Below are 57,671 nucleotides of genomic sequence, written 5' to 3'. Positions count from 1 at the left end.
TGCGCTGAAACCTCTCTTAAGCCAATTGATTTTTTCAATGAATCTTCAATATTGATACCCACTACCCCCACATCTGCCGTCCTTAAAACATTATCAATAATTATGTTAGTGTCTTCGCTATACCCAGCCTCAATATCGGCAGAAACAGGAATTTTCACATTCTCTACTATGGTTTTGAGGATTCCTAAATGTCTATCAAAATCAATCAATTCTCCATCTGAAAATCCTAGTGAGTTTGCAATACCCCAACTGGTTGTACCTATGGCTTTGAATCCTGCTTTTTCAAGTGTTAAGGCTGAAAGTAAATCCCAAGCGTTGCCTAGAAATAATATATCATTTGAAAAATGCATCTCTTTGAATTCCTGAATCTTGTTCATTTTATTTCCTCCTAATGTTCGTTGAATTCATTTTAACAAGTAATCAATCTTCATTTCGTCCTCATTCTTGCTCTTATGGTCTGTCTTTCAAAACAAAAAAAGTGAAGCTATCTGCTTCACTTTTCTATAGTCTATGCTCTCTATAAACTCATAATTAAATAAATTTATGTAACTATCTTATTTGTACCCTGTTGGTTTAATGGAAATTTATTATTAAGAAAAACCGCACATACTTATGGTAGGGTTAACTATTCTAAATGCGGTTTTATAAAATTAATCCAGTTATCAAGTAAATATTCTCATTAAAACTCCATAAAAAAAGCAGGGAATTCATTTGTGATTTCCCTACTTATTTGATGTTATTTCAACTGTTATTTATAATTTTGAATTTCTAAAGTAAACGCGCCAGCATTTTATATTGTAAATCCTTACATTAGGTCGCCGCTGCTGAGGAAGCAGCTGCTTGATCAGCCTTCACACAATCAATTGCGACAACGAACGCAATAATGATAGCCTCCATCTCCTCATTTAATATTTGAACCTTGTAGCTATCACCCCAAGTGAACCACTCCTTGTTCACTTTACCTATGACTACACCATGCTGTAAAACCTGAAAATTCATATCCCACCAGTTACCGTGTACCTCAATGTCTGCAGCATCAATCGTATAGCGTGCTTTAAAGAAAGAAAACTCCTTCTTAATCGTTAACACCTCTCGACCATTTACTTCAACAAAAAACTTCGGTAAAAAGCTGAACACCTTTTTCGTAATAAGGGCGACTTCATCTTTTGTTGTATTCATAATGGAGAAAGTCTTTGGGATCTGCATAAAACTGCCCTCCACGTAATAGACATCCTTCTCCTGCTGATCTTTTACCGTAAATTTGCCACTTAGACTGAATACCTTCTGCTTTATATAAAGTTGCTTCATACTACGCCTCCTTCGATATAGCATATTATTTAAGCGCGATTTCATCATAGATATTAATATTGATAATAATAGAAATAGAAGTCAATTTTTTTGAATTTTGTTTAATAAAATTTGCTAAAGAGAAAAAAATATATTTATTATATGTATTCAACGTATTATATCAAAATACCTTCTTAACGAAAAAGTATCCAAAATAAATAATTTTGCATACTTTGCTTATCTATTCATCATAAAAAAAACGCCTTTATTTACGATACGGTTCCCCGTGGATTTCCTAAGTGCGCTTTTTTAAAATGGTCTTTTGCTAACGCTGCATCCTTGTCGATTCTGGAAATCAATTATCCTCTACTTGACTAAGATAGGGTTTTTCAGGCAAACATATTCTTGGTATGATGTTAAGGTTGTGTATTTACTATGTCACATATTTACATTCATCTAAGAAAGAGGTATTTATGCACTCCACAAAATTATCCAAGCAACATTGGTTGCTTATCTTAACACTTTCTTTATTAACATTTGTTCTCGGGACAAGTGAATTTGTTATTGTCGGAATCTTAACAGATATTTCTTCAAGTCTTAATATGACTAATGTAAAAGCAGGCACACTCGTTTCTGCGTTTGCAATTACGTTTGCCTTCGCTACACCACTAGTGATGTCAGCAACAAGTCATTTTCCAAAGCGAAGATGGATGTTGTTTTTGATAGGATCTTTCATCTTCCTAAATGCTTTGTGCGTAATTTCGACGAGCTATATAATGCTCCTTGCACTTCGGATTATGACAGCGATTGTAACAGGAGTTTTAATCTCTCTAGCCATGATTGTAGCAAGTGAAACCATGCCGATTAAAAAACGCGGACTTGCTATTTCATTCGTTTTCGGTGGTTTCACACTTGCAAATGTCATTGGAGTGCCAATTGGTATTGTGATCGCCGAAGAGTACGGCTGGAATGCCACTTTCATGTTAACCACTTTCCTAGGAGGATTGGCGTTTTTGGCATCCTTTTTTGTCTTACCTCATAGACTCAGCCAAGTACGCAGTTCGATACGTGATCAGTTTTCTTTATTGACCAAGCCACGTATATTGATGGCTTTTTTCATTCCTGCACTCGGATTTGGCGCAACTTTTGCAGTCTTTACGTACCTTGTACCAATCTTGAAAGAAATGGGAGCACCAAATAATTCAATTAGTATAATCTTATTTTGTTATGGGTTTATTTCGATTTTCAGCAACATCCTCGCTGGTAAAATTGCTAGCCAAAATGCAATCGGTCGCCTTCGGTTTGTTTTTCTCGTCCAAGCAGTTGTTCTGACAAGTTTATTTTGGACTACAAATCATTTTGTTTTAGGATTAATAAATATTGGATTAATGTCGTTAATGGCTATCCTCTTAACAACATCTACTCAGCTATATTTAATTGACCTCGCAGGAATTTATCAGCCAAAAGCAACAGGCCTCGCCGCCTCACTAATGCCAGTGGCAAGCAACGTAGGTATCGCTTTTGGTTCTGCATTAGGCGGAATTGTGTACCATCAAGGAAATTTAATGAATGTAACTTGGGTCGGTGGGATAGTTGCAGTCTGTGCAAGTCTGCTAACATTCTTTAGTCATCATTTAGACCAAAAACAAAAGACATCAGAATAGAAATGAGCAATTATACAAAAGTTAAATTTATTCTACATCGATCATTGCTACCGGTTTATATATTTCGGCAGATGGAGATGAATTTTCAGAAACAGTTGCCAGTTAAAGTGCTTACTTAGTTGCAACATATACTTTAGTAGAAAAACAGGCACATTCGCATGAAGCGAATGTGCCTGTTTTAAAAACCTCACTTATTTATGGTACGGTTCACCCTAACATGTATACTTGCGGTTTTTAATATATCCAAATTTTTTGAAAAAACCTCATTTACTTATGGTTAGGTGCTCCATATCACAAGTAAATGTGGGATTTTGGAAATTGAAAAATATAAACTTTTATTTAATTACTTTAACAGTTTTTTGTCCAACAACTAGTACTCCATTTACGTAACCTCTAAACACAAGCGTTACTTGCGATTGATTCCACGTGAAATGAGATCGTTCGAACTTAAACTGTCCAAGTTCTGCTTGATTATAATATCCATTATTGCTATTCAAGGCTTTTACACCATTAACAGTTGCAGTATTCAAGTCGAAACTTTTTGTACTGAACCCTGCTGGCAGAATGACACGTACTGTGAATACCCCTTTATTTCCTTTAATTACTTCTGGCATTACTTCCAGCGTAGCTGAAATGTAAACGGTAAATTGTTTTGTAATAGTTACGCTATTTCCAGCAGCATCCGTTACTGTAACAGTTACGTTATACTTACCTGGCTCATCAAATTTTACAGATTCCCCATTTGCTACAACTGTTGTTTTTAAACTTGGTGAAGTAACAATCATCTCTTCCGAAACAACACCTGAAAGACTATCGTTCGCTGAATATGTTAATTGTAATGAATCACCCAGCTTGTACTCTTTGTTTACGTCCATTAAAACGGCTGGTACTGTTTTATCGATTTTCACTTTAATAGTATTCGATTCCTCCACATTACCTGCTAAGTCAACAGAATAAAATTGAATTGTATGAATTCCTTCCTGTTGGACTGTGAAAGTATCTCCTTCCACAAAGGCAGATCCATTAATTGAATAAAACGTTTTTTCAACGCCACTTTCAGCATCTTGTGCTTGCAATTTTACAACTACATCTTCGTTTGTCCACTCTGACGGAGCTGTCGCAGTTGTAGTAGGTGCAATTAAATCTGCTTTTATTTCAATCGTTTGAACTTCCTCTTTGTTTCCAGCAACATCCACTGAATAAAAGCTAACTTTATAAGAAGCTTTGCTTCCATCTACTTTAATTGTTGTACCTTCCATATATGCTGCTCCATCAATTGAATAGAACGTTTTAGATACTCCACTTAATGCATCTGTTGCAAATAAGTTAATAGATGTATTTGCAGTAAACCACTCTGGAATTTCACTAGTTTTTGTAGTTGGCGCTTCTGTATCGATTTTCACAAATACAGTTTTTTCTGCTTCTTTGTTACCTACTTTATCTACAGAGTAGAAAGTAATTTTATTAATTCCTTGCTCTGACACGGTAAACGATGTTCCAGATTTAAACTCATCATCATTTACTGAATAATACGTATTTGCTACTCCTGTCTCGTCATCTGATGCAGATAATGTTACGACTACAGGACTTGCATTTGTCCAATTACTTGGTAAATCCGCTGTTGTAACAGGCGCTGTCGTATCCACAATCAATTTCGCTAACACGACGTTTGATGGTGTTGATTCACCAAATGAGTTACTGTATGACGTTACATAATATTCATGATCTGCATACGTTAAATCTGAAACTGTGTAAGATAAATTATTGATTTTTTCGGCAATTAACACGGGTTCCCCATCCACAATTTCATATAAATTGTAACCATTTGCATACGTTACAAAGTCCCATAAAATTCGAGCACTTGTCGGACTTAGTAATTTAATGCTTGCTACTGGGGGCTCCATTTCTGGATAAACAATGTCCACTGACAATTGGCTAGAAGGAGCTGATTCACCGAAACGATTACTAAACCCAACAATTTCATAATAATGCGTTGCTTCTGAAAGATTAAATAGTTGTGTAGTTAAGGCTAATCCTTTGTATACTAGCTGACGATTTGATCCCGTTACTTCATATACAAGATATTCGTTTGCCCAATTAACAGCTTTCCATGACAAAGTAACGTTGTTGCCGTTAAAAATCGTGTTAGTCATGACTGGAGCTTGTACTTCCGGCCAAATAATCTCGAAATCAATGTTAGTTCCTTCTGCCGATTCACCAAAACGCGGACTAACAGCATGAACTACAAACTCATATTGACCTTCTGCCATTTTAGGAAATGATGCAGAAGTAGTTGTTACTGTATTCTTTAATACTTTTTGTCCATCAACGATTTGATACACTTTATAGCTCGTTGCATACGTTGCAGCGTTCCATTTTAAAACGATATCATTCACATTCGTAGCTGTTTTCGTTAAATTGCTAGGCGCTTGCATTTCTGGGAAAACTAAATTAATTGATACTTTGCTTCCTTCTGCTGATTCACCGTAACGAGAATTATACGAATGAATTTCAAACACATACTCGCCCTCTGGCTGATTCGCATACGTTACTGTTGTAGTATTTACTGTACTTTTTAATACTTTTTGTCCATCAATAATTTGATATACTTTATAGTTTGTCCCGAAAGGAACTGCTTCCCAAGTTAATTTAATGTCATTTCCATTTACGAAACTGTACGTAGCATTACTTGGCTTAGCCATTTGTACTTCACTCATATTAACAGATACTTCTTTACCTTCTGCTGACTCTCCAAAGCGAGGGCTTACAGAATGAACAACATAGACATGCTCCCCGTATGATACATTAGACAACGTAGTTGATAAATTTGTTACTGTATTTTTCAGTACTTTTTGTCCATCAATAATTTTATACACTTTATAGCTTGTTGCATATTGAACTGCTCCCCAAGTTAAAGAAACGTCATTTCCATTAACAATTTTAAATGTTAAAGAACTTGGTGCATCCATATTCGGGAACTGTAAAGGAACTGTAATTTCTGATGCAGTTGATGACTCACCAAACAATGACGAGAAAGATGTCACAACATATTTGTGATCGCCTTCTGATTGGTTCGTATAAGTCACAGCCGTTCCTGTTAACGTGCTCTTTAAAATTCTTTGACCATCGACAATTTCGTAAATTTTATAGCTCGATGCACCTGTAACAGCTGTCCACGTCAACTTAATGTCATTTCCATTAAGAATTGTATACGCTAAACTTGTTGGTGCAGGTAAATCTACGCCATTTAATGTTAAAGAAACTGTACTACCTTCTACTGATTCTCCAAAACGGTTACTTACAGAATGTACTTCATACGTGTATTCACCTGGTGCCATCTTTGTATAGCTAATAGTTGTTCCTGTAACAGTGTTTTTCAACACTTTTTGTCCATCAATAATTTGATACACGTTATAGCTTGTCGCGTTTTCTGCAGCATCCCAACTTAAAGTGAAATCAGTAGTATTTTTAATAACATACGTTAAGTTTGCCGGTGGACTCATTTGTGGGAACTTAATCTCGAAAGAAACTTTCGCATTTTCCGCTGATTCTCCGAAACGGCTAGAGAAAGCATGAATTTCATATTTGTAATCACCTACTGGTAAATACGTAAACGTTGCTTTTGTATTATTTACTGTACTTTTTAATACTTTTTGTCCATCAATAACTTGATACACTTTATAGCTTGTGGCATACGGTACAGCATCCCAGTTTAATGTAACATCATTAATGTTAGCTGCTGTATATGTCGGATTCGTTGGAGCTGCCATTACAACAGGCTCTACCTTTACAGAAATTAAACTTCCTTCTGCCGACTCACCAAAACGACTACTTACAGAGTAAATTTCATAAGCATAGTCTCCTGCTGAAGAGTTTGCATACGTAACAGCTGTTGTCGTTACTGTACTCTTTAATACTTTTTTTCCATCGATAATTTGATATATTTTATAGCTTGTCGCATTCGTAGCAGCGTCCCATTTTAAAACAATGTCGTTTCCATTCGCAATTGAATACGTAACATTGCTTGGCGGCATCATCGCAACTTCTCCGATGTTCACCTTTACTTGGCTTCCATCTGCCGATTCACCAAAACGGCTACTTACAGAATGCACTACATACTCATAATCTCCAGCAGGTAATTTTGTGTATGTAACACTCGTTCCTGTTACTGTACTTTTTAATACTTTTTGCCCATCAATAATTTGATAAATTTTATAGCTTGTCGCATTTGCAGCAGCGTTCCATTTTAACGTAACATCATTAAGATTTGCAATTGTGTACGTTAAGTTTGTTGGAGGAAGCATCGTTACCAATCCTACATTCACTGTTACTTGACTTCCTTCTGCCGATTCACCAAAACGACTATTTAGAGAATGAACTTCATATACGTATTCCCCACCAGGAGTATTCGTATATGTAACACTCGTTCCTGTTACAGTACTTTTTAATATTTTTTGCCCATCAACAATTTGATATACGTTATAACCTGTTGCGTGTAAAGAAGCAGTCCATTTCAGTGTTACGTCATTAACGTTTGCAATTGTATACGTCAAATTCGTTGGAGCTGCCATTTCTGGATGATGAATTGTTACGTCCACAGTATTAGAAATTGGCGACTCTCCATATTTAGAGTTAAATGAAGAAACTGAGTACGTGAAATTCCCTTCAGGAGCATTTGAAATCGTATACGTTTTACCTGTTACTGTAGTAACTAATGTTTGCTCTCCATTTGGTCCAATTTGGTACACTTTATATCCTTCTACATACTGAGAAGTCGTCCAGCTCAAGTTAATGTCGTTTGCATTTTGTAAAGTGTAAGAAAGTGTTGGAGCTGTCATCGTTGGATAAGCAACGTTCACCGTAATCGGTGCACAAGGACCAGATTCTCCGTTCGCACTTAACGTTGAAACGACATATGTATACGATCCTTCTGGTAGGTCATTAATCGTATAACTGTTCGTAGTAACTGTACCACGTGGTGTTAATTGACCTTCTGTAATTTCATATATTTTATAGCCTGTAGCATTAACTATCGCACTCCAAGTAAGCTTCACATCATCTGGTGTGATATGTTGGTACGCAAGGTTACTTGGCGGCAGAAGGTTGTTATCTGTTGCTCCCAAAACATTTTTCATTGGAAACAGGAAAACTTGCAAAACTAACACCAATGCTAGTAATGCTGAAATTTTACTTGATAAACTTTTACCCATGTTCTTTACCCTACCTTTCAGTAGTGAATAAGGAATAACGCGCATAAAAATAAGCCTCTTAACAAGGCTCATAATAAAAGGACTCTGAATCCTTGCGGTAACCGGCTGCCATCCACATAGCACTTAGCGTGGTCCAGGCCCTTGGCTTTGCGTCACACGATTTCTCGTGGTTTGCCTTTTTCACTTGATTATTTTATATGTTACAAGGCTATCATAATACCTTAGCTACATACGTGAAACTGCTTTTATACCTATCTATACTTAACTATAGTATTAAAATAGCCACACTTGCATATGTCTAAATTCCTATAAAGATGGATCTGCGTTTTTTACAATTAAGTAGCATGTATAGAACGAAAGAACCACACCTTTAATTTCACTCATAGTTCCGGAGCATAAATGAACCATTTTCCCGACGTCAAAAGCTCATACAAAGAAAACGTCGGTAAGATTGCGACAAATATTTTAAAACGTGATTTCGTTGTGCCAAAACCAAACGAAAGATCGGTAACGGATGTGACGGAATTCCATTTATTTGGTGAGAAACTTTATCTATCACCTGTACTTGATTTGTTTACCGTAGAAATTATTGCGTATAACGTTGAAAAACGCCCTATTTATCCATTTGTTTCAAAGATGTTAGAACAATCCTTCACTCACTTATCCGAAGAAGGTGCCCCAGTACTTCACTCTGATCAAGGGTGGCACTATCAAATGAATAAAGACGCTCACGCATTAAAAGAACATGGCACTACACAAAGTACGTCTCGTAAAGGAAACTGCCTCGATAGTGCAGTAATTGAAAACTTCTTCGGTTTCTTAAAATCAGAATTGCTTTACTTACAAGAGTTTGAAAACATGGAACACTTAAAGCGAGAACTTGAACAATATATTGAATACTACAGTCACAAACAAATTAAGGAAAAATTAAAAGGATTAAGTCCGGTACAATACCGAACTCAATCCTTACAAATAAAGTGTCTAACTTTTTGGGTTCATTTCACCTATACTTTTTTAGGGTTTGTCTCTATTCTAATATCTAATTAACTTGGATATGGTTCACCCCACTAGTTCGGGGCTAAAACATCCTCTATTTATGATAAGGTTCACCGTAACGCATCTAAATGAGGTTTTTACCTTTTTTGTTAAAATGATTTTACTAGAAATTAAATAAAGAACAGTACTGATAAAAATGCTATTAACCTATCAAAGTATTTACACTAATCAGAAGTATATATCTCCCCATTGTGTGCAAAATTGAGAGGCACTGCAATTGGCCAAGCTCAAAATTATTTGGCTTTTAACCGCATTGCTTAAAGGCAGAATAAACATACTCTCTCATGTAAACCTTCTAAGACTTCTTCTGGCACTTCCCTGACCTTGATATCCTCACCCAGGAAAAGCAGCCAATTTGTTATTTCTGTCAATTCTCCTGAATTATTAACATTGATAAAAGTCTTTAGAATGGCTGTGGTTTGGTAAGGATTTGTATAGGAAATTGAAACTTTTAAAGGATGGTATTTTTTGAACTGGGCAATTGCCTTTGGACCAAGTTCAAGGACAAGGTTGATTACTTCTTCCTGCTTACTTAGTTTTTCTAAAATATTTTTCTTACTTAATCTTTTTTTCGTAGGGTATGGCTCGACATTGGTGAGATTGTCGACAGGAAAAATCTCCCTATTCTCTTCCTTTAAGTCAAATCCTTCAATCAGCCAAAGGCTTTTTTCACGATAAAGGTGCAAGAGATAAATTGGATAAATCTTTACTATCTTCTCTTCTTCGATAGTAATCAATAAATAGCGATCCAAAAGAAGGATTTGGATAAGTTTTTCTAAAATAGGATGGGGGAGGTCTGACAGATCAAGTAGGTCGGGATTATTAGGGTTAGTTCCTTCAAAAAGCAAGATTTGATTTAAAAGAACGAGGTCATCTTGCTGGTTTTCTGAAATGAGGCCTAGTAATTTTTCAGCTAAAGACTGACGGCTCTTTAGATAAGGGAGTTGTTGATTTCTTGTGGCCATAAAGGCAATAAAGAGAGCTTTAATCTCATTATCGGTGAAGCGGACAGTGGGCAGGACAGAATTGTTCATGACAAAATACCCCCCATCCCTTCCAACTTCAGCAACAAGGGGCATCCCCATGGCTTCAATTTCTCTGATATCTCTAATAGCGGTTGAACGAGAGATGTTAAATTCTTGCATGATCTCAGAAATTGTAAAGTGGGATCGGTTGTTGATATACCGCATGATGATATTAATCCGTTCAACTTTTTTCATCTGGACCTCCTAAACAGTATCATTTTTTGACACTATTAAAGACTATTATAAACTCATCAAGTGAAAAGACAAATCATTTGATAAATTTTAAAAAAGAGGAAGGTTTTGAAAATGGCGAATTATACTTTAGAAGAAAAAGACAGCTTTATCGTTTTAGGTTTGGGAACTGAGCTTACGAGCGATTACACAGACTATGCTGGCATAAACAAGGAAAAGTCAGACTTTTGGCAGTCAGTCAAACAAGATGGACGGCTTGACACGTTAAAAGCCCTAGCCACAAATGAATACATTTTCGTCGTTAACGAAGCCGTGAATAACAAGATGATGCATTATGCTGGTGTCATGACAGAGGGAACATTACCAGAAGCAACTAGAGTTATCCAATTTCCTAAGGGAGAATACCTCGTTGTTAAAGGGGAAGCGAATACAGATGAAGAGTTGAGTAACAAACTTACTGGCATTGCCTTTGGAGAAGCCTTGCCAGAAGCAAATAATGTTGCCTATGTTGGTGGCCCAAATACAGCTGTTGTGATGGGGCAGCGAAACGGCTTAGTATTTGGTGAAATGTGGATTCCTGTTGTTAGGAAATAAAGGGAGGTGTCTATTTAGGAGTTGATTATTCGGAAAATTTGTAACGTTTAATAAATTTTCACTTAAAACAATGATTAGGAGGGATCAAATGAGTAAGGTTATTGGTGCGGAAACAACCGAGAAGTTAGAAACCCAGCTCAATGGAAAATTGATTGCATATTGGTCAGTCACATTACTACTCGCAGGATCGATTACGTTAAGTGGTATCGGGCAACTGATGCAATTGGGGGAAACATTACGTTAGTGACGAATATTGGTTACCCATTATACATCACGAATATTCTTGGGACTTGGAAAATACTTGGAGTCATCGCTATCGTCGTGCCACGCTTTCCTAGACTTAAAAAATGGGCTCACGCTGGTCTCTTCTTTTTAATGACTGGTGCGGCTTTGTCTCATGCTTTTGCTAACGATTATGGTGAATACGGGTTTCATGTTATCCTTCCTCTTTCATACGCTGCACTCAATATCGCTTCATGGGCGCTACGTCCGAAGAGCCGCAAACTATAAAGAGGGTTGGACTTTTTGGTGAAATGTAGATTCCTGTTGTTAAAAAAAGATAAATGGAGGGTTGGGAAATGTCCTATATAGTTGATTTTAAAAATGTGTCTACGGTTGATTTAGAGTCTTCACCTGTAGTAGAAGCGCTTGCTGGTTTACGTGCGAACGAGGCCCGTTACTTTATGAACAAATATAAGCATGAATTTACGGTTGTACCTGCTAGCGAAAGTCAGGAGACCCTTGATTATGTGAACCGAATTTTGAAAGAAGAACGTGAAATTGAGTTTGCTGCCAAACCTTTAGAGACTTCACGTTTTCAAGTGGAAAATATCAAATTTGCCTACGTCTTTTATGAGGATGGTCTTGCGATCAACGTCATGTATACGGTTGATGACCCTAAGAAACGGGCCGTTGGTTTTAAGCTTTCTGAGGGGATGGAAGTACCAAAGGAATTAGAAGGAAAGTTTAAGTTTGCTAGGCAGAAGTCTAAACTTGCTGGAACAATTCGAGGCTCATTTTTTGTAATTAAAGGCGAATATTAAAGTCAACAAAAGTGCATATGGAGGATTCAACCATTTTTTGTAGTTGTGTTCAATCAGGATTTTTTTCATTTTGATAAGAAAATCCTGATTGAACAAAAACAACCATTCATGTTACAAATGTTCATCTAGTCACTCAAAAATCAAAATAGCACTTCTCCCATCAAACTTTTTCTAAAAACCTCATTTACTTATGATACGGTTCTCCGTATTGCATCTAAATGAGGTTTAATTCTTTGTCTCTTTAACTTATTCCAACCTACGTATGAAAAATTTCACCTTTTTGAAAGGACCACCCATGGTTTCAGATTAAGTTAATGTTTTTTCTTAATTTAATGTAAATCTAATTCAACAACGTCACAATTTTTAAGTTCAGATGCAATTGAATCTACAGGCAAACCATCCACATCAGTAATTTGAGCCAACCAGCGTTCACTCACTGATGACGAAGGTGATTTTGCTTTTGCCGTACGTCATGAGTTGGTTGATGTCGTCGGCTAGTTGTTCGGAGGATTTCATTTTTCCGTTAATGGCAAGGGCAATGACGTGAGCATCGGGTTCGATTTTTGCTAAGATGCGTCCGCCTTCTTTTCGTTTCACTAGCAACATGTCGGCTTCACTCAAGTTTTCGGGAGCTTTTTCGTCAGCTACTTAAACTTTAGGTGCCAGCACACAAAAGAATTATGAAAGTTTAAACTTTCACGATTGGTTCAATAATCACGTTAGTTTCTTGCACTGGCACCTGAATTACTAGTGCTCGGATTTCTACTTATACTTTTTCCTTCATTATTTCCTCAAACTCCAGATCAATAATTTCTGGATTGTTTTTCCTCAATTCCTCAAAACTTTGTCTGATTTGCTCTGGGGTAAGATCGATGTTTTCTTCCAGTGCTTTGGCCAGTCGTTTTCCCATCTTGGTCATGGATGCATATGTTAACCCACCAGATACAATCCCGCCTGCCAACGGAATCGCTTTGGAAACGCCTTTGGCAAATGAATTTTTAGAAACCTTTAAGCCAATGAACTCTAATGTCTTTTTAATGATCGGATAGTAGACAGTCTTCATTAAAGCTTTGTTCGGGATCTTCTTTAACGCTTGTTTCGCCAACTGTGATGATAAAGCTTTGATTGTGGCTGTTGCTCCGCCAACGCCAAACATGACACCTAAAAACAAGATTAAATCGCCGCTAACATTTTCCGCATTCATTTCTTCGCCATCCCAAAAATCATCATAGCCATAAATGTAGCCGAGCTCTTGAGAAAGTCGTAAAGCCATGGCAAAAAACTGCGCAGTATCTGCTGGAATCGTCGCAGCCATCGCTAAACCACCTGGGATGCCCGTAGCAAACGAAAGACTTGAACTTTGCATCGTCCGATCAGAAATCACTTTTTTAGCAATATTGTTTAAGATCTGTTTATCAATATTTGCCTGTCCAGGACCTTTTTCAATCAGCTCGGCAAGTTCATCAGGCGATAAATGTTTCGAAAAACTCTTCGCTAAAAACTCTCTTCGATCCACTTTAACACCTGGTAACTTCACAACATTCGAAAGTACAACTTCGAGTACGGTAGATTCGTTTGCCAACATGAACACCTCATTTAACAATATTTTTCTTATCATACCATTATTACTGCAAATATTATCCATTGGGTATATTTTCAAATGAATTCTTTTGCTATAATTTAATTAACTCCTCATATGAGAATAACTTACATATTGCGTTATAAACTATCTAATAGAAACGGTGAGATAATGGATAAAAATGATGACCTATTAAAAAGTAAAGACGAACGAATTGCTCATTTGGAAAAAATAATTATTGAATTTACAGAATCCAAACAACAAAATGCTGCAACTCTTGCAGAAAGTTATCGATCAAGTCCTTATGCAAGATATGAAAATGGATTTAAATTGTCATCATTATTCTCTGGGTTTAAAAATATTCTAATTATTATACTTCTACTATTCGTACTCGGTTTTGGAGCTATTTGGCTAATTAATGGTAATGTTTTTAAAAAAAATTCTGTAACTTTTGTGGAAAATGTACAGGAGTTATCCACTTTAGCAACAGCCGAAGCTCAAACAAAGACCGTGCTTAATATTGAAGACAACAAATTTTTTGGTAAGAAAATTCCTTTACCTATGCCTGGCACTAAACGTGAAATATTGCTCATTGTTCCCGCAACGGTTCTCGCAGGTGTTGATTTGAATGAGGTTACGGAAGACGATATGAAGATTAGTGAAGATACGAAAGAGATTGATATTACTCTACCTCACGCAAAACTTATTCAAGAACCTTCACTTCAAATGGACAAAATTACAACATACGTTGATGGTGGGATTTTCAATGATGAAGTTGATTGGAATGAAGGTTTTGAACTAGCGGCTACTGCTCAACAAAAAGTTAAAGAAGAAGTTATTTCTGCCGGTTTATTAACAACTGCTGAAAAAAATGCAGACAAGGCACTAACTCAATTTTTTAAGAATATGGGTTACAAAGTAAATATTACTTATAAATAACCAAATCATTTTTATTAAAATCTCCTCATCAAAACAGCCCCCACCTAAAGTACTGGTTTGGTGCTGTTTGCATTATAAAATCATCATAAGCAATAATAAAGTGACCCTGTGTTAGAAAAAAACAGGAAAGTTCTAACATTCATGTTTGTTGGAATTAACGTGAATGTTTCTGACACAGGGTCGTTTTTCTAGATCGAGTTCAAAAACACTACTTAAATATATTAAAAGACACCATTAAACGTCTGGTTTTGAATTAGAAGAATATTTTCTTAATGACAAGTATGAAATCACTGGTTTTTCAGCTAGATCTTGTCAATATAAGCACACCGTTTTAACTTCTCATATTTTAGAATATGAATTATTTAAGTCATACAAAAAGTTAATAAGTTTATTCAAGAATCCTATGACTTTATCTGGTGAAGATATATTAAAACCCCATCAATAATAATATCATGGGTTTTCTATTAATATTAAATTTATTTACCTCCCCTATTTATGATACGGTTCTCCCTTAATAATCCTAAAAGCTCGATAAATCTGCTCCACCAACACTAGCTTCATTAATTGGTGCGGCAATGTCATCTTACCAAACGAAAGTTTTTCATCTGCTCTTTTCAATACTTCCTCATGTAGACCTAGAGATCCTCCAATAACAAAGGCAATTTTGCTTTTCCCATATGTCATGAGTGATTCCAGGTCACTTGCAAGCTGCTCCGACGATTTCATTTTGCCGTCGATTGCTAGAGCAATGACGTATGTATCTGCTCCGATTTTTGCTAAAATACGTTCTCCTTCTTTTTTCTTCACAATTTCCATGTCTGCATCACTTAAGTTTTCTGGCGCTTTTTCATCGGGCACTTCCACCAAATCTATTTTTGCGTAACTGCTTAGTCTTTTTGTGTATTCGTCAATTCCTAATTTCAAATATTTTTCCTTTAATTTTCCGACCGAGATAATTTGTATATTCACAGGTTATCCACCTTTACATTTCATTTACAAACAAGTTATACACATTACTTATCCACATATCCACATTAGTTATCTACATATTGTGCTCTATTTTTCATCAGCTACAATATATACTGCTGCGACATCACAGTATGTGCATTTTGTGGATAACTTTTCTTCATCCGTTAATTGTTCTAACATAGGGAAGGTTTTTTGTTCTGCTACAAACATATCTAAAGCTTGATTTATATGCGTTTCGCAACTGAATATTCTCAATTTTTCGCTTCCTTTCATTATCTTATTTTTCTCCAGGGTTATACACAAATCGTACATTCTTATCCACAGCCTATTTTAACAAACAAAAAGCGAGTAGGAAAGACAAGCTTTTCTCATCCTACTCGCTGTGTAAATCTTTTATTTACATTTAGAAGTTATCCACATGTTTATAATGCATCTGTTTCGACTAATTTCAATGTAAGCTCCACTACTTTTCCTTGGCGATATACTTTAACTTTTAAGTCTTCTCCAATTTCTTTTTCATTGTATAAATGTTTTCGTAAATCGATCGTATCCTCTACTTTCTTACCATCCATTTCAACAATGACATCATACGTCTCCATTCCTGCTTTTTCTGCTGGCGAATTAGGAACTACTTCATCGACCACTACACCTGTAGTTACTTCAGCAGGTAATTTCAATGTTTCTTTTTGATGGAATGCAGGTACATTGGTTAAGTCTAAAAGAGTAATACCCATAGAAGGACGATTTACTTTTCCGTTTTGCTCTAAATCTTCAATAATTGGTATTGCAGTGTTAACAGGAATTGCAAGTCCAATCCCTTCTATAGTTGATTCAGAAATCTTCATCGAGTTTATGCCTACAAGTTGACCTGCTAAATTGATTAAAGCTCCTCCACTGTTACCAGGGTTGATAGCAGCATCTGTTTGTAAAACCTCTGCTTGCCAATCTACCACTTGGTCTCCATTCAAATCAACTGGAATCGCACGATCTTTACCAGATACAACACCTGTTGTAACCGATCCATAAAAATCTAAACCAAGAGGGTTACCAATAGCAATAACTGTTTCTCCTTGTTTAAGTGTATCTGAGTTCCCAAATTCAATCACTGCATCTACTCCAGCGTCTTCCATTTCAAGAACTGCTAAATCACTCCATATATCGCTTCCTACAAGTTTGGCATCCACTTTTGTTCCGTCCACTAATGTTACTTCTAGGGATTTTGCTCCTTCTACAACGTGATGATTTGTTATAACGTAAGCTTTTCCACCAGCTTTTTTATATATAACTCCAGAACCTGTTCCAGCTTCTTGTGTAGATTGAGAGTTACTCCAAAAATCAGTAACCGACTGAATATTAGTAATACCTACTACAGCACCAGAGGCCTTTTCAACTGCCCCTGTCACGTCTGTTGTCACATCAACAGAAAGCTGTTTGGTTTCCTGTGTTGTATTGTTTGATTTGATTTCATTATTTGATGGTAGGTTCGTTACAACAGAAGGTATTAAAAACCAAACGAGCAATGCACCAACCATAACACCTGCCAACGCACTAAAAAAATAACCAGCTAGACCTCTTTTCTTTTCCTTCTTTGGCTCTTCTGGTTTTTCTGGTTCATATGGATTGTATTCGTCCATTTTCATCTCCCTTTCTTCTAACATATATGCTTGTATTAGTAATTTACCCAACTTACATTAAAATAAGATGAAAATTTTTTTAAAGTTGAATAAAACTTAAATGAAAGAACAAAAAAAGCTCCAAAAGCATTAAATAGCTTTTGGAACTTATACTAGGACTAACTCAGTAGGCTTATTGGCATCGGTATCATGTAAATGGACATATTCACCCGCAACAATTCCACAAGATTGAAGCGTTTGTGCCACACTCATACGAGCAAGGTCCTTCATATTATTATCTTTGCTTAAATGGGATAAATAAATATTGGTATTTTTGAAATCCACTACTTCGCTCATAGCAACAGCAGCATCTTCATTTGAAACATGTCCAACATCGCTTAAGATTCTTCGCTTAACCGACCAAGGATAGCGTCCCATCTGAAGCATGCTTACGTCATGGTTGCTTTCAAAAACGAAGGAATCTGCACCTTTGATATGTCCCTTCATCCGATCACTTACATAGCCGGTATCTGTAATTAATACAAGCTTTCGATTATTTTCATGGAAAACGTAAAACATCGGATCTGCTGCATCATGTGAGACAGCAAAAGACTGAATATCAATTGTTCCAAATGTTTTTACCGTTTCCATGTCAAATTGGAATCGTTGATCTACTGGTACATTTCCTATGAGAGAATCCATAGCAGACCATGTTTTTTCATTTGCATAAATAGGTACACCGTATTTTCTTGCAACTACACCTAATCCTTTAATATGATCACTGTGCTCATGTGTAATAAAAATACCAGAGAGTTTTTTTATATCCCGATCTATTTCACTAAATAGTTGTTCCATCTTCTTTCCACTTAGTCCTACATCTACTAAAAAGGAATGCTCTTCATTTTCCACATAAATTGCATTTCCACTACTACCACTTGCCAATACGCTAAATCTCATCGTTAAAACTCCTTACTTGTCAACAGCTTGTTCTGGATCATTTTGGATTTCAACAATACTTCCCTCGATGGCGTTTACAAAATAATCTTCCTTCGTTCCATCTGCAAGCTCAACTAAAATATGCCAAGTAGGTAAAAATACTTGTGTTTCGGTTAGTTCTATTAGTTGTGAATAACCTAATTTAATATCCTTTACTACAGAGTCAGGTTTTAAGTGACCATGATCATATAATACTTTTATCGCTCGCATAGAACCCATTAAGATCCTGTCTTCATTATAATCCTCTAAATTATCCAATATTGTTTGTTCATATCGAACAACCTCTTGCTGATCATTCCAATAAACAACTAAAGTCGCATTTTTATTGTAGTAAACAAATCGATTATTTACTTTTTGAAAGAAGGTTGCAGATTGGTTTTCCTCATCTTTTTTCCATAGACCGTACGAGTCTCCACGTAATACATTTTCACGAACTATCTTTTCAACTGTGTTTTGTTCCGTGATCGGAATGGCTTTATTAAACGTGCTTGTTAGTTTAGAACCATCTATTACAATTGTCTGATTTGGTAACTCTTCTAATTCTTCTAAAATGAAATTATGCGTATTTCCCGAAACGTAAGAAGCTTCTTTGATATCTACATCCATTTTTGGAACCGTTATATTATCTTGAAAAAGTCTATCCTCAATAGGTGCATCACTCATTACTTCTAAATCCAATGCATCATTGTATCTATTTAAATAAAGGGAAAATAAAAATACATTTAGTATGGAAAACACGATAATAAAAATAGTTTTTGTTTTATTCCAATCCATACTTACCACCTCCCAGTAATTCTGGGGATACTCGATTCCATTGTCCATTTATCAAATAGTACCATGAAGGTTCTAGATTAAGTAATGGTTGTTCGTCGTCCCTAGTCAAATTGTAACCAATCAAGATCTCATCCACTGAGGACATGTTTATATTAGAAATGGTAGAAATCAGATCATAAGTAGCTTGTCCAGATGATAATGGTACTTCTCTTGTTTTAAAACGGGCAGATTCGTTCAATGTATAATATGGTCTATTATATCGATAAACACGGTCCACGCCCCATAATTGTGAGATCTCTGTTGACATGTCTTTACTAAAAACAGGCATTCCATACATGTAAAGTTGATAACTAACTTGTAATGTAGCTGGATTGATGCGACTGAATCGATAATCGTCTGTCCACCCATTATGCTCATTAACAAAATTTACAGTATACTGAATGATATCTGCCGGATTACCTGCTTTATCACTCTCAGAGGACGGATGGACATAGCCCAATTCTTTTGACGTAAACTTAACATTCATCAAGGCACTATCATCGGAGAATTCCTGTCCACTTGTTCCTAATGGATTACTTCGAACAAGACTTGGATTGGAGAAAAGGGCATTTTTAAACTTTTCTGGTGCTATTTCTTCTAAAATATACGTAAATCCCATTACATTCTCTGGATTATTAGAAGCATAGAGCGAAAGTTTACCCGGTCTTTCTATTTCATTATATGGCGATAGGCTGATTGATTGTTTATAAATATCTGCTGAAAATGTTTCTCTATCCACTTTATCAACGTACGTTGTATAAACTTTTGGTTTTATTGTATTTATAAAATATAAACGGACTTCATCCTCTGAAGTTTTATTCCAGTCTATTACTAAACGATTGAACGAGGCGTTCGGTAAATTCCGATCATTAAAAGACAATATGTTACTAAATGTCTTAATCGGCACCTCTGCAGGGTAAAAGAAGGTCAATCGATTTGGTGTCCGAATGAATTCGTTAATTTGTTGAATACTTACTTTGTTCTTTAAAGGCTCTACTGTTTGTAGTTCCCACGATTTCATAGAACTAAATACTTTGTCAAGGATAAGGGGAGATGTAGATCCTGTCAAATTTTCAGCATGACTATATAAAAGACGATATGGTTTAATTATTTCTTCCATTTTCTTTTTATCTGCAATCGCAATATCTACTACAGGGGTTTCGTTTGCTTCGTATGATGGAGAAAAAGTCCATATAGTAAAGGTCAAAGTAAGACTTAATAGGATGAGTAATAGTAAAATAACTGATTTTACTTGTTCAATATACTTCAATCCCACTCACCTTCCTCATCTATTACAAGATCAAGTGTAAAAAAGACAGTCGTTCCATGTCCTTCTTCGCTTTCAGCCCAAATTTTTCCGCCATGAGCTTCAATCATTTCCCGGGCAATCGCTAAACCTAGTCCAGTCCCACCCATCGATCGTGCTCTTGCACGGTCAACTCGGTAAAAACGATCGAAAATACGATCAACATTATCAGAAGGTATACCCATACCATCATCCGATATCATTACTTTCAGTACTTGGTCCTTCACAGCTATTCCAAAGCGAATATTGCCACCATCTGGGGAGTATTTCAACGCATTAGAAATAATATTATCAATTACTTGTGTAAGTTTGTCGGTATCAATGTCAACATAGTAAGGTGTTTCGGGAAGCATTCGATGAAACGTTACATTTTGAGATTTTGATAATTCAAACCGATCTATAATACGATTAAAAAACTGGTTGAAATTCACAATATCTCGATTTAAATCATAATCTCTACTATCCATTTTGGACAATTGAAGTAAATCATTTACTAATCGAATCATTCGTTGTGTTTCAGTTTGAGTTACTTGTAGAAAGGAAGGGGCAATATCTTCATCTTTCCAAGCACCATCAGCCAATGCTTCCAAATAACTACTCATTGTTGTAAGTGGAGTGCGTAGCTCATGTGATACATTCGCTACAAATTCTCTACGCTCCATATCGATTTTCTCTTGTTCGGTATTATCATGAAGAACTGCAATTAATCCATTTACAAATCCAGTTTCTTTTTGTATTACCGAGAAGTTTACACGTAATATAAAAGGTCGTTCATATGTGCTAAAGTCCAAAGTTATAGATTCCTTCGAATAAATCAAATCTTCAAATGACTGTTCTGATGCGTCAATTCCTAACACAGAAATAATAGGACGGTTTAATACCATTTCTCTCGGTATTCGTAATAATCTAAGTGCTGGATCATTAATTAAAATGATTCTCCCTTTACGATCAGTTGCAATAACCCCATCTGTCATATTGGTAAGAACCGAAGCAAGCTTTCTTCTTTCGGCTTCTGTTGTTGACTGCGCTTCTTGTAATCGGTTTGTTAAATGGTTAAAAGCAATAGCAAGCTGACCGATTTCGTCATTTCCGTATACACGTACTTTTCTTGAAAAGTTTCCTTTCGCCATTGCTTGTGCTTGTCTTCGCATATCCGAAATAGGACGTGTAATCGTTTGTGCTATTAATATTCCGAGCACAATAGTGATTACTAGAGCAACCGCCGTTCCGCCCGCTAGAATTTGGTTAATCTCATTCATTTGACCAAATACATTTTCTATATTCGATTCTATATATAAGGATCCTATTACTTCCCCTTTATCTACAATAGGAATTGCTAGTCTCCAAATTCTTTTTTTTGTTTCTGGATCAAGGGAAATTTTATCAAAATCAGTTTCAGCAGTGATAGAAAATCTAACGAGTTCATCCAATGATCGTTGTCCCACGATTGATTGGTTGTTAATATCCGATGTGGCAAGAATTTGATATCTCGCATCTATCACCCGAACTTCTTTAATATCGTTCGAATTAAGTCCAGACAAAATAGAACGCAGACTTTGTTCTAAAGTTGCGTCTTCTTCATTATTTCTTATTTTAATAATTTCTTCTCTAGCACTGAATTCCAGAAGACTTACTCGATCCGAAATAGATTTTTGAAAGTTTTCTCTTAATGTTTGCTCGAGTTCTTTTACAAAGTACAAACCTATAATTTGCATGGCTATAATGATCAATAAAACATAGATCAAGACAATTTTTACGTGAATTGATTTGAAATAACCAACCTTTTGCATGCACTCTACTCCTGTTCAGGATTTCGTAAGTAATAACCAACGCCTCTTCTAGTTACAATCCATGTCGGATGACTTGGATTATCTTCAATCTTTTCCCGTAGACGTCGAATGGTTACATCGACTGTACGTACATCACCAAAATAATCATAACCCCAAACCGTTTGAAGCAAATGTTCACGAGTCATCACTTGTCCAATATGTTTGGCCAAATAATGTAATAACTCAAATTCTCTATGTGTTAATTCAATTGTTTCCTCTCTCTTTAACACTAAGTATGCATCTGGTTGGATAGTTAGTGGACCTATGGTAATATCATTTGTTATTACTTCAGTGTCTTCTTGAAGTGTTTGATGTCTTCTCATATTTGCCTTTACTCGTGCAATAAGCTCACGCGTACTAAATGGTTTCGTGACATAGTCGTCTGCACCTAATTCTAAGCCAAGTACTTTATCAATCTCCGAATCTTTTGCAGTTAGCATAATGATCGGAAAATCATATCTTTTACGAATTTCTCTGCAAACTTCCATTCCATCTCTGTTTGGAAGCATAATATCTAATAACATTAGATCTGGTTGAAATTCTTCTACCTTTTTTAATGCTTCGTCGCCATCATATGCACAAAATACTTGATAACCTTCTTTTTTTAAATTGAATTGAAGTATATCTGCAATTGGTTTTTCATCATCAACTACTAATATTTTCTTACTCATCGGTTGAACCCCTTTTCGTAATTTGTTCTATTTAAATGTTTTTATCTTTTACATTCATTCTCTTACTCTACCATGCTTTTGAACTAATCGCATTAATTTAAGAATACCATAAATCGAATAAGTCGATGATTGTCGAAATATTTCCTGGGAAATTTTTAAAAAACATGTACCTATGTATGTTAGTTCTCAATTAAAAAAGAGATAGCCAATCTAGTGACTATCTCTTCCATACTATTATTTTAACACGGTCAATGGATTAATCGTAACTCCATTTTTTTCTACTTCAAAATGTAAGTGAGTTCCAGTTGAACGACCCGTACTTCCCATAACACCTAATTTAGAACCTTGGGGAACGACATCTCCAACACTAACACTTATAGAAGATAGATGAGCGTATGTTGTTTTGTACCCGTTTTTGTGATCGACAATTACTCTATTACCATATGTACCGTCCCAACCAGCAGCTACTACGACTCCATTGTCTGTTGCCTTAATGTCAAATCCACTTGGTCTTGCAATATCAATTCCTTCATGTTGACGACCCCAACGGTAACCCATTTTACTTGAAATATATCCACCTTCAGCTGGCCAAGCAAATTCCCCTGATCCACGAGAAGGAATTACTTTTGTTCCTTTTAAAGTGATCTGATCTTTTGGTTCCACCAGTATAGTTTCTTCAATAACAGATTGGCCTGCTTCCACACCATTTTCTTTACGCACAAGATAGGTTGCTTCTCTCTTACCATCCGAACCCTCTTGTTTTACTTTCGTATCACCTTTGTACATTTCTTCTGATTCTTCTACTTTTTTATTGTGGTTAATAACTTCAATCGCTTTTTTCTCATATAGTACATCTACATTAATAAGTGGTTTTAAGACTGTTACATTTACCTCTTGACCTATTTGTAACAAAGAAGAGTCAGTCATATCTGGATTGATCTTTATTAGCTCAGCAGTTGTTAAGTTATGCTTACTAGCAATTGTGCCTAACACATCTCCTTCGGCTACTTTATACGTCTCTTGTTCTAGTGTTCCTTCTAGTAGAAGTTTAACAGCATCATCTGGTGATACAATCTTTTCAGGATTTACATCAACTGTTACGCCAGAAACTTCTTCTTTTAAAACTATTTCTTTAATACGTGTTTCATTTTCTTTTAATTCGGGTAAAGTTTCTGTAGAACTACTTCTTGCTTCCAGTTCGTTTAACTCGGCTTCTGTCACAAAATGTAATTTTAGTTTTCGAATGACTTCTTGATATGCTTCCAAGTCTTTGACGTAGACTGCCATCTCGTCATTGATCGATAATGCAAAAGCAGTTGCTTCTACTTCTATAAGTTCCTCTAACTTTTGAAGGGTAGCATCATCGTTTGTAGATGTAGTAAAAACTTGTTCAGGTATAACGGAAAGATTGGAACCAGCTATTAAAGAGAGGTTTTCGTACTTTGAGCTCGAACCCTTCACTTTTTCATCTAACATGGCTTGCATTTCTTTTTTATTAGATAGTGCTCCGACATATTTTCCATTAGAATATATATGGTATATTTCTTTTAATGTATTATTATTATTTTCACTTTCATTTGCAAAAGCCATATTAAAAGATACACTTGAAATAAGTAACATTGAAACTGCTGCTTTTTTCATTATATTTGATCTTCTGTTTGAAAGAACCTCAAGATAATTATCCTTCTGTTCTTCATTCTTTCTTTTCAAAAACATGATAAAGCCCCTTCCAAGTTCATAAAAAATTAATTTCCTTTTTTCAGGCTCTTTTAATTTAACATAATTGATTTAATCAAGTATCGAAATAGGACGCTTTGTAAAGAAACTGTATAATTAGCACCATTTTTTTGAATATAATTCCATTATATTCTATTTTACTATGATTCGATAAATATTTTAACAATTTATATCTAATCTTTTACCAAAAAATCAGTATTTTATACATAATCTCTCATAATCTTCTGTTATATTTGTCATAATAGAAGATTAAAAATTGATTCGTTTGGTATATTTCGACAAAAAAACTGCCAAGAAGATTAAAACCTTCTCGGCAGTTTCCAAAATATAGTTGTTTTAGATTTTCTTGTTAACGCCAAACACTAGAAATAATATTTGTTTGTGTACGATCTGGTCCTACTGAGAAGATAGAGATTGGTACACCTGTCAACTGTGATATACGCTCTAAATAATGACGAGCCGTTTCAGGTAGTTCATCAAGTGTTTTACATTTTGTAATATCTTCGCTCCAACCTGGTAGCTCTTCATATACTGGCTCACACTCTGCCAGAATGCGAAGATTAGCTGGGTATTCTGTAATTAATTCACCTTTGTATTTGTATGCAGTACAAAGTTTTACAGTTTTTAAACCAGTTAATACATCAATCGAGTTAACAGTCAAATCTGTTAATCCACTTACGCGACGAGCATGTCTAATAACTACCGTATCAAACCAACCAATACGACGTGGTCTTCCTGTAGTTGTTCCATATTCTTTACCAACTTCACGAATTTGACTACCAACTTCATCAAATAATTCTGTCGGGAACGGGCCATCTCCTACACGAGAAGTGTACGCTTTACATACTCCAACAACATGTGAAATTTTTGTTGGACCTACACCAGCACCAATAGTTACCCCACCAGCCACTGGGTTAGAGGAGGTAACAAAAGGATATGTACCTTGGTCGATATCAAGCATAACACCTTGTGCGCCTTCAAATAATACACGACGGCCTTCATCTAAAGCGTCATTTAATACTTTTGAAGTATCTGTTACGTATTTTTCAATTTCTTGTCCATAGCCATAAAACTCTTCTAGAATTTCATCCACAGTGAACCCTTTTGTTTCATAAAATTTCTCGAACATTCTATTTTTTTCTTCTAAATTACGTTCTAATTTTTCTTTAAACACTTCGTAATCAAGTAAGTCTGCAATTCGAATACCAACACGTGCAGCTTTGTCCATATAAGCTGGACCAATCCCTTTACCAGTTGTTCCGATTTTATTTACACCTCTTCGTGCTTCTTCTACTTCATCTTGTTTCAGATGGTAAGGAAGAATTACGTGTGCACGATTAGAAATACGAAGGTTTTCTGTAGTGATTCCTCGATCATGTAAACCTTTTAGCTCTTTTACAAGTGCTCTTGGATCCACAACCATCCCATTTCCGATAACTGAAATTTTATCCTTGTAGAAAATACCGGAAGGAATAAGGTGAAGTTTGTATGTTTCTCCACCAAAAATAATTGTATGGCCCGCATTATTACCGCCTTGGTAACGTGCGATTACTTCTGAATTCTCGGAAAGAAAGTCTGTTATCTTCCCTTTACCTTCGTCTCCCCATTGTGTACCTACTACTACTACTGATGGCATTGCCAACACCTCCGTCAGACATTTTATATGTCCTGATTCAAACAGTGTAATTGTACCAAGCTATGGTCTCATAGTCAACCGATATTAGGTAAAAACACGAACATATAAATGTAATAAAACATTTATCGTTCGTGTTCTTACCATTTCTTATGCTGGAGGAGCTTGATGCTGACTCCAATCAATGTTAACAAATTTGTTAAATTCCTTCACAAACGCTAGAGTAACTGTACCAGTTGGACCGTTACGTTGTTTTGCAATGATAATTTCAATCATGTTTTGATTTTCTGTTTCTTTATCGTAATAATCTTCACGATACAAGAATGAAACAATATCTGCATCTTGCTCAATCGATCCAGATTCACGTAAATCGGACATCATTGGTCTCTTGTCTTGTCGCTGCTCCACACCACGAGAGAGCTGCGATAATGCAATAACAGGTACTTGTAGCTCCCTAGCTAGTCCTTTTAATGAACGTGAAATTTCTGATACCTCTTGCTGTCTATTGGCTTGGCTGCCGCCACTACCTTGGATTAGCTGCAAGTAATCAATTAGAATCATTCCTAAACCAGATTCTTGTTTTAATCTACGGCATTTGGAGCGTATTTCATTTACACGAATACCGGGGGTATCATCAATATATATTCCTGCATTCGATAAACTACCCATTGCCATTGTTAGTTTTCGCCAATCTTCCGTCGTTAAAGAGCCTGTACGTAATACTTGGGCATCTATATTTCCCTCTGCACAAAGTATACGCATAACTAACTGTTCAGCACCCATCTCTAGGCTAAAAATAGCTACATTTTCATCGGTTTTAGTTGCCACATTTTGCGCAACATTCAATGCGAATGCAGTTTTCCCTACGGATGGACGAGCTGCTACGATAATTAAATCATTTCGTTGGAATCCAGCAGTTATTTTATCTAAATCTCGGAATCCTGTTGGAATACCTGTAACATCGCCTTTTCTCGAATGAAGTTTTTCGATGTTATCATATGTTTCCACCAAAACGTCTTTAATATGCTGAAAATCACCAGCATTTTTTCTGTTGGCAACTTCCATCATTTTTCGTTCAGCCTCAGATAATAGGGCCTCAACTTCGTCTTCTCTTGTAAATCCATCTTCTACAATCGTTGTAGCCACTCGTATTAAACGGCGTAGGATTGATTTTTCTTCTACAATTTTTGCGTAATGTCCGATGTTTGCTGCTGTAGGTACTGCATTTGCTATCTCACTTATGTAAGAAATACCACCAACATCTTCTAATTCTTTTTTGGAAGATAGTTCTTCCGTTACGGTAACAACATCAATTGCTTTCCCTTGATCGCTTAACCGAAGCATCGTTTGAAAAATTTTCTGATGAGCTACTCGGAAAAAGTCTTCCGGCATTACTATTTCCGCTGCTGTTATTAACGCTTGCGGTTCTAAAAATATTGCTCCAATGACAGACTGCTCAGCTTCTTGGTTATGTGGTGGCACACGGTCCAATAATGGATCGCTCATTGACCTCTCTCCTTACGCTTCTTCTGTTACATGTACTTTTAAAGTAGCCACTACTTCGTGATGTAGTTTAACTGGAACATTTGTATAACCTAATGCACGAATTGCATCATCAAGCTCCATTTTACGTTTATCTATTTTAATTCCATGTGATTTTTCTAATTGTGCTGCGATTTGTTTTGTTGTTACTGAACCAAACAAACGTCCATCGTTACCAGACTTTGCTTTCAAGTCAACTGTTAATTGTTCTAAACGTTCTTTTAACTTTTTCGCTTCAGCTAGTTCCTCTGCTGCTTCTTTTTCTGATTTTTTCTTTTGGCCTTCTAATGCACTAATTGCTGCTGTATTTGCTTCAACAGCAAGTTTATTTTTTAATAAAAAATTATGTGCATATCCGTCAGCCACTTCTTTAATTTCACCTTTTTTACCTTTACCTTTTACATCTTTTAAAAATACTACTCTCATTCCCCTGTTCCTCCTTCTAATGTCTCTTCAATTGCTGTTTTAAGCATATTAATAGCTTCATCAATTGTCGCATTTTCTAGTTGGCACGCAGCATTGGTTAAATGACCACCACCGCTTAATCTTTCCATTATTAACTGTACATTTACGTCGCCTAGAGATCTTGCACTAATTCCAATAATTGAATCAGTTCTATAACCAACTACAAACGAAGCTGATATATTATTCATTGTTAATAGAATATCTGCAGTTTGTGCGAGTAATACTTGGCTATAGGAAGCATTTTCTGCGCCATGCGCAATAGCAATACCTGGCTTAAAAAATTCTACTGTTTGAACAATTTTAGAACGTTCAATATACGTATCTATATCTTCTTTTAACAACCTTTGTACTAAAACAGTATCTGCACCTTGTGTTCGAAGATAAGACGCTGCTTCAAAGGTTCTAGCACCTGTACGAAGCGTGAAACTCTTAGTGTCTACAATTATTCCTGCAAGCATAGAGGTAGCTTCAAGCATTGTTATTTTTTCATTCTTCGGTTGGTATTCTATTAACTCTGTTACCAGTTCTGCCGTCGAGGATGCATATGGTTCCATATACACAAGTAAAGTATTGGAAATGAACTCCTCACCTCTTCGATGGTGATCAATGACAACTCTCTTTTCTGCTCTATTTAATAATTTTTCATCTATAACAAGACTAGGTTTATGTGTATCCACTACTACTAATAAAGTTTTATCGGTCATTCTATTAATAGCTTCTTCTGGACTAATAAAACGCTCAAAAAGCTCCGGTTTTCCTTTAATTTCATCCATTAATCGGAGAACACTTTTGTCTAATTCATTAAAATCGATTACTACATAACCTTCGACCTTATTCATTTGAGCCATTTTTCTAACCCCTACTGCTGCTCCAATGGCATCCATATCCGGCAACCTGTGGCCCATAACAAATACTTGATCACTATCCTGGATTAAATCACGAAGAGCATGTGAAATCACTCGCGCTCTTACACGCGTCCTTTTTTCTACGGGGTTTGTTTTTCCACCATAAAATTTTACTTTTCCATTTGGCTGTTTTATCGCTACTTGATCTCCTCCTCTTCCAAGTACTAGATCCAAGCTCGATTGTGATAGTTCTCCCAGTTCGACTAACGAAGTAGATCCCGCACCTACCCCTACACTTAACGTTAAGGAGAAGCCAAATTTAGAAGTTGTTTCTCGTATATCATCTAATATAGAGAATTTATTTTTTTCTAGCTCTACGAGAATTGATTCATTGAATACAGCTAAGAAGCGATCAGAGGAAATTCTTTTTACGTATATACCGTACTTAGCTCCCCAGTTATTCACACAAGAAGTCACAATACTATTTAACTGTCCTCTTGTTTGATCGTCCATACCTTGTGCGATTTCATCGTAATTATCGATGTAGAGAACAGCAATAACCGTTCTATCTCCGTAATACAACGATTCAATTTCTACTTGTTCCGTTATATCAAAGAAGTATAGTAATTTTTCTTCCGCCTTATAAAATACTTTATAATCATTGTTATCTAAGGAAATCGTAATCTCTTTCGAATCCTCTTGCTTAATAAGCTGTTGAAAGTCTTTTGATATAGACAGAAGCTCTTCACCAATAATCGTATCGAACGGAAGCTTTTGAGTCATATAGGGATTTGCCCATTCAATGATATATTGATCATTTATCAATAATATACCGATTGGCATTTCGAGCAATGCTTCTTCTCCGACTTTTTTCATGCGATAAGATAGGGTTTCGATATGTCTTTCCGTTTCTTCGTAAACCCGCTTTTCTAAAATCCATCCATATATAGATACTCCAATAACTAATAAAGCAAATAATAACCCAACGATTAAATTGTTAGACAGGAGTAAATAAGATGCAACCCCTCCGAGAAGCATAAACAAAATGAGTGGATATCGAATTGGTCGTTTTCTAAAAAAAGACGCCACCTGATCAGCTCCTTATTTTTTGTGCCTGCCTTGTAAATAACTTCTCAAATTAAATCCTAAGTCAAAAACACCTAGTATAATGGTAAACGTAAATAACGGTATGGCTAAAAATGTTCCAAGAATTGCCGTCCACCTTGGATAGCCTTGTAAATGAAAATAATAGTGAATCAATGAAACCCCTTGTAAAAACAATAGAGCTCGCAAAATAAACATAGCGTTGACCGTTGCCATATACCCAAATGATCCAATCTCATAAGAAATGATCAATGTTAAAATGGATACGATTAAATAATACCATAACACCGCTTTAGGTAGTTTAAAATGCATAAACTTTGGAAACTTAGGTACTTTAATTTTCAGTTTCCTTAATAACGGTAAATTAATGGACAAATAGATAAATGCAGTGGCAAACATTGTTGCAATAAAATAAGACGGCATCATTGTTTGAACTAATTGTAAGCTCTGTGCCACCATTTCATCATAATTTTTTGGTAACTGTCCAACAGAAGCCATTATATTTCCTACTTGTTCGTAGTATATTTCAATACCTTCGAAAAATTGCTCCAGAATATTAATATTCAGAATCAAAATAGAAATTATGTATTGTACAGCTGTCATTAGTAATAAAAAAATCCCAGAAGTCATTAGAAGATACAGTTTTGATTTATGATTTCTAATAGAATCTCCGATGATCAACCCTAGAGGTGCAACAATTAATGCAAATATAAAACCGAATATACCGCCAATAATAAAGGAGATAGCTAACCCAATCAACGTTACATATACTGCATATTTTCTTTCAAATTTGGCGCTAAACCAAGCAATTGGTAAGGGCACAATAAATGAAGTGATAAATCCTAAAAACGGAATATACACGGACATTGCTAAAAGGATTGCAAATAGTGCAATCATCATTGCTCCATATGTTAAATAGCTTGTCTGATTTTTTTGCATGAGGGACCTTCCTTTGTTGTAATCATCTTTTCATTGTAACAGATTTCTTCTTACAACTAAATTTCTTTTGTTCGGGCTAGAAATAATAGGTAATTTAACAATAAAAAAAAGACCGGTTTCCCGGTCCTTACTATTTTTAAACTTATCTCTCTTCAGAAGTAAATGGTAGTAATGCCATTATACGAGATACTTTGATAGCTCTTGTTAACTTACGTTGGTACTTCGCGCTAGTTCCTGTCACACGACGTGGAAGAATTTTTCCACGTTCTGACACGAATTTTTTCAACAAATCTACATCTTTATAATCAATGTGTGTAATGTTGTTAGCTGTGAAGTAACAAACTTTACGGCGTCTTTTGCCTCCGCGACGTGGTGCCATAATAGGTTGCCTCCTTTTCGATTAAAGTAAAAGTGTATGAAGTCCTTTTAAAACGGTAGATCGTCATCCGATACTTCGATTGGCCCGCTACTGTTTGCAAATGGATCTTCGTCTACACGTGTATAATTTTGCTGATTCATTGGTTGGTTTTGCTGATATGTCGGATATGGATTTTGCTGTTGTCCACCACCAAACGATTGTCCGCCTTGGCTACGGTCTCCAGAACTACTATTACGTGGTTCTAAGAACTGTACGCTGTCTGCAACAACATCAGTAGTATAAACACGTTTACCATCTTGTCCTTCATAACTGCCTGTTTGAATACGCCCTTCAACACCTGCTAAACTTCCCTTTTTCAAGAAGTTAGCTGTGTTTTCCGCTTGCTTTCTCCAAACGACACAGTTGATAAAATCAGCTTCTCTTTCACCCTGTTGGTTGGAGAATGTTCGATTTACAGCTAGTGTAAATCTTGCCATTGCAACACCACTTGGTGTATAGCGAAGTTCCGGATCTTTTGTTAGTCTTCCAACTAAAACGACACGGTTAATCATCAGTGTTCAACCTCCCTCTCTCAGCTTTTGTTAGTCGATTTTATTATTTATCGTCGATACGAACAGCAATGTGACGGATAATGTCTTCATTGATGTTAGCTAAACGAGTGTATTCATCGATTGCTTGAGAATCAGCGTTTGCTTTAACGATTTGGTAGTAACCTTCACGTAAGTCATTGATTTCATAAGCTAAGCGGCGTTTGCCCCACTCTTTTGATTCGATGATTTCTGCACCATTTGAAGTTAAGATTTCGTTGAAACGCTCAACTAAAGCTTTCTTCGCATCTTCTTCAATTGTTGGTTGAATAATGTACATTAATTCGTACTTTCTCATCTATTTACACCTCCCTATGGTCTTTGGCCGACTGCTTACAGCCGACAAGGAGCAAGTAATGTTATTACTCACATCAATGAATTGTAACACAAATTATTTTTTATATCAAGATTCATTACCAATCTTTTCACATTTCCTGTATATTTATTTTAACGTTAGTGAAAGGACGTAAAAAAGTCCATAGTGTATTTAACTTGGAGGCGTTGATCATGGAAAATAAAGAGGATATCTTAACCATTATTGATATCGATTTAAAAAAAGTTGCTTGGTTTAGTCTGATAATAACTGTACTCTTATCGATTTTAGGATTAGTTATTTATAGTTGGTTACACGATGGCTTCAACATAAATTTTTCAATTGTAGATTTACTATTATTTTTTTTAGGTTATGCGTTGTTAATTGTTTTCCATGAATGTTTTCATTTAATTGGTTTCTGGTTTTTCGGGAAAGCCCCATGGAGCAGTATGGATTACGGTGTCAATCTTAAACTGGGTATTGCCTATGCAACAACCAATTTACCTATTGTAAATAGTGCAATGAAAAAAGCATTATTACTTCCTTTTTGGATGACAGGAGTCCTTCCCTTGGTTCTCGGATACTGGGTAGAATCACCAGGATTAGTCTTATTAGGAGCATGGTTAGTTGCAGGTGCTGCCGGAGACTTTGCTATGTATAAAGAATTAATAAAATATCCAGCTCATCTGCTTATAAAAGATGATCCTGCAGAGCCGAAGTTATACGTATTAAATAATAAAAAGCAGGACAGCATTTAAGTTGTCCTTTTAGTATGTCACCACATTACCAGTTAGAGATAAAGACCATAAGAATGGTAACGGAACGGTTATTTCCGCTTCAGACGGACGCTTTTCGCGGGCGGGGTCGAGCTGCTTCCCTCGCTGCCCTCGAGGAGTCCTCAATGAGATTTCATAACAGTATGTGAACGAGAATTTGACACATACTCAGTTTTTATTTTAGACCCGTTAATTTCCGTTCCAGGCGGACGTGTTCCGCCGGCATGGCTTCAGCCGCTTCCCTCGCTACGCTCAGTCCAGGGTCTTCAACTCATGCTATTCCGGCTGGAGTCGCCGCCTTCCACTCCAATCAACTTTTATCCGCTTTTCAATTAGAGAACCATCATGCCATTAATAGACCAAGTTTTTTCACTTAAAATTTTTCAATTAGTATTTATAGAAAATCGTTGAAAAAGGCGACACTCCTGCGGGAATAGCGTTAGCCGAAGACCCCGCATTGAGGGGAAGGCAATCTAAGTTCGCCGCATCCTGCAGCAACGATTGCATGACCAACATCGTGTTGGCCTAGGAGGCTAAGGCAACGCCCGCGGAAAGGGAGCCGTTTCAACGATTTTCTTATTTATCGGACGACATTATTTAGTAAATTCAAAAATTCTGTCCGGGAGCGGAAATCAACAACTCTATTTATCATAGTTTTTATTAAAAAAAAAAAAAAAAACAGATCAGCATTTTAGCTGACCTGTTTTATATTATACGTTAAAACGGAACAACATTACGTCTCCATCTTGTACTACATATTCTTTACCTTCTAAACGAACCTTACCTGCTTCTTTGGCTAATGCCATGGAGCCAGTTGCAACTAAATCATCGTAAGCAACTGTTTCTGCACGGATAAACCCTTTTTCAAAATCCGAGTGGATAACTCCTGCACATTGAGGAGCCTTCATACCTTTACGGAATGTCCAAGCACGTACTTCCTGTACACCTGCAGTGAAGTATGTAGCAAGGCCAAGAAGCGAATAGGATGCTTTGATTAATTGATCTAAGCCAGATTCCTCAATACCTAACTCTTCTAGGAACATAGATTTTTCGTCGTCCTCTAGAGCAGCCATTTCTTCTTCAATTTTTGCACAAATAACGATAACTTGTGCTCCTTCTTCTGCTGCAAATTCACGCACTTTTTGTACATATTCATTTTCATCTGCTGCCATAATATCGTCTTCTGATACATTGGCAACGTATAATATTGGTTTTATCGTTAATAGATGAAGTCCCTTTACAACTCGAAGTTCCTCTTCTGTGAAGTCAACAGATCTACCTGGTTTTCCTTCTTCAAAAGTTTCTTTTAAACGTGTTAAAATAGGTTCTTCCACCATTGCATCTTTATCTTTTTGTTTCGCCATTTTAACAACTCGTGCCAAACGCTTATCAACACTTTCTAAGTCTGCTAAAATTAATTCCAAATTAATAACTTCAATATCCGCGATAGGGTCTACTTTTCCTGAAACATGCGTAATATTATCATCTTGGAAGCAACGAACTACTTGGCAAATGGCATCTACTTCTCTAATATGGGCTAAGAACTTGTTTCCAAGACCTTCCCCTTTACTTGCACCAGCTACAATTCCAGCAATATCTGTAAATTCAAATGCCGTTGGAACAGTTTTCTTTGGTACTACTAATTCAGTTAATTTATCTAAACGAGCATCAGGAACTTCCACAATCCCTACGTTTGGATCAATTGTAGCGAATGGATAGTTTGCAGCAAGTGCTCCTGCTTTTGTTATTGCATTAAATAGTGTAGATTTTCCTACGTTCGGTAATCCTACGATTCCTGCAGTTAATGCCATGTATGGTCACAACCCTTCTATTTTCTAAACCAACAAAAATTATATATAACCTGTTCATTATATTGATTTTAACGCTAAAAGTCTATCCTTACTCCGTATCAGCTTGCACTAATAGTTTTTTCATCTTTTTCTCAAATTCTTTTCGTGGAATCATTACACTATGCTGACAACCTTCACATTTTATACGAATATCTGCCCCCATACGAATGATTTTCCACGCATTCGTGCCACAAGGATGTTGTTTTTTCATTTCGACAATATCATTTAATTGAAATTTTTTACTATCCATTTGAACACCTACTCTTTTTTACTTTGGTATAAAACCATTTTTGGATAAGGAATTTCAATCCCCTTTTCATCGAGGTAATTCTTTATATCTCTACGGATATTTCTTGCAACTCCATGTTGTTGATTAGGTAGAGTTTCTGCAACAACTCTTAATATTACTTCGGTTGCTGCCACATTCTGCACTCCAAGTAAATCTGGAACCTTTACCAGCTCCTCGTATTTACTAGGTAAATCTTGTAAAAATTCTCTAATCATATTTTCTACTGATTGAATATCCGATTCGTAAGATATGCTAATATCTATTAAAGCTAATGAATTATAAATGGAGTAATTGATAACTTCTGAAATATTCCCATTTGGAATAATATGCAATTCTCCTGTATAACTTTTTACTTTCGTTGTTCTTAGGCCAATTTCTAGCACTACCCCTGTAGATTGCCCAATCATCACTTGATCACCAACAGCAAACTGATCTTCAAATACTATAAAAAAACCTGTGATAACGTCTTTTACTAAACTCTGTGCACCAAACCCTACTGCTAGACCAAGAATACCTGCCCCCGCTAATAATCCTGCTACATTAATATTAAAGGTCGATAATACTGCTAAGATTGCCGTAAAATAAACGGCATAAGCTAATATATTTTGAAGCAACTTCAATAAAGTATTTTGTCTACGTTCAGAATATGCTAATGGACTTCTTTCTCTTACGGAAAACACTCTCTTTAGGAGCCTCTTCCCAACTCTCACCACAATAGCTGAAGCAATCAATATAAAGATTACTTTCAAAGCTATTAATCCAAGATTTATCCAAGTTTCTTCATTTAATATTAATTTTTTTAAATATGTGTATGATACTTCTGTGTTCATATTATTCTTTATGTCACCTTTCTGAATAAATAGTTTCTTATTTACATATACTGTTTTAAAAAAGAAAGTGAGTCTCTATATGAATTTTCAAGCAGCAGAGATAAAAGAATCATCTACTATCAATTATAAAGAAACAGGCGTTGTATGGAAACTAAGCAACTTTTTCTTAGATCAAATCCCTTTTGATCATCCAAACTTAGTTTTTTGTTGCATTGGAACTGATCGTTCAACAGGAGATGCACTCGGACCAATGACAGGCTCTTTCTTAACACAGCTTTCTTCTTTTCCTTTTCAGATTGTTGGAACACTCGACAATCCATTACACGCTTTAAATATTGAGGAAATAACACAAGAATTACTTGATTCCCCATCGAAACCTTTTATTATCGCCATTGATGCTTGTCTTGGCAATTCAGGGAACATCGGTCAAATAATTGTACATCCAGGTCCCTTATATCCAGGAAAAGCAGTCAAAAAAGAATTACCACCTATCGGTGAGATTTCCATTAAAGCAGTCGTAAATATTGGAGGCTTTATGGAATATAATGTACTACAAAGTACGCGTCTAAACATAACATTTGAAATGGGTAAAGTTATTTCTCGCGCACTTTTACTCGCATGGCATAGATATAATTTAAAAATTATAAATAAAAGTAACAGCAATCGCAACTATAACTAAACTAGGCAGTAAATTTGCTACTCTAATTTTTGTTAATCCAAGTAGATTTAATCCTATAGCTATAATCATTATCCCTCCAGTCGCTGTCATTTCTTTAATAAATAATTCAAGTGCAGCTTCTGGAATTAATTTTGTTATTTGAGTAGCGAATAATGCAATTGCACCTTGATATACTGCTACTGGAATGGCTGAGAGTAAGACACCAATCCCTAGTGTTGCAGAAAGTATAATAGATGTAAAACCATCTATTATTCCCTTACTAATTAACAATTCATGGTCATTTTGAAGTCCGCTATTTAATGCTCCAAGTACTCCCATTGCTCCGATGACAAATATTAATGTACCAGTAACAAATCCTTGTGCAATACTGCCTCCCTCGGCAGTTTTAGACCCAAATTTTTGTTCTATGTATTTGCCTAATTTATTTAACCATTTGTCTATGTCAATCCATTCTCCAATTACTCCACCGAATACTAAACAAATAATAATAAGTACAAAATTAGTACTCTCCAAGCCCATTTGAATCCCTAAAACGACTACTGCTATCCCGATTGCATACATTACAGTCTGCTTCATATTTTCAGGAATATTTTTTAAAAACCTACCTATTATTGCACCCACTATTATTAATAGTGCATTAACAATAGTTCCTAGTAAAACCATATCTATTTCCTCATTCCTTCTTCTCGAATTGGAAGAGCTTAATGTCTATTAATAATGACTCTGTTATTTCTAATTAATGATATGAAGAATGATGCTGTAGGCACAATGCACATAGACTCTAAAGGGCTAATCGTCGCCCCTTTAGGAAATCTGTACATTACAACAGAGAAGCTTCAAAAATATAAAATGCTAATCTATTAAAAGCACAACCTATTTCTAGATACTAGAAATAGGTTGAATTTAATCTTCTAATAGTTGTAATATTCTTTCTAAATCATCCTCAGAAAAAAATTCAATCTCTATCTTACCTTTGTTTTTGTTTTTAACAATAGAGACTGGAGTTCCGAATATTTCTCTTAATTCTGATTCTTTTTCAATAGTAAAGATATCCTTTTTCACAGTAGGTTTTGTTTCACGTGGAACATTCTCATTTAAGCGTTGTACGAGTGCTTCTAATTGTCTAACATTTAAATTTTCTTTTAATGTTTTTAACATGATTAAAGGAATATTCTTTTTCTTTTTTAATCCTAATAGCGCCTTACCGTGTCCCATGGATAGTTCACCATTTGTGATTGCATTTCTTACCTCTTCAGGAAGTGATAACAATCTGATGTGATTAGCGATATGAGGACGGCTTTTACCTAATCTAAAAGCAAGCTGTTCCTGCGTTAAATTTAGGTTTTCCATTAAGTTTTGATAAGCTTCTGCCTCTTCTATAGGTGTTAAATCTTCTCTTTGAAGATTTTCTAGAATGGCTATTTCCATCATTTGCTGATCATTTAATTCACGAATGACAGCAGGTATTTCATCTTGTCCAGCTAGTTCAGATGCACGAAATCTTCTTTCCCCAACGACAATTTCATATTTTGAACCTTTTTTACGTAAGATGATTGGCTGTAATACACCATGTTCTTTTATGGATTCAGAAAGATCTTTCATTGCTTCTTCATCAAAAATTTTTCTTGGTTGATATGGGTTAGGTTTAATTTTATCTAAACTTATTTTATCTACTTTTTCAGCTTTCAAATCTTCCTCTGGAAAAAATGCATTTAGTCCTTTACCCAATGCTTTAGCCATTACGAATCACTTCCTTCGCTAAATCTAAGTATACTTCTGCTCCACGAGACTTTGGATCATAAATTATTATCGGTTCTCCGTGACTTGGTGCTTCACTCAATCGAACATTTCTAGGTATAATTGTCTTATATACTTTCTCTTGGAAGTATTTTTTAACTTCTTCAATTACTTGAATACCTAAATTTGTTCGTGCATCAAACATAGTCAATAGAACTCCATCTATTTCTAAGTTTTTATTTAAGTGTTTCTGTACTAGTCTAATCGTACTTAAAAGTTGGCTTAACCCTTCTAATGCGTAAAACTCACATTGAACAGGAATAATAATAGCATCGGAGGCAGTTAGAGAATTGATCGTTAATAACCCTAATGATGGTGGACAGTCAATGATGATATATTCATATTTGTCTTTTACCTCTTGTAGGGCTCTTTTTAATCTTACTTCCCTTGAAATAGTTGAAACGAGCTCTATTTCTGCACCTGCCAAAGAAATAGTAGCGGGAACAATATGTAAATTTTCCACTTTTGTTTCCTGTATTGTCTCTAAAACGCTAACGTCATCTATTAATACATCATATATACATTGATTTACATCGCCTTTGTTTACCCCAACTCCACTAGAAGCATTTCCTTGTGGATCAATATCGACAAGTAATACCTTTTTTCCTAAATAAGCAAGGCAGGCACTTAAGTTTACGGATGTAGTAGTCTTTCCTACACCACCTTTTTGATTGGCTATTGCAATAATTCTTCCCACTCTTGCACCCTCTTCTTCTCGTTTTATATTACTCTATTTACATTCTATCAAATTTCAATGAAATTTGGGTGTTATTCTTGTTACAAAAAAAAAACTCTCACATTTAGTTGAGAGAGTTTAAGTAAAATATAAATATATTATGATTTCTTTTTAGGTATTTTTACTGTAATTTGATAAAATTCTTCGGTATCTTCTTCTTCTGTTTTAATACTAATACCACTTTTAGTTACCATAGACAATGAGTGTTTAATCGTATTCAATGCTATTCGAACATCTTTACTAATAGCCTTACGTTTAGGCTTAGGAGATTTTTTAACATCCTTACTTGGTGGATTTAATATTTGCTCCACATGCTCTTCTAGTTGCTTTACATTCCAATGATTTTCTATAGAAGTATTCATTAACACTATTTGCATTTCTTTTTCTTTAATTTGCATTAAAGCACGAGCATGCCTTTCAGAAAGATCTTTCTTCATAATTGCTTGTTGAACTTCCTCAGGTAATTTTAACAATCTTAGTTTATTTGCAACTGTTGATTGTCCTTTCCCTAAACGCTGTGCTAATGCCTCTTGGGTTATTTCATGCAACTTTAATAATTTTTGATAAGCAACAGCTTCTTCTATTGCCGTTAACTCTTCACGTTGTAAGTTTTCTATTAATGCAATAGAAGCTGTTTCTTTGTCATTTAAATTACGAACTATTGCTGGTACCTCTGTCCATTGAAGCTTTGACATAGCTCTAAATCTACGTTCACCAGCAATAATTTCGTATTTATCGTCATCCATCTTTCTAATAACGATTGGTTGAATAACGCCATGTGTATGAATAGTTCTAGCCAGCTCTTCGATTTTATCATCATCAAAAACTGTTCTAGGCTGGTATCTATTTGGCACAATCTTATCAATCGCTATATTAACTACTTCTTCTATATGACTTTGTGGTTGTTCCACAATTTCATCTTGTCCTTGCTTTTCGGAACTTCCAAAAAAACGAGAAAAAGGACTTTTCATCTAACAAGCACCACCTTTTCGAAACTCTATACGCTAAATATTCACTATATAAAACTACAATACTATAAATGTTTCACGTGGAACGTTCCTCAATCAAATACGCCCTGACGTATTTGGCATATATTTTGTAAGCAGCTTGATCAATGTACTTACTTACAAAATATATGGCATCCGCCGGAAGTTTTAACCTTTTGAAAAAAGATTAAATAATAGGTGTTTTGTTTGGAATACCAGGTTTTCGAGGGTATCTTTTCGGTGTGCTTTTTGTTTTAGAAAAGACATACAACGTTCTTTCACTGTCTTCAATCGGTAAAAGAAAGGAATACTCTGCGATTTTCTCTGCACCTAATACTTGAAGTGCCTTTTTAGCATCATTTAATTCGTCTAATGCACTCGCTGCTTTCATTGCTATAAATCTTCCATCTACCTTTACTAACGGGATGCATAGTTCTGCGAGAACCGATAATCTTGCAACTGCTCTAGCAGTAACAATATCATAATTTTCTCTATGTTCGGTTTTTTGACCAAATTCTTCTGCTCGTGCATGGACGAAATTTACGTTTGTTAAATTAAGTTCCTTGCTGAGATGAGTTAAAAACTGGATTCTTTTATTTAGTGAATCAACAATTGTAACTTTTAAATTTGGAAAACAAATCTTTAAAGGAATACTAGGAAACCCGGCTCCTGCTCCTACATCACAGACGGAGAAAGAGCCAGTAAAATCTTCATAAAAAGATGCACTAATAGAATCAAAAAAATGTTTTAAATATACAGATGGTTCATCCGTTATAGCGGTTAAATTCATTTTTTCATTCCATTCAACAAGTATTTCAAAATATTTTCTAAATTGTTGTACTTGCTCTGTTGTAAGTTCAATTCCTTTTTCGTGAAGGGCTTGAATAAATTGTTCCTCGTTCATGAAGTTCTCCTTATCAATTTAGACTATCCAGAAATTTTTGCAATTTTCCCCTGTTCAATATAAATAAGTAAAATTGAAATATCTGCTGGATTTACTCCTGAAATTCTAGATGCTTGTGCAATAGACAAAGGTCGTACTTGATTTAATTTTTGTTTAGCTTCTGTAGCCAATCCTGAAATTTCATCATAATCTATTTGATCAGGAATTTTTTTGTCTTCCATTTTTTTGAGCTTTTCTACTTGTTGAAGAGATTTTTCAATATATCCTTCATACTTTACTTGGATCTCTACTTGCTCTTTCTCTTCCTCCATCAATTCCATTTCAGGAGGAGCTAGTTGAGCAACTAAATCATAATGCATTTCTGTACGTTTTAATAAGTCTGCAGCACGAATACCATCTTTTAATTCGCTACCTTCAACACTACGGATTAATTGTTGAGTTTGTTCATTTGGTTTAATCATTAATGAACGCAGTCTATCTAATTCATTTTCAATACGTTGTTTTTTCTCCACAAATTTATCATAGCGTTCTTGCGGAATAAGACCTATTTCGTAACCAATTTCCGTTAAACGTAAATCTGCGTTATCATGACGAAGTAATAAGCGATATTCAGCACGAGAAGTTAATAAACGATAAGGTTCATTTGTTCCTTTCGTAACTAAATCATCAATTAATACTCCAATATAGGCATCAGATCTACTTAATATTTTTTCTTCTTTTTTAAGAACTCTTAGAGCGGCGTTAATTCCGGCCATTAAACCTTGCCCTGCTGCTTCCTCATAACCTGATGTGCCATTGATTTGTCCTGCAGTATAAAGATTTTTAATTTTTTTCGTTTCAAGTGTTGGCCAAAGCTGTGTTGGAACCATTGCATCATATTCAATTGCGTAACCTGCACGCATCATTTCTGCTTTCTCTAGGCCTGGAACAGAAGCAATCAGGCGACGTTGTACATGCTCTGGTAAACTTGTTGAAAGTCCTTGTACATATACTTCTCGAGTATTTCTTCCTTCTGGCTCTAAAAATATTTGATGGCGTGGTTTATCACTAAAACGTACAATCTTATCTTCGATGGAAGGACAGTATCTTGGTCCTGTACCTTTTATCATACCTGAATACATAGGAGAAAGGTGTAAGTTTTCATTAATAATTTCATGCGTTTCAAGTGTTGTATATGTTAACCAACATGGTAATTGATCCATTATAAACTCAGTTGTCTCAAAGCTGAATGCTCTTGGAACATCATCTCCAGGTTGGATTTCTGTTTTATTATAATCAATTGTTTTACTATTTACACGAGGTGGAGTTCCTGTTTTAAATCGAACTAAATCAAAACCTAAATTACGAATGCTATCTGCTAATTTAATGGATGGCTGTTGATTATTTGGTCCGCTTGAATACTTTAGGTCTCCAATAATTATTTCCCCTCGTAAGAATGTACCTGTTGTAATAACTACTGTTTCTGCACGGTATATAGCTCCAACTTGAGTAACGAGCCCAATAATTTTATTATCTTCCACTAGCAATTCTTCTACAACTGCTTGATGAATTGTTAAGTTTTCTTGTTCCTCTAAGAGTCGTTTCATTTCATTTTGATACAGTACTTTATCCGCTTGAGCGCGAAGTGCACGTACAGCAGGACCTTTTCCTGTATTAAGCATTCTCATTTGAATATGCGTTTTATCTATTACTTTTCCCATGGCACCGCCTAATGCGTCAATTTCACGCACAACAATTCCTTTTGCTGGTCCTCCGATGGATGGATTACATGGCATAAATGCAATCATATCAAGATTAATTGTTAAAACAAGTGTTTTAGCACCCATTTTTGCGGATGCAAGTGCTGCTTCTACTCCAGCATGCCCTGCTCCTACAACAATCACATCGAACTTGCCTGCTTCAAAGTTTGGCATGTTCGTTACTTCCTCTCCTATTTTATTTTCCTAAACAAAATTGTGAAAATAACTGATCAATTAAGCTTTCTTCTACCGTATCCCCGGTAATTTCACCTAAAATTTCCCAAGTTCTCGTCACATCTATTTGAATTATATCTACTGGCACATCCGCATGTGCCGCATCAATGGCATCAGTTACAGTTGCTTTTGCTAAATGTAGTAAAGAAATATGACGTGCATTTGAAACATACGTTAAATCAGACGCTTCAATTGTACCTTCGAAGAATAAAGATGCAATTGCTTCTTCTAATTCATCGACTCCTTCTTCTTGTAGTAAAGAAGTAGTAACTACACGTTTGTCCCCTGCTAATCGTTGTACTTCATTAGAATCTATCGACGTAGGTAAGTCTGTTTTATTAATAATAACAATAAAGTCCATACCCTGAACTGCTTCAAATAATTTACGGTCTTCTTCTGTTAGCTGCTCCGCATTGTTTAAAACTAGTAGTATAAGATCAGCCTCATTAAGTACTTGCCTAGACTTTTCTACTCCAATTCGTTCAACTATATCTTCCGTTTCTCGAATACCAGCTGTATCTACTAATTTTAACGGAACTCCACGTACATTAACATACTCTTCTATTATATCTCGTGTAGTTCCTGCTATATCTGTCACAATTGCTTTATTTTCTTGAATTAAACTATTTAAAAGGGAAGATTTACCTACATTCGGTCTACCAATAATAGCCGTTGAAAGTCCTTCCCGAAGAATTTTCCCTTGCGATGAAGTGACTAATAGTTTGTCTATTTCATCCCTTACCCATGTACATTTTTCAATCATTAGTGGCAGAGTCATTTCTTCCACATCATCGTATTCTGGATAATCTATGTTCACTTCTACTTGAGCTAATGTTTCGAGTAGTGCTTGCCTCAATGATTTAATAAGTCTAGATAATCGCCCATCCATTTGCCCTAACGCAACATTCATCGCTTTATCTGTTTTAGCTCTTATTAAATCCATGACAGCTTCGGCTTGTGACAAATCGATTCTCCCGTTTAAAAACGCTCGTTTTGTAAATTCACCAGGCTCAGCTAGTCTCGCACCATTAATCAAAACAAGCTGTAGGACACGATTCACTGATACAAGCCCACCGTGACAGTTAATTTCTACTACATCTTCTCTTGTAAATGTTTTGGGTCCCTTCATCAAAGACAACATTACTTCCTCTACTACCTCTTCTGTCTTTGGATCAACTAAATGACCATAATGAATGGTATGGGATGCTTGAACAAGTAAATCTTTTCCGTTTGGTGAATGAAATACTTTGTTTGCTATCTGTATTGCATGGGGACCGCTAAGTCTCACTATTGCTATAGCCCCTTCTCCAAGTGGAGTAGAAATAGCAGCTATTGTATCGAATTCCACAAGTGTCCACCTCCTTTACATACTAACTTATCCACATGTGAATAAGTTAAAACGAACATGACTATCTAACATATAACAATAACACAAATCGTCAAAAATCAGAAGTATAGATGATTTTATTTAGTGATCAAAAGTTATCAACATGCAAAGAGAAAAGCGAAAGCACCAATATCTTCGCAAACAAACAAATGGAGTTTCGGTAGGCTTGCGCCGAGCTTTTCGTCTAGGTAGTTAGCAATAAGAAAAACGGATTCTAGCTTTTCGTAAGCTAAAATCCGTTTATATTATTTTATTGGCTCGATTACTAAATATCGATTTGGATCTGTTCCAACTGAATAAGTTTCAATATCTACTCGAACAGATAATGCATTATGAATTATTTTTCTTTCAAAAGAAGTCATCGGTTCAAACTCTACTTTGTTGCCTGTTCGAACTGCTTTATCTGCCATTCGTTCTGCAAGCTGTTCAAGTGATTCTTGTCGTTTTTCTCTGTAGTTTCCTACATCCAGCTTAATGATAATGAACGAATTTGAAAATTTATTTGCTACGAGCTGCGCCAAACTTTCAAGTGCATTTAATGTTTGTCCACGTTTACCAATAAGTAATGCAGCCTTTTTGCTGTTTAATTGAAGGTATACAAATTTCCCTTCTTTTGTTTGATTGATTTCTAAATCATCAATCTTCATTTCTTTAGCTATTTCATTAATATAGTTAATTGTTTCTTCAATTGCTAAGTGATTCGTACCTTCTAGATTGTCCACTTCATTTGAAGTACTTGGAGAAATCTCTGTTTCATCTTTTACTTCGAGTGTCTCGACTTCTGGTTGATGCACTTCTTCTACTTTTTCTTCATTTATTCGAACAGTTACTTGAACAACTGCAGGTTTTGCTCCAAATCCTAGAAAACCCTTTTTACCTTCATCTAATACTGTAATTGTTACTTCTTGTTTTGATACACCAAGTTTTTGTAATGCAACAGTTATAGCTTCTTCTTTTGTAGGTGCAGTTTGCGTAATCTGATTCATTTTTTTGCCCCTCCCGTTTTGACTGGCTCAGCCTTTGGTTTGTTCCAAGGTTTATAAATGAATAAATTTTGAATGATAGAAATAATATTACCGATTACCCAATACAATGTTAGTGCTGCTGGTAATACGATACCAAAACCAATAATCATAAATGGCATAATATACATCATTATTTTCATTTGAGGATTATCCATTGCTGGACCTGTACGTAAAACGATCAATTGCATAAGACCTGCAAGTACTGCTAAAACAATACTTGGATCTGCAAGTGCAAATCCTAAAAAACTACCTAAGTTAATTTCAGGGGTATTATTCATTCGACTAATTGCATGGTAAAAACCAATTAGAATCGGCATTTGAATAAATATTGGTAAACAACCTGCTGCTGGATTAACTCCTCTTTCTTTAAATAGAGCCATCATTTCTTGTTGATATTTTTGTTGTGTTACAGCATCTTTTGAACTGTACTTTTCTTTTAATTTTTGTAATTCTGGTTGAACTTCTTGCATATTTTTAGAGCTTTTTGTTTGCTTGATCATTAATGGTAGGATTGCTAAACGTATAATAATTGTTACCGCAATAATTCCTAAACCATATGTACCAAGTATTCCTTTGAAGTACGTAATTGCTGAAACTAATGGCCAAACGATATACTCATTCCAAAACCCTTCTGAACTTGAATAGATTGGCTCATTAAATTCCGAACAACCTGCTAGAAATACAGTTGTTACTAGCAGTAAAATTAATAATGATAATTTTTTTTTCAACCTTCTTCCCCCTAATACTTCTTATATATATATATCCATTCATTCTATATTACCATTTAACAGAAAATCTTCACTAGTTTTTCTTCTTTATTACCTTAGCAATTTTTAATACATGTTCAAGACTTTTCTTTGTTTCATGAAAGTCTAATTTGGCCGCTGGATTTCTAGCGATAATAATATATTCCATATTTGTATTTACTTCATCTTTTAATTCTAAAAAGGTTTGTCTTATATACCTCTTAATACGATTACGAACTACTGCATTTCCAACTTTCTTACTAACAGATAGACCTACACGAAAAAAATCTTCTTCATGTTCTAAGCAATAAACAACAAATTGTCTATTTGCAAAGGACTTCCCTTTTTTAAATATTGTTTGAAAGTCTTTATTCTTTTTTACTCGTTGTTTCTTATTCATCGGTTCACCTGCTCCAACTCATCGTTATAAAAGAAAAAAAGACCACTGAAATGGTCAGTGGACTTATGCTGATAATACTTTTCTTCCTTTGGCACGGCGTGCTGCTAATACGCGGCGACCGTTTTTAGTACTCATACGTGCGCGGAAACCGTGGTTTTTAGCACGTTTACGGGTATTTGGTTGGAATGTACGTTTCATCTATATGACACCTCCTGAATGATCATCTTAAAAGTTCTACTTTAGACAGTCTACGATATTATATATAAGATGCACGGCTTTTGTCAATTGTTTTTTTGCTATCTCCCTCATTCATATTGAAACTTGGTTATCCACAGATTATAATTTCCTTTCACGAACCATTGTGCATAAAAAATACACGAAAAAAATTATCCACAAACCTTATGAACATGTTTTTAACATAATCATACCTTGTGGACAACTATAATTGTTAATAATCGAACTATTGTGGATAACTCTTAAATCTCTTGTAATGTCTTCATTTTTTTGGTACGATATTTGTGTTTTACTTTTCTAAACCAAAACTGCATCTTATTTTTATCCACAACTGTTAATAATGTGTGGATAAGTTTTTTGCACATACGTTTATAATATTTATCCACAGTCGGTGGATTTGTGTATATCTTATTCTTTTTTTATTTTATACATATTTATTAATCTTAAGAAAAGGAGATTAGATTATTGGAACATTTAGAAGAACTATGGGCTAAAGTTCTCTCTGAAGTAGAAAAAAAGACATCCAAACCTAGTTTTGAAACCTGGTTAAAGTCAACCAAGCTACTTTCATATAAAGGAGAAACAGTAACGATAGCTGCTCCTAATTCATTTGCAAGGGATTGGCTTGAAAATCATTATATTCATCTAATTGCCGGAATATTAACAGAGTTAACAGGAAATGAACTACTTATTTCATTTGTTGTTCCTAAAAATCAGGATTTTGACGACTTTGAAGTTCCTAAACCGAAAGTTCCTTCAAATAATGGAGACCAACCTGATTTTTCACCTGGTATGTTAAATTCAAAAAATACATTCGATACTTTTGTCATTGGATCTGGTAACCGTTTTGCACATGCTGCATCACTGGCTGTAGCAGAAGCACCGGCAAAAGCATATAATCCTCTATTTATATATGGAGGAGTAGGATTAGGTAAAACCCACTTAATGCATGCGATTGGTCATTATGTTCAAGAACACAATCCAAATGCAAAAGTGGTTTATTTATCTTCTGAAAAATTTACAAATGAATTTATTAACTCTATTCGGGATAACAAAACAATCGAATTCCGCAACAAATATCGTAATATCGATGTGCTTTTAATAGATGATATTCAATTCCTTGCAGGAAAAGAATCAACTCAAGAAGAATTTTTTCATACTTTTAATGCTTTACATGAAGAATCAAAACAAATTGTTATTTCAAGTGATCGACCTCCAAAGGAAATCCCAACACTTGAGGATCGTCTTCGTTCCCGATTTGAATGGGGTTTAATAACTGATATTGCACCACCAGACTTAGAAACAAGGATTGCTATTTTGCGTAAAAAAGCACGAGCAGATGGATTAGATATTTCGGATGATGTAATGGCTTATATTGCAAATCAAATTGATTCGAATATTCGAGAACTTGAAGGGGCTCTAATACGAGTAGTGGCTTATTCTTCTCTTATAAATAAAGATATTAATACGGAATTAGCAGCAGAGGCACTTAAAAATATAATGCCAAACGCTCGTCCACGAATAATTACAATCTTAGATATACAAAAAGTCGTTGGAGAACATTTTCATATAAGGTTAGAAGATTTTAGTGCTAAAAAACGAACTAAATCTATTGCATTTCCTCGACAGGTTGCTATGTATCTCTCGAGAGAGCTTACAGATTTTTCTTTGCCTAAAATAGGAGAAGAATTCGGGGGACGTGATCACACGACTGTGATTCATGCTCACGAGAAAATTGCTCGTATGTTAAAAGATGATGCAAACTTACAAGATGACCTTAAACAAATAAAATCTATTTTAGGACGTTAAAACAATTTGTGGATAAGTTCCTAAAATGTTATCCTGTTTAAACACAACTTATGCACATGTGGATAAGTAGTCGTAAGTAGATAAAAATAGAGTTATCAACAAATCCACAGGCCCTATTACTATATCTATTATTCTTTTAAATAAATAATAATTATATAAGTGAGGTAACAAAATGAAATTCGATATAGCAAGAGATAGTTTGTTAGAAGGATTAAATAATGTAATGAAAGCAGTAAGTTCTAAAACAACAATTCCAATATTAACTGGGTTAAAATTAGAAGTTTTAGATAAAGGACTTTACATTACCGGAAGTGATTCAGATATCACCATACAGACATTTATTCCTGTAGAGAAAAACGGAGAACAAATTATACGAATTACAGAACTTGGTTCCATTGTTTTACAAGCAAGAGTCTTTAATGAAATTGTACGTAAACTTCCAACAAATGATGTAGAGATTGAAGTAACAAACCAATTTCAAACACATATACGATCAGGTAAATCTGAATTTAATTTAATTGGACTTGATGCATCTGAGTATCCATTACTTCCACAGATTGAAGAGAATCATCAATTTTTCATCCCATCTGATTTATTAAAATCAATTATTAAAGAGACAGTGTTTGCTGTATCAACTTCTGAAAGTCGACCTGTACTTACTGGTGTTAACTGGGTAGTAAAAGATGGGGAACTTCATTGTGTAGCGACAGATAGTCACCGTCTTGCTAGAAGAAAAACAGCTGTCAAAGACTTACCTAACGAAGAATATACTGTGGTTATTCCAGGTAAAAGCCTAAATGAATTAAACAAAATCTTAGAAGAGACTTCTTCAGAAGTAGCAATCGTCATTACGCCACAACAAATTTTGTTTAAAACGGAAGATGTTTTGTTTTATTCTAGATTACTTGAAGGAAACTATCCGGATACTTCCAGATTAATACCTAGTGAATATAAAACGACGATTATCGTAAACGGTAAATCATTATTGCAAGCAATTGATCGTGCTTCTTTACTCGCTAGAGAAGAAAGAAACAATGTAGTTCGTTTTACAACGATTGGACAGGGTCTGGTTGAGGTATCATCCAATTCACCGGAAATCGGAAATGTAGAAGAACAAATTCAAGCGGAGTCAATTGAGGGAGAAGAATTAAAAATTTCCTTTAGTGCAAAATATATGATGGATGCATTAAAAGCAATTGATGGACAAGACATAAAAATTCTGTTTTCAGGAGCAATGAGACCTTTTGTATTGAAGTCGGTCCATGATGACTCCATCCTGCAACTTATATTACCAGTAAGAACATATTAATATTTTTGATAGTCACAAAGGTGGCTATCTTTTTTTTACTTATTTGCTGATTTAGAGTAAAATGAAGGGATAATGAAAATGAGAAGAGGTTGAATTACTTTTGGAAGAGATTCGTTTTGACTCAGAATTTATCACACTTGGTCAATTATTGAAAATGACGGATGCAATAGATTCGGGTGGAATGGCTAAGTGGTTTTTAAGCGAAAATATTGTTTATGTAAATGGTGAAGTGGATCAACGAAGAGGACGTAAACTTCGAAATAAAGATATAGTGAATATTCCAGGAGTAGGAAGATTCCAAATGGTTGGACCAGAGAACGGGGATTGATATGTACATTGAACGATTAGAATTAAAAGATTACCGTAATTATGATTCAATTCAATTGGATTTTTCCTCTAAAATTAATGTCTTTATCGGAGAAAATGCGCAAGGAAAAACAAATTTAATGGAATCTCTTTATGTTTTATCAATGGCTAAGTCTCATAGAACAGCTAATGATAAAGAATTGATACGCTGGGAAGCAGACTATGGTAAAATAAAAGGTGACATTCAAAAAAAATATGGTCGTTTACCTTTAGAATTATTATTATCAAAAAAAGGTAAAAAAGCTAAAGTTAACCACCTTGAGCAAACGAAGCTTAGTAATTACATTGGACAGTTGAATGTCGTTATGTTTGCTCCAGAAGATTTATACTTAGTAAAAGGTAGTCCACAAGTCAGAAGACGATTTCTTGACATGGAAATCGGACAAATTTCCCCTGTTTATTTACATGATTTACTTCAATTCCAAAAGATATTAAAACAACGCAATCATATTTTAAAACAACATCAAGGGAAATCACTGTTAAACGATGTCATGTTTGATGTATATACAGAACAATATATAGATGCAGCTATAAAAGTTATTCAAAAAAGATATCAGTTCATGGAATTATTACAAAAATGGGCTGAACCAATTCATCTTGGTATTTCTAGAGGTCTTGAAAAGTTGACCGTTTCCTATCAAACATCTTCTGGTATACATGCAGAGTGGACTGAAAGTGAGATGAAAGAATTTCTAGAAAAGAAATTATTTGAAAGCCAAAAAAGAGAACTTGATAGAGGCATAACCCTTACTGGTCCTCATCGAGATGATCTTCAGTTTTTTGTTAATGACTACGATGTACAAACATATGGATCTCAAGGACAACAGCGTACAACTGCATTATCGTTGAAGCTTGCGGAAATTGAATTGATAAAACAGGAGGTAGGTGAAGCTCCTGTTTTATTGCTGGATGATGTTTTATCTGAATTGGATGATTATAGACAGTCACATTTGTTAAATACTATACAAGGTGACGTTCAAACATTTGTTACTACTACAAGTGTAGATGGTCTTACACATGAAACGATTCAACAAGCACAATTGTTTCATGTGGAACAAGGTGCAGTCGTAATAAAATAATAATCTAAATACTGAATATTAGTTTTTAGGATTTTAAATATATTAATAATTTTTTATTCACCATTATTGAAGTAATGAAAGAGTGGGTGAGCAAGTTGGCTATGGAAGAAAAAGAATTAGAATCACATTATGATGCTGATCAGATACAAGTGTTAGAAGGACTAGAAGCTGTTAGAAAACGTCCGGGTATGTATATTGGTACAACTAGTTCAAAGGGACTTCACCATCTTGTATGGGAAATCGTTGATAACAGTATTGACGAAGCACTTGCAGGTTATTGTGATCATATTATTGTTACAATAGAAAAAGACAATTGGATTCGAGTAGAAGACAATGGACGAGGTATCCCTGTCGACACACAAGAAAAAATGGGTAAGCCTGCTGTTGAAGTTATCATGACTGTTCTCCATGCTGGTGGTAAATTTGGCGGTGGAGGCTATAAAGTATCCGGTGGACTACATGGTGTTGGTGCTTCCGTTGTAAATGCACTTTCCGAGTATACAGAAGTATATGTTAAGAGAGATGGAAAAATTCATCGTATTAAATTTGAACGTGGAGATGTCATTTCCCCATTAGAAGTTATCGGAGAATCCGAAGAAAATGGAACAACAACACGATTTAAAGCGGACGCTGAAATTTTTACCGAAACAACTGTGTATGAATTTGATATTTTGGCTCATCGTGTTCGAGAATTGGCTTATTTGAATCGTGGATTACAAATTACAATTGCGGATGAAAGAGAAGGCCAAGAAAAGTCCATTAAATATCATTATGAAGGCGGAATAAAATCATACGTAGAAGATTTAAATAAATCAAAAGAACCTATTACAGAAGAAGCAATATTTGTTGAGGGTGAAAAAGAAGGAATCTCTATTGAGATTGCTATGCAATATAATGCGGGATATTCATCTAATATTTTATCTTTTGCAAATAATATTAATACGTATGAAGGTGGAACACACGAGTCAGGATTCAAAACAGCCCTTACTCGTATCATCAATGACTATGCTAGAAAAAATGGTTTGTTAAAAGAGGCAGATACCAATTTATCAGGTGATGATGTTCGTGAAGGACTAACTGCGATAGTATCTGTTAAGCATCCAGATCCTCAATTTGAGGGACAAACTAAAACTAAGCTAGGAAACTCAGAAGTTAGTACTATTACGAACAGCTTATTTTCCGAAGGATTTGATCGATTTTTATTAGAAAATCCTCAGGTTGCTCGAAAAATAGTCGATAAAGGCTTGATGGCTGCAAGAGCTCGAGTTGCCGCAAAAAAAGCTCGTGAATTTACAAGAAGAAAATCAGCTTTAGAAGTTTCAAGTCTACCTGGGAAATTAGCGGATTGTTCATCTCGTGTTCCTGCAGAAAGTGAACTGTACATCGTAGAAGGTGACTCTGCCGGTGGATCAGCAAAATCAGGACGAGATCGTCACTTCCAAGCTATTTTGCCATTACGTGGGAAAATATTAAACGTGGAAAAAGCACGTTTAGATAGAATACTTGGAAATGCTGAAATTCGAGCGATGATTACTGCATTAGGTACTGGAATAGGCGGAGAATTCACTTTAGAAAAAGCCCGTTACCACAAAATTATTATTATGACCGATGCTGATGTCGATGGAGCTCATATTCGTACTTTATTACTTACTTTCTTCTTCCGTTTTATGAGACCTTTAATCGAGGCAGGTTATGTATATGCTGCACAGCCACCTTTATATCAAGTAAAACAAGGGAAGCATGTAGAATATTGCTATAACGACGAACAATTAAAAGAAATTTTAGATCGTTTACCTAAAACATCGAAACCTAATATTCAACGATATAAAGGTTTGGGTGAAATGGATGCAGACCAACTTTGGGAAACGACAATGGATCCAGATGTTCGTACATTGCTTCAAGTAAATTTAGATAATGCCATGGAAGCTGATGCTGTATTTGAACAATTAATGGGTGAGGACGTAGAACCAAGACGTCAATTTATAGAAGAAAATGCAGTGTATGTGAAGAATTTAGATATTTAAGTAAGTGTGTGACTGGAGGTCTTGAGAATGTCGGAAATACCGAATAAAGGTGTTAAAGGGATCAATATTAGTCAAGAAATGAAAACTTCCTTCCTTGATTATGCAATGAGTGTAATTGTATCCCGTGCATTACCAGATGTTCGTGACGGCTTAAAACCCGTTCATCGTCGAATTTTATATGGTATGCAAGAATTGGGGAATACACCGGATAAGCCTCATAAAAAGTCTGCTCGTATAGTAGGAGACGTAATGGGGAAATACCATCCACATGGTGACTCCTCTATTTACGAAGCGATGGTACGTATGGCTCAAGATTTTAGTTATCGTTATATGTTAGTAGATGGCCATGGTAACTTTGGGTCTGTTGATGGAGACGGAGCAGCTGCCATGCGTTATACAGAATCTCGTATGTCTAAGATTGCACTAGAGTTGTTGCGAGATATCAATAAAAACACAATTGACTATAAAGATAACTATGATGGCCAAGAAAAAGAACCAGTAGTATTGCCTAGTAGATATCCAAACTTGCTTGTAAATGGTGCTTCAGGGATTGCAGTAGGGATGGCAACTAATATCCCTTCTCATAACTTAGGAGAAATAATTGATGGAGTTCTAGCATTATCTGAGAACCCTGCAATTACCATTGAAGAGCTAATGTCTATTATTCCAGGTCCTGACTTTCCAACTGGTGGTATCATTTTAGGGCGAAGTGGTATTCGTCGCGCTTATGAGACAGGTAGAGGATCAGTTTTAATTCGTGCTAAGGTTGAAATTGAACAAAAAGCTAGTGGTAAAGAAGTAATTATCGTTACAGAATTACCGTACCAAGTAAATAAAGCACGCTTAATCGAGAAAATCGCAGAGCTCGTTCGAGATAAAAAAATTGATGGCATTACCCATTTAGCAGATGAATCTGACCGTAATGGTATGCGAATTGTTATAGAAGTTCGAAAAGATGCTAACTCAAATGTATTATTAAATAATTTATATAAACAAACTGCCCTACAATCTAGTTTTGGTGTAAATATGCTAGCACTTGTAGATAACCAACCAAAAGTCTTAAACATAAAAGAAATGCTTTACTACTATCTTGAACACCAAAAAGTAGTTATTCGTCGCCGTACACAATTTGAGTTAAATAAAGCTGAAGATCGAGCACATATTTTAGAGGGTTTACGTATTGCGTTAGATCATATTGATGAAATCATTGCATTAATTCGAGCTTCTCAAACAGGAGAAGAAGCGAAAAATGGACTAATGGAGAAATTCAATTTATCTGAACGACAAGCTCAAGCAATCCTGGATATGCGTTTACAACGTTTGACTGGTTTGGAACGTGACAAAATTGAAGAAGAATATAATTCATTAGTTAAATTAATTGAAGAGTTGAAGTTTATATTAGCAAATGAATATAGAGTACTTGAAATTATTAGAGAAGAAATTACAGAAATAAAAGATCGTTATGCCGATAAACGTAGAACTGAAATTGTTGCAGGAGGAGCAGAAGTTTTAGAGGATGAAGACTTGATTCCAGTTGAAAATTCTGTTTTAACTTTAACAAATAAAGGGTATATTAAACGATTACCTGCAAATACGTACAAGAGTCAAAAACGTGGTGGCCGTGGAGTTCAAGGGATGGGTACGAACGAGGATGATTTTGTAGAGCATCTATTGTACACATCTACCCATGATACAATCTTATTTTTCACTAACAAAGGTAAAGTGTATCGTGCAAGAGGGTTTGAAGTTCCTGAATACGGAAGAACAGCGAAAGGATTACCGATTGTTAACTTGCTAGGTATCGAAAGAGATGAACAAGTTACAGCGATGATCCGAATGGCATCATTTGAAGAGGATAATTATTTCATCTTCACGACTAAACATGGTGTAACTAAGCGATCTCCTGTTTCTGGTTTTGCTCATATTCGAGCAAATGGATTGATTGCTATTTCCTTACGTGACGAAGATGAGCTGATTGCTGTACGTTTAACAGATGGAAACAAGCAGATTATTATCGGAACACGTCAAGGAAAATTAGTTCGATTCGAAGAAACAGATATTCGATCAATGGGAAGAACCGCTAGTGGTGTTAGAGGTGTTCGACTAAAAGATGACGACTATGTAGTAGGTATGGAAATTATTGAACCTGGTCAAGAAATTTTAGTTGTAACTGAAAATGGTTACGGAAAACGTACACCAGAATCCGAATACCGTTTACAAAGCCGTGGTGGAATGGGCGTTAAAACCTGTCAAATCACCGAAAAAAATGGCCCATTATGTGCGGTTAAGGCAGTAGATGGAACAGAAGACTTAATGCTAATTACTATAAATGGTATGCTCATTCGTATGGATGTTAATGATATTTCTGTAACAGGCAGAAGCACTCAAGGTGTCCGATTAATGAGATTAGCAGGAGATGAGTTAATAGCAACCGTAGCTAAAGTGAAAAAAGAAGATGATGAAGAAATAGGAGAAGAGGATTCTATAAATGAAGTGGAGACCGAGGATTCCATTAATGAAGTAGAAGAATCATCAATCGAAGAAAATGAATAAATAAATTACCCCTAAGCAAACATATTTGCTTAGGGGTGTTTTTTTGCATATACAAAAATCGTGAAAATTTAGTATAATTAAGGAAATTAAAAGGACAAAAGGAGTGAATACATTGGATTATATATTAGAGAATCTAGAAGAACTAAGATTAGGCAGCACAATTGCGGAAGATATCTTAGTAAATACAAAGACTCCTATTATTCGAAAAGATACGAAAATATTGAGAGAGCATATACAAGTATTACGTGCTTTTAATATAAACAAAGTTCCAGTAACTATAGATAATATGTTCAATAGATCTGATGAAGAGATAATGAGACTAAACGATGAAAAAGCCAAGAAAACTATAATAGAAAATAATGCACCAGAAATTAAAACAAACTTTGCTCAATTATATAACGATGCCGTTAGTAATTATCATAAGGAATTTTTAGCATGGGAATCTGGAATGAAGGTTGATGTAGCTAGGCTACGAAATATCATTATGCCTTTAGTAGAAAGAGCATCGGCTGATCGACAATCTCTTTTTTATTTAAATAACTATTCTACAAAAGAAAAATATATTGCTCATCATTCTATCGCTGTAGGGATACTTTCTGGTGCGATAGCAAAGAAGTTAAACTATTCTAATGGTGAAATTATTCAAATAGCAACTGCCGGTTTAATGGCTGATACAGGTATGGCAAAGGTAAATTCAAAAATTAGAGATAAAAAGTCTCACTTAACAGAAGCGGATTTTTCAGAGATTAAGAAGCATACAATTTATAGTTTTCAGATGATCAAAGACAGTCCATTACTTAAACCTGAGATGAAGCTTGCTATTTTTCAACATCACGAAAGATTAGATGGTAGCGGATATCCAAAGGGTGAAAAAATGGAAAATGTATCGATTTATTCACAAATAATTGCTGTTGCCGATGTTTTTCATGCAATGACTTCCGAAAGGATCTATCGAGCAAAAAGTTCTCCTTTTAAAGTATTAGAAATGATTAAAGAAGAAGAGTTTGGTAAGTATAATATTCAAGTTGTAAATGCTTTAATATCTCTTGTAGGTGCAGTACCTATTTCAACTCGAGTACTTTTATCGAATGGAGAAATAGGAGAAGTAGTTTTTTTACATAGAGATTCACCATTCCGACCGATGATTCGATTAACTGAAAATGGTGAGATAATTGATTTAAATGCAAAACGATCGGTTTATATTGAAGCACTTGTATAATAATATAGAGAGAACTCTTTCCTTACTTTTAATGATAATGAAAGAGTTTTATATTTTATTTAGATAAAGTGTTGACATATGTATCGTATCTTGGTATTATAGAGAAGTCGTCAAAACAAGACGGCAACATGAACATTGAAAACTGAACATGCAAAACGTTAAGACATATAGCTTGATAGACTAACTTCGGTTAGTCGGATAGCAAACAATTTTGACATCATTTAATGATGATGCCAGCAAAAAAAAATGAGCTTTTTAAGTTCTCTATTATGGAGAGTTTGATCCTGGCTCAGGACGAACGCTGGCGGCGTGCCTAATACATGCAAGTCGAGCGGATGATGAAGAAGCTTGCTTCTTCTGATTTAGCGGC

The 57,671-nt window shown here is 35.3% G+C and carries 49 protein-coding genes, 1 rRNA gene, 3 pseudogenes and 1 riboswitch (1 of these 54 running past the window's edge); of the genes and pseudogenes, 16 read left to right on the top strand and 37 right to left on the bottom strand.

Translation table 11 applies throughout. The features are described from left to right. Together PGC35_RS16945 and PGC35_RS16940 are read right to left on the bottom strand one after the other, a co-directional pair. Window positions 1–377: the beginning of an isocitrate lyase/PEP mutase family protein gene (locus PGC35_RS16945; RefSeq protein ID WP_375219994.1), read on the bottom strand. Its footprint begins 394 nt before the window's first position; 377 of the gene's 771 nt are visible here — the first part of the coding sequence; its start codon is at window positions 375–377; the stop codon falls past the left edge of the window. A gap of 433 nt (window positions 378–810) precedes the next feature. Beyond that, window positions 811–1,308 (bottom strand): LURP-one-related/scramblase family protein, encoded by a 498-nt coding sequence (locus PGC35_RS16940; protein ID WP_275788111.1) that lies wholly within the window; start codon window positions 1,306–1,308, stop codon window positions 811–813. A 452-nt stretch (window positions 1,309–1,760) separates the two neighbouring features. Between PGC35_RS16940 and PGC35_RS16935 the strand changes: the two genes are divergently transcribed. After that, on the top strand, window positions 1,761–2,951 hold the full coding sequence (locus PGC35_RS16935) for an MFS transporter (RefSeq protein ID WP_375219993.1): 1,191 nt from the start codon (window positions 1,761–1,763) through the stop codon (window positions 2,949–2,951). A gap of 335 nt (window positions 2,952–3,286) precedes the next feature. Here PGC35_RS16935 and PGC35_RS16930 read toward each other — a convergent pair whose 3' ends face one another. Further along, window positions 3,287–8,161, bottom strand: a complete 4,875-nt coding sequence (locus tag PGC35_RS16930) for an OmpL47-type beta-barrel domain-containing protein (RefSeq protein ID WP_375219992.1) — start codon at window positions 8,159–8,161, stop codon at window positions 3,287–3,289. Between the two features lie 93 nt (window positions 8,162–8,254). Then, a riboswitch (cyclic di-GMP riboswitch) is annotated at window positions 8,255–8,347 on the bottom strand. Window positions 8,348–8,587: 240 nt separating this feature from the next. Here PGC35_RS16930 and PGC35_RS16925 point away from each other — a divergent pair. Then, window positions 8,588–9,130 (top strand): annotated as a pseudogene (locus PGC35_RS16925) (IS3 family transposase); the annotation flags it as partial. 344 nt (window positions 9,131–9,474) lie between these two features. On the opposite strand, the gene PGC35_RS16920 reads toward PGC35_RS16925, so the two are convergent. Next, the gene (locus PGC35_RS16920) at window positions 9,475–10,437 is read right to left on the bottom strand and encodes a helix-turn-helix transcriptional regulator (protein WP_375219991.1); all 963 of its coding nucleotides are present in this window, start codon (window positions 10,435–10,437) and stop codon (window positions 9,475–9,477) included. A 111-nt stretch (window positions 10,438–10,548) separates the two neighbouring features. On the opposite strand from PGC35_RS16920, the gene PGC35_RS16915 reads away from it, so the two are divergent. The 3 genes and pseudogenes from PGC35_RS16915 (at window position 10,549) to PGC35_RS16905 (ending at window position 12,071) form a co-directional block, all read left to right on the top strand. Then, window positions 10,549–11,028 (top strand): GyrI-like domain-containing protein, encoded by a 480-nt coding sequence (locus PGC35_RS16915; RefSeq protein WP_053591165.1) that lies wholly within the window; start codon window positions 10,549–10,551, stop codon window positions 11,026–11,028. 88 nt (window positions 11,029–11,116) lie between these two features. Next, a pseudogene (locus PGC35_RS16910) lies at window positions 11,117–11,538 on the top strand (DoxX family protein). Window positions 11,539–11,606: 68 nt separating this feature from the next. Continuing rightward, a complete protein-coding gene (locus tag PGC35_RS16905) occupies window positions 11,607–12,071 on the top strand; it encodes a hypothetical protein (protein ID WP_056831405.1) in 465 nt (154 codons plus the stop codon). Window positions 12,072–12,509: 438 nt separating this feature from the next. Here the strand turns inward: PGC35_RS16905 and PGC35_RS16900 are convergent. Both PGC35_RS16900 and PGC35_RS16895 read right to left on the bottom strand, forming a co-directional pair. Then, window positions 12,510–12,713 (bottom strand): annotated as a pseudogene (locus tag PGC35_RS16900) (23S rRNA (pseudouridine(1915)-N(3))-methyltransferase RlmH); the annotation flags it as partial. A 124-nt stretch (window positions 12,714–12,837) separates the two neighbouring features. Continuing rightward, on the bottom strand, window positions 12,838–13,656 hold the full coding sequence (locus PGC35_RS16895; protein ID WP_375219990.1) for a bacteriochlorophyll 4-vinyl reductase: 819 nt from the start codon (window positions 13,654–13,656) through the stop codon (window positions 12,838–12,840). Window positions 13,657–13,821: 165 nt separating this feature from the next. Between PGC35_RS16895 and PGC35_RS16890 the strand changes: the two genes are divergently transcribed. After that, a complete protein-coding gene (locus PGC35_RS16890; protein WP_375219989.1) occupies window positions 13,822–14,589 on the top strand; it encodes a DUF4230 domain-containing protein in 768 nt (255 codons plus the stop codon). 489 nt (window positions 14,590–15,078) lie between these two features. On the opposite strand, the gene rlmH is transcribed toward PGC35_RS16890, so the two are convergent. The 17 genes from rlmH to rpsF all read right to left on the bottom strand — a co-directional run bounded on the left by rlmH (window position 15,079) and on the right by rpsF (window position 32,315). Then, window positions 15,079–15,558, bottom strand: coding sequence for a 23S rRNA (pseudouridine(1915)-N(3))-methyltransferase RlmH (gene rlmH, locus PGC35_RS16885; RefSeq protein WP_275788124.1), 480 nt, complete (start codon window positions 15,556–15,558; stop codon window positions 15,079–15,081). 87 nt (window positions 15,559–15,645) lie between these two features. After that, window positions 15,646–15,831: a CxxH/CxxC protein gene (locus PGC35_RS16880; protein ID WP_375219988.1), complete on the bottom strand. Its 186-nt coding sequence runs from the start codon at window positions 15,829–15,831 to the stop codon at window positions 15,646–15,648. A 149-nt stretch (window positions 15,832–15,980) separates the two neighbouring features. After that, window positions 15,981–17,192, bottom strand: coding sequence for a S1C family serine protease (locus tag PGC35_RS16875; RefSeq protein WP_375219987.1), 1,212 nt, complete (start codon window positions 17,190–17,192; stop codon window positions 15,981–15,983). Window positions 17,193–17,339: 147 nt separating this feature from the next. Next, window positions 17,340–18,128 carry an MBL fold metallo-hydrolase gene (locus PGC35_RS16870; RefSeq protein ID WP_053591159.1) on the bottom strand — a complete coding sequence of 263 codons (789 nt, stop codon included), beginning with the start codon at window positions 18,126–18,128 and terminating at the stop codon, window positions 17,340–17,342. 12 nt (window positions 18,129–18,140) lie between these two features. Then, entirely contained in the window at window positions 18,141–18,941 is an 801-nt protein-coding gene (locus PGC35_RS16865; RefSeq protein ID WP_375219986.1) for a two-component system regulatory protein YycI, read from the bottom strand. Further along, entirely contained in the window at window positions 18,928–20,256 is a 1,329-nt protein-coding gene (locus tag PGC35_RS16860; protein WP_375219985.1) for a YycH family regulatory protein, read from the bottom strand. The genes PGC35_RS16865 and PGC35_RS16860 overlap by 14 nt, the downstream gene beginning before the upstream one ends. Next, window positions 20,247–22,076 (bottom strand): cell wall metabolism sensor histidine kinase WalK, encoded by a 1,830-nt coding sequence (gene walK, locus PGC35_RS16855; protein ID WP_375219984.1) that lies wholly within the window; start codon window positions 22,074–22,076, stop codon window positions 20,247–20,249. The genes PGC35_RS16860 and walK overlap by 10 nt, the downstream gene beginning before the upstream one ends. A gap of 5 nt (window positions 22,077–22,081) precedes the next feature. Beyond that, entirely contained in the window at window positions 22,082–22,786 is a 705-nt protein-coding gene (gene yycF / locus PGC35_RS16850) for a response regulator YycF (RefSeq protein ID WP_056831414.1), read from the bottom strand. A 234-nt stretch (window positions 22,787–23,020) separates the two neighbouring features. Then, window positions 23,021–24,502, bottom strand: a complete 1,482-nt coding sequence (locus PGC35_RS16845) for a peptidoglycan DD-metalloendopeptidase family protein (RefSeq protein ID WP_375219983.1) — start codon at window positions 24,500–24,502, stop codon at window positions 23,021–23,023. 370 nt (window positions 24,503–24,872) lie between these two features. After that, window positions 24,873–26,159, bottom strand: a complete 1,287-nt coding sequence (locus PGC35_RS16840; protein WP_375219982.1) for an adenylosuccinate synthase — start codon at window positions 26,157–26,159, stop codon at window positions 24,873–24,875. Between the two features lie 147 nt (window positions 26,160–26,306). Further along, window positions 26,307–27,662, bottom strand: a complete 1,356-nt coding sequence (dnaB, locus tag PGC35_RS16835) for a replicative DNA helicase (protein ID WP_053591152.1) — start codon at window positions 27,660–27,662, stop codon at window positions 26,307–26,309. A gap of 12 nt (window positions 27,663–27,674) precedes the next feature. Then, window positions 27,675–28,124, bottom strand: a complete 450-nt coding sequence (rplI, locus tag PGC35_RS16830; protein WP_375219981.1) for a 50S ribosomal protein L9 — start codon at window positions 28,122–28,124, stop codon at window positions 27,675–27,677. After that, the gene (locus tag PGC35_RS16825; protein WP_483880165.1) at window positions 28,121–30,097 is read right to left on the bottom strand and encodes a DHH family phosphoesterase; all 1,977 of its coding nucleotides are present in this window, start codon (window positions 30,095–30,097) and stop codon (window positions 28,121–28,123) included. The genes rplI and PGC35_RS16825 overlap by 4 nt, the downstream gene beginning before the upstream one ends. A 12-nt stretch (window positions 30,098–30,109) precedes the next feature. Then, entirely contained in the window at window positions 30,110–31,051 is a 942-nt protein-coding gene (locus PGC35_RS16820; RefSeq protein ID WP_375219980.1) for a YybS family protein, read from the bottom strand. Window positions 31,052–31,193: 142 nt separating this feature from the next. Then, window positions 31,194–31,430: a 30S ribosomal protein S18 gene (gene rpsR / locus PGC35_RS16815; protein WP_053591149.1), complete on the bottom strand. Its 237-nt coding sequence runs from the start codon at window positions 31,428–31,430 to the stop codon at window positions 31,194–31,196. A gap of 47 nt (window positions 31,431–31,477) precedes the next feature. Then, entirely contained in the window at window positions 31,478–31,981 is a 504-nt protein-coding gene (gene ssb / locus PGC35_RS16810; protein ID WP_053591148.1) for a single-stranded DNA-binding protein, read from the bottom strand. A 43-nt stretch (window positions 31,982–32,024) separates the two neighbouring features. Further along, window positions 32,025–32,315, bottom strand: coding sequence for a 30S ribosomal protein S6 (gene rpsF, locus PGC35_RS16805; RefSeq protein ID WP_053591147.1), 291 nt, complete (start codon window positions 32,313–32,315; stop codon window positions 32,025–32,027). A 209-nt stretch (window positions 32,316–32,524) separates the two neighbouring features. Between rpsF and PGC35_RS16800 the strand changes: the two genes are divergently transcribed. Continuing rightward, a complete protein-coding gene (locus PGC35_RS16800; RefSeq protein ID WP_375219979.1) occupies window positions 32,525–33,088 on the top strand; it encodes a DUF3267 domain-containing protein in 564 nt (187 codons plus the stop codon). A 728-nt stretch (window positions 33,089–33,816) separates the two neighbouring features. Here PGC35_RS16800 and ychF read toward each other — a convergent pair. From ychF to PGC35_RS16785, 3 genes are all read right to left on the bottom strand, one after another. Continuing rightward, window positions 33,817–34,917, bottom strand: coding sequence for a redox-regulated ATPase YchF (gene ychF / locus PGC35_RS16795; RefSeq protein WP_375219978.1), 1,101 nt, complete (start codon window positions 34,915–34,917; stop codon window positions 33,817–33,819). Window positions 34,918–35,005: 88 nt separating this feature from the next. Beyond that, window positions 35,006–35,206, bottom strand: a complete 201-nt coding sequence (locus PGC35_RS16790; RefSeq protein ID WP_053591144.1) for a DUF951 domain-containing protein — start codon at window positions 35,204–35,206, stop codon at window positions 35,006–35,008. Window positions 35,207–35,214: 8 nt separating this feature from the next. Beyond that, on the bottom strand, window positions 35,215–36,075 hold the full coding sequence (locus PGC35_RS16785; RefSeq protein WP_053591143.1) for a mechanosensitive ion channel family protein: 861 nt from the start codon (window positions 36,073–36,075) through the stop codon (window positions 35,215–35,217). Between the two features lie 79 nt (window positions 36,076–36,154). Here PGC35_RS16785 and yyaC point away from each other — a divergent pair, with 79 nt between their 5' ends. Then, window positions 36,155–36,754, top strand: a complete 600-nt coding sequence (gene yyaC, locus PGC35_RS16780) for a spore protease YyaC (RefSeq protein ID WP_056831425.1) — start codon at window positions 36,155–36,157, stop codon at window positions 36,752–36,754. Here the strand turns inward: yyaC and PGC35_RS16775 are convergent. The 11 genes from PGC35_RS16775 to rpmH all read right to left on the bottom strand — a co-directional run bounded on the left by PGC35_RS16775 (window position 36,710) and on the right by rpmH (window position 46,906). Beyond that, window positions 36,710–37,417 (bottom strand): DUF554 domain-containing protein, encoded by a 708-nt coding sequence (locus PGC35_RS16775; RefSeq protein WP_375219977.1) that lies wholly within the window; start codon window positions 37,415–37,417, stop codon window positions 36,710–36,712. The genes yyaC and PGC35_RS16775 overlap by 45 nt on opposite strands. A gap of 240 nt (window positions 37,418–37,657) precedes the next feature. Then, window positions 37,658–38,494: a ParB/RepB/Spo0J family partition protein gene (locus PGC35_RS16770; protein ID WP_053591140.1), complete on the bottom strand. Its 837-nt coding sequence runs from the start codon at window positions 38,492–38,494 to the stop codon at window positions 37,658–37,660. Next, window positions 38,487–39,248: a ParA family protein gene (locus PGC35_RS16765; protein WP_053591139.1), complete on the bottom strand. Its 762-nt coding sequence runs from the start codon at window positions 39,246–39,248 to the stop codon at window positions 38,487–38,489. The genes PGC35_RS16770 and PGC35_RS16765 overlap by 8 nt, the downstream gene beginning before the upstream one ends. Before the next feature lie 137 nt (window positions 39,249–39,385). Then, a complete protein-coding gene (gene noc, locus PGC35_RS16760) occupies window positions 39,386–40,258 on the bottom strand; it encodes a nucleoid occlusion protein (protein WP_375219976.1) in 873 nt (290 codons plus the stop codon). Window positions 40,259–40,460: 202 nt separating this feature from the next. After that, window positions 40,461–41,177, bottom strand: a complete 717-nt coding sequence (gene rsmG, locus PGC35_RS16755) for a 16S rRNA (guanine(527)-N(7))-methyltransferase RsmG (RefSeq protein WP_053591137.1) — start codon at window positions 41,175–41,177, stop codon at window positions 40,461–40,463. Between the two features lie 23 nt (window positions 41,178–41,200). Continuing rightward, window positions 41,201–43,090, bottom strand: coding sequence for a tRNA uridine-5-carboxymethylaminomethyl(34) synthesis enzyme MnmG (mnmG, locus tag PGC35_RS16750; protein WP_053591136.1), 1,890 nt, complete (start codon window positions 43,088–43,090; stop codon window positions 41,201–41,203). Window positions 43,091–43,112: 22 nt separating this feature from the next. Further along, window positions 43,113–44,498, bottom strand: a complete 1,386-nt coding sequence (gene mnmE, locus PGC35_RS16745) for a tRNA uridine-5-carboxymethylaminomethyl(34) synthesis GTPase MnmE (RefSeq protein ID WP_375219975.1) — start codon at window positions 44,496–44,498, stop codon at window positions 43,113–43,115. 284 nt (window positions 44,499–44,782) lie between these two features. Then, window positions 44,783–45,523 carry an RNA-binding cell elongation regulator Jag/EloR gene (gene jag, locus PGC35_RS16740; RefSeq protein ID WP_375219974.1) on the bottom strand — a complete coding sequence of 247 codons (741 nt, stop codon included), beginning with the start codon at window positions 45,521–45,523 and terminating at the stop codon, window positions 44,783–44,785. Then, window positions 45,520–46,290: a membrane protein insertase YidC gene (yidC, locus tag PGC35_RS16735; RefSeq protein WP_053591133.1), complete on the bottom strand. Its 771-nt coding sequence runs from the start codon at window positions 46,288–46,290 to the stop codon at window positions 45,520–45,522. Before yidC ends, jag begins: the two co-directional genes overlap by 4 nt. A gap of 73 nt (window positions 46,291–46,363) precedes the next feature. Then, the gene (gene rnpA / locus PGC35_RS16730; protein WP_053591132.1) at window positions 46,364–46,708 is read right to left on the bottom strand and encodes a ribonuclease P protein component; all 345 of its coding nucleotides are present in this window, start codon (window positions 46,706–46,708) and stop codon (window positions 46,364–46,366) included. Between the two features lie 63 nt (window positions 46,709–46,771). Continuing rightward, window positions 46,772–46,906, bottom strand: coding sequence for a 50S ribosomal protein L34 (rpmH, locus tag PGC35_RS16725; protein WP_053591131.1), 135 nt, complete (start codon window positions 46,904–46,906; stop codon window positions 46,772–46,774). A 501-nt stretch (window positions 46,907–47,407) separates the two neighbouring features. Between rpmH and dnaA the strand changes: the two genes are divergently transcribed. The 8 genes from dnaA to PGC35_RS16685 form a co-directional block, all read left to right on the top strand. Beyond that, window positions 47,408–48,751 carry a chromosomal replication initiator protein DnaA gene (dnaA, locus tag PGC35_RS16720; protein ID WP_053591130.1) on the top strand — a complete coding sequence of 448 codons (1,344 nt, stop codon included), beginning with the start codon at window positions 47,408–47,410 and terminating at the stop codon, window positions 48,749–48,751. 172 nt (window positions 48,752–48,923) lie between these two features. Continuing rightward, a complete protein-coding gene (dnaN, locus tag PGC35_RS16715) occupies window positions 48,924–50,060 on the top strand; it encodes a DNA polymerase III subunit beta (protein ID WP_375219973.1) in 1,137 nt (378 codons plus the stop codon). Between the two features lie 100 nt (window positions 50,061–50,160). Next, a complete protein-coding gene (gene yaaA, locus PGC35_RS16710; protein ID WP_053591128.1) occupies window positions 50,161–50,388 on the top strand; it encodes a S4 domain-containing protein YaaA in 228 nt (75 codons plus the stop codon). A 1-nt stretch (window position 50,389) separates the two neighbouring features. Further along, window positions 50,390–51,505: a DNA replication/repair protein RecF gene (gene recF / locus PGC35_RS16705; protein ID WP_053591127.1), complete on the top strand. Its 1,116-nt coding sequence runs from the start codon at window positions 50,390–50,392 to the stop codon at window positions 51,503–51,505. 101 nt (window positions 51,506–51,606) lie between these two features. Further along, on the top strand, window positions 51,607–53,529 hold the full coding sequence (gene gyrB, locus PGC35_RS16700; RefSeq protein ID WP_053592251.1) for a DNA topoisomerase (ATP-hydrolyzing) subunit B: 1,923 nt from the start codon (window positions 51,607–51,609) through the stop codon (window positions 53,527–53,529). Between the two features lie 27 nt (window positions 53,530–53,556). Further along, complete coding sequence (gene gyrA / locus PGC35_RS16695) at window positions 53,557–56,082, top strand: DNA gyrase subunit A (protein ID WP_053591126.1); 2,526 nt, start codon at window positions 53,557–53,559, stop codon at window positions 56,080–56,082. A 103-nt stretch (window positions 56,083–56,185) separates the two neighbouring features. Continuing rightward, on the top strand, window positions 56,186–57,301 hold the full coding sequence (locus PGC35_RS16690) for an HD-GYP domain-containing protein (RefSeq protein WP_375219972.1): 1,116 nt from the start codon (window positions 56,186–56,188) through the stop codon (window positions 57,299–57,301). Window positions 57,302–57,567: 266 nt separating this feature from the next. Continuing rightward, window positions 57,568–57,671: ribosomal RNA gene (locus PGC35_RS16685) — 16S ribosomal RNA — on the top strand; the annotation flags it as partial.

The sequence above is a fragment of the Psychrobacillus sp. PGGUH221 genome (assembly GCF_042055255.1).
Lineage (GTDB): Bacteria > Bacillota > Bacilli > Bacillales_A > Planococcaceae > Psychrobacillus.
The sequence above is the reverse complement of the archived record's forward strand: the minus strand, read 5'-3'. Positions and strand labels throughout refer to the sequence as shown.

Coding starts and splice junctions, on each gene's coding strand:
- PGC35_RS16940 (WP_275788111.1), bottom strand. CDS start 1,308: ATGAAGCAACTTTATATAAAGCAGAAGGTATTCAGTCTAAGTGGCAAA.
- PGC35_RS16935 (WP_375219993.1), top strand. CDS start 1,761: ATGCACTCCACAAAATTATCCAAGCAACATTGGTTGCTTATCTTAACA.
- PGC35_RS16930 (WP_375219992.1), bottom strand. CDS start 8,161: ATGGGTAAAAGTTTATCAAGTAAAATTTCAGCATTACTAGCATTGGTG.
- PGC35_RS16920 (WP_375219991.1), bottom strand. CDS start 10,437: ATGAAAAAAGTTGAACGGATTAATATCATCATGCGGTATATCAACAAC.
- PGC35_RS16915 (WP_053591165.1), top strand. CDS start 10,549: ATGGCGAATTATACTTTAGAAGAAAAAGACAGCTTTATCGTTTTAGGT.
- PGC35_RS16905 (WP_056831405.1), top strand. CDS start 11,607: ATGTCCTATATAGTTGATTTTAAAAATGTGTCTACGGTTGATTTAGAG.
- PGC35_RS16895 (WP_375219990.1), bottom strand. CDS start 13,656: ATGTTGGCAAACGAATCTACCGTACTCGAAGTTGTACTTTCGAATGTT.
- PGC35_RS16890 (WP_375219989.1), top strand. CDS start 13,822: ATGGATAAAAATGATGACCTATTAAAAAGTAAAGACGAACGAATTGCT.
- PGC35_RS16880 (WP_375219988.1), bottom strand. CDS start 15,831: ATGAAAGGAAGCGAAAAATTGAGAATATTCAGTTGCGAAACGCATATA.
- PGC35_RS16875 (WP_375219987.1), bottom strand. CDS start 17,192: ATGGACGAATACAATCCATATGAACCAGAAAAACCAGAAGAGCCAAAG.
- PGC35_RS16870 (WP_053591159.1), bottom strand. CDS start 18,128: ATGAGATTTAGCGTATTGGCAAGTGGTAGTAGTGGAAATGCAATTTAT.
- PGC35_RS16865 (WP_375219986.1), bottom strand. CDS start 18,941: ATGGATTGGAATAAAACAAAAACTATTTTTATTATCGTGTTTTCCATA.
- walK (WP_375219984.1), bottom strand. CDS start 22,076: ATGCAAAAGGTTGGTTATTTCAAATCAATTCACGTAAAAATTGTCTTG.
- yycF (WP_056831414.1), bottom strand. CDS start 22,786: ATGAGTAAGAAAATATTAGTAGTTGATGATGAAAAACCAATTGCAGAT.
- PGC35_RS16845 (WP_375219983.1), bottom strand. CDS start 24,502: ATGTTTTTGAAAAGAAAGAATGAAGAACAGAAGGATAATTATCTTGAG.
- PGC35_RS16840 (WP_375219982.1), bottom strand. CDS start 26,159: ATGCCATCAGTAGTAGTAGTAGGTACACAATGGGGAGACGAAGGTAAA.
- dnaB (WP_053591152.1), bottom strand. CDS start 27,662: ATGAGCGATCCATTATTGGACCGTGTGCCACCACATAACCAAGAAGCT.
- rplI (WP_375219981.1), bottom strand. CDS start 28,124: ATGAGAGTAGTATTTTTAAAAGATGTAAAAGGTAAAGGTAAAAAAGGT.
- PGC35_RS16820 (WP_375219980.1), bottom strand. CDS start 31,051: ATGCAAAAAAATCAGACAAGCTATTTAACATATGGAGCAATGATGATT.
- rpsR (WP_053591149.1), bottom strand. CDS start 31,430: ATGGCACCACGTCGCGGAGGCAAAAGACGCCGTAAAGTTTGTTACTTC.
- ssb (WP_053591148.1), bottom strand. CDS start 31,981: ATGATTAACCGTGTCGTTTTAGTTGGAAGACTAACAAAAGATCCGGAA.
- rpsF (WP_053591147.1), bottom strand. CDS start 32,315: ATGAGAAAGTACGAATTAATGTACATTATTCAACCAACAATTGAAGAA.
- PGC35_RS16800 (WP_375219979.1), top strand. CDS start 32,525: ATGGAAAATAAAGAGGATATCTTAACCATTATTGATATCGATTTAAAA.
- ychF (WP_375219978.1), bottom strand. CDS start 34,917: ATGGCATTAACTGCAGGAATCGTAGGATTACCGAACGTAGGAAAATCT.
- PGC35_RS16790 (WP_053591144.1), bottom strand. CDS start 35,206: ATGGATAGTAAAAAATTTCAATTAAATGATATTGTCGAAATGAAAAAA.
- PGC35_RS16785 (WP_053591143.1), bottom strand. CDS start 36,075: ATGAACACAGAAGTATCATACACATATTTAAAAAAATTAATATTAAAT.
- yyaC (WP_056831425.1), top strand. CDS start 36,155: ATGAATTTTCAAGCAGCAGAGATAAAAGAATCATCTACTATCAATTAT.
- PGC35_RS16775 (WP_375219977.1), bottom strand. CDS start 37,417: ATGGTTTTACTAGGAACTATTGTTAATGCACTATTAATAATAGTGGGT.
- PGC35_RS16770 (WP_053591140.1), bottom strand. CDS start 38,494: ATGGCTAAAGCATTGGGTAAAGGACTAAATGCATTTTTTCCAGAGGAA.
- noc (WP_375219976.1), bottom strand. CDS start 40,258: ATGAAAAGTCCTTTTTCTCGTTTTTTTGGAAGTTCCGAAAAGCAAGGA.
- rsmG (WP_053591137.1), bottom strand. CDS start 41,177: ATGAACGAGGAACAATTTATTCAAGCCCTTCACGAAAAAGGAATTGAA.
- mnmG (WP_053591136.1), bottom strand. CDS start 43,090: ATGCCAAACTTTGAAGCAGGCAAGTTCGATGTGATTGTTGTAGGAGCA.
- jag (WP_375219974.1), bottom strand. CDS start 45,523: ATGAATCAGATTACGCAAACTGCACCTACAAAAGAAGAAGCTATAACT.
- rnpA (WP_053591132.1), bottom strand. CDS start 46,708: ATGAATAAGAAACAACGAGTAAAAAAGAATAAAGACTTTCAAACAATA.
- rpmH (WP_053591131.1), bottom strand. CDS start 46,906: ATGAAACGTACATTCCAACCAAATACCCGTAAACGTGCTAAAAACCAC.
- dnaN (WP_375219973.1), top strand. CDS start 48,924: ATGAAATTCGATATAGCAAGAGATAGTTTGTTAGAAGGATTAAATAAT.
- recF (WP_053591127.1), top strand. CDS start 50,390: ATGTACATTGAACGATTAGAATTAAAAGATTACCGTAATTATGATTCA.
- gyrB (WP_053592251.1), top strand. CDS start 51,607: ATGGAAGAAAAAGAATTAGAATCACATTATGATGCTGATCAGATACAA.
- gyrA (WP_053591126.1), top strand. CDS start 53,557: ATGTCGGAAATACCGAATAAAGGTGTTAAAGGGATCAATATTAGTCAA.